A 57,671-nucleotide genomic window follows, 5' to 3' on the forward strand; every position below is an offset into this window, starting at 1 on the left:
GCGAGCAGGTTAACGTTGTCGGTCAGGTCCTTCCAGGTGCCGGCGACGCCGGGAACGACGGCTTGACCGCCAAGGCGACCATCGGTGCCGACTTCGCGCGCCACGCGCGTCACTTCGCCGGCGAAGGAACGAAGCTGGTCAACCATGGTATTCAGCGTGTCCTTCAGCAGCAGGATTTCGCCGCGCACGTCGACGGTGATCTTGCGCGACAAGTCGCCATTGGCGATCGCGGTCGCCACCTCTGCGATGTTGCGCACCTGTGCCGTCAGGTTGCCGGCCATCGAGTTGACGCTGTCGGTCAAATCTTTCCAGGTGCCGGCCACACCGGAGACCTGCGCCTGACCGCCCAGCTTGCCTTCGGTGCCGACTTCGCGGGCCACACGGGTGACTTCACCGGCGAAGGCGTTGAGCTGATCGACCATGGTGTTGATGGTGTTTTTCAGCTCCAGGATTTCCCCCTTCACGTCGACGGTGATCTTGCGCGACAGGTCGCCGCGCGCCACGGCGGTCGTCACTTCGGCGATGTTGCGCACCTGGCCGGTCAGGTTGGAGGCCATGGAATTGACGTTTTCGGTCAGGTCCTTCCACGTGCCGGCGACGCCCGGCACCTGCGCTTGGCCGCCGAGCTTGCCTTCGGTGCCGACTTCGCGGGCGACGCGCGTCACTTCCGAGGCGAAGCGGTTCAGCTGATCCACCATGGTGTTCAGCGTTTCCTTGAGCTCGAGGATTTCGCCCGAGACCGACACCGTGATCTTCTTCGACAGGTCGCCATTGGCGATGGCGGTCGAGACTTCGGCGATGTTGCGCACCTGCGCCGTCAGATTGCCCGCCATCGAGTTGACGCTGTCGGTCAGATCCTTCCAGGTGCCGGCGACGCCGAGCACATTCGCCTGGCCGCCGAGCCGCCCCTCGGTGCCGACCTCGCGGGCGACGCGCGTAACCTCGCCGGCAAAGCCGTTCAGCTGATCGACCATGGTATTGATGGTCTCCTTCAGCTCCAGGATTTCGCCCGAAACCGGGACGGTGATCTTCTTCGACAGGTCGCCCTGGGCGACCGCGGTCGCGACTTCGGCAATGTTACGCACCTGGCCGGTGAGGTTGGAGGCCATGGAATTGACGCTGTCGGTGAGGTCCTTCCAAGTGCCGGCGACACCGCGCACATTGGCCTGGCCGCCGAGCCGGCCTTCCGTGCCGACTTCACGGGCGACGCGCGTCACTTCGCCAGCAAAACCGTTCAACTGGTCGACCATCGTGTTGATGGTTTCCTTCAGCTCCAGGATTTCGCCCGAAACCGGGACGGTGATCTTTTTCGACAGGTCGCCATTGGCAATCGCGGTCGAAACCTCGGCGATGTTGCGCACTTGCGCCGTCAGGTTACCGGCCATCGAGTTGACGTTTTCGGTCAGGTCCTTCCAGGTGCCGGCGACGCCGCGCACATTGGCTTGGCCGCCGAGCCGGCCTTCCGTGCCGACTTCGCGGGCAACGCGCGTCACTTCCGAGGCAAAGGCGTTCAGCTGGTCGACCATCGTATTGATGGTTTCCTTCAGCTCGAGGATTTCGCCGGAGACCGAAACGGTGATCTTCTTCGACAGGTCGCCGTTGGCGATGGCGGTCGAGACTTCGGCGATGTTGCGCACCTGCGCCGTCAGGTTCGAGGCCATCGAATTGACGTTGTCGGTCAGGTCCTTCCAGGTGCCGGCGACGCCCGGCACCTGCGCCTGACCGCCGAGCCGCCCCTCGGTACCGACCTCGCGGGCGACGCGCGTCACCTCACCGGCGAAGCCGTTGAGCTGATCGACCATGGTGTTGATGGTTTCCTTGAGCTCCAGGATTTCGCCCGAGACGTCGACGGTGATCTTGCGCGACAGGTCGCCGCGCGCCACGGCCGTCGTCACCTGGGCGATGTTGCGCACCTGGGCCGTCAGATTGCCGCACATGGCATTGACGCTATCGGTCAGATCCTTCCACGTTCCAGCGACTCCCGGCACCAGCGCCTGGCCGCCGAGCTTGCCTTCGGTGCCGACCTCGCGGGCCACACGCGTCACTTCCGAAGCGAAGGAGCGCAGCTGGTCGACCATGGTGTTGATCGCTTCCTTCAGCTGCAGGATTTCGCCGCGCACGTCGACGGTGATCTTCTTGGAAAGGTCGCCGTTGGCAACGGCGATCGTCACTTCGGCGATGTTGCGCACCTGCGCCGTCAGGTTCGACGCCATCGAGTTCACGCTTTCGGTCAAGTCCTTCCAGACGCCGGTCACCTCGGACACCTGGGCCTGGCCGCCGAGTTTTCCGTCGGTGCCGACCTCGCGGGCGACACGCGTCACCTCGGAGGTGAAAACGCTCAGCTGCTTGATCATTGTGTTGACGATATCGGCCGAGCGCAGGAATTCGCCCTTGAGCGGCCGGCCGTCGACGTCCAGCGGCACGGTCTGCAGCAGGTCACCCTTGGCGACCGCGGTGATCGTGCGCGTCACCGCCGTCGTCGGCCACAGGAGATCGTCGATCAGGCCGTTGATCGATCCTTCCATCTCGGACCAGGACCCATCGGAGAGGCCGAAGCGCACCCGTGTGCTGGTTCGCCCATCGCGGCCGACGACCTGACCGACATGTTCGAGCTGCTGGGCCATACGCTGGTTGGCGGCAATAATGTCATTGAGGGCATCCGCGATCTTGCCGGTGACGCCCGTGAGATCAGAGCGCATTCGCACGGAGAAATCACCGCGCCTGACCGCGACCAGAACCTCAAGGAGCGCGCTGGCATCATCGAACGCCATGGTTTTGTGGTCGTGCCCATTGAGGCTCTCTGCCGCGGCGTTGTCACGCGCGAATTCGCTGATTTGGTTGCTCACGAAAATCCCCTTCTTTGACGACTGGTAATTTAGTGCTCAACTTGGAAAATGGTATGGGCCATCCCCGGTAGAGCTTATCATGGTTTGTCCTTCAAAATGAACTTAGTAGCTGCATAAACCAACGCCCTGTACGAAAGCCGGCTTTGCGGTTTTTTGCGCGGGCTGGAACCGTTCTCCGCCGGACGTCGTTTCCGTCCTGACAATGGAGAGCGACATGTCGAACGTCTCGAGGACCGGTAAGGAAGAGATCAACAACGCGACCAGCCCGACCACCTTTGGAAAATCGGTCGAAAGCCAGGCGCAGATCCAGGATGCGGCGGAAACCTCACGCGATGCCGGCGATGAAATGCTCAACATTTATCGGCTGGAACCGATTGCCGCCCCCGACGATCCGAGATGGGACAATGCCCCCGGCCATGGCATCGTTGTCGTCGCCGCCAGAACGCCGGGCGATGCCAGGATCGTCGCCGCAGCGCGCGAGCTCGATTTCATGGAAGTGGATGCGGCGCCCGCCGAGGATGTGACGACGGCCAATGCCAGCGCTTTTCGCGACGACAAGCTCTACACCGTCATCGAGATCGACCGGGACAGGCGCGATGTCACCCGCGGCATCGTCGACGGTGTCATCTCCGTCGACACGATCCGACCGGTTGAGCCGGATTAAAGGTCTCTCTTTTCATTGGAGCTCTCATGAATACGGCCAACCTGCAGCTCAAAGGCTTGATCATGGCAATGGCGTCGATCTGCGACGCAATTGTCGAAAAAGAACTGCTCACCCACCAGGAACTCAATGCGGCACTCGCGAAAGCGAGGAAGGCCGTCGAGGACGATGATGACCACGAGTTGTCCGATGCCAACCGCGCCGCCATCCTGTTTCCCATCCGTGTGCTGATGCTTGCCGATGAGGCAAACAAGCGAGGCGAACGCTTCACGTTTTCGGACTATGCAAAGCTTGTGGGAAAACTGACCTGACGATGTTTAATGGCTTTGCCCTCGATATTGTCGACGTCGGCCCAGGTTCGCTGCGGGTCCGCTACGGAGGCTCGGGGCCCGTCGTTCTCCTCCTCCATGGGCATCCCCGCACGCATATGACCTGGGGCAGGACGGCAGAATTGCTGTCACCGCACTTCACCGTCGTCTGTCCCGATCTTCCAGGCTTCGGCCGCTCCTACCAGCCAACTGACACTCCCGATAGCAGCAATTCCTCCAAGCGCGCCAAGGCTCACGCACTCGTTGAGCTGATGAGGCGATTGGGGTACGAAAGCTTCTTCGTCGTGGGCCACGATCGTGGAAGCCTGACGGCGTTCCGGATGGCGATGGACCAGCCCGCCTGCGTGCGCAAGCTCATCGTCGTCGACAGCCTCCCTGTTATCGAGCATCTCGAGCGCGCCGACTGGAAATTTGCCCGGGACTGGTACCACTGGTTCTTTTTCGCCCAGCCGGAAAAGCCTGAACGAGCGATCTCAACTGATCCCTTGGCATGGTACGACAAGCTCTCGCCCGGGCTGATGGGTAAGGAAGCTTATGACGATCTCGTCGACGTCATTCATACTCCAGCTGTCATCCATGGTATGATCGAAGACTATCGCGCCGGTCTCAGCATCGATCATCTCCATGACCGCGAGGACCGCGATGCCGGCAGAAAAGTGACGTGCCCCACGCTATGCCTCTGGTCGTTGCGCGACGACCTGCAACAGATCTATGGCGACCCCACCCTCATCTGGCGAAACTGGGCCGATGACGTGCGAGGTTTTGGGATAGACAGCGGCCACCATGTGGCCGAGGAAAATCCGTCTGCACTCTCGCAGGCGATCCGGACGTTTCTTGAAGCCCGTTAATGGTCCCGCCTGTCGATTGGCTTGATATCGTCGGGGGTTGCCCCGAGCTAGCATCACAGTTCGTCCGCCTTTTTTCTAAAATCCTTGTTGCAATTCAGTCGCAATTGCAGAATAGACTAAAGAGGCTGATCGGCGGCAACTGCATATGCGTCGCATTTTCATCGGGTAATTCGTTGCCGGCTGTCGCGCTGAACGTTTTTTGCCCAACGAACACACCAGGCAGTCTCGGGGGCCGGGATCGTGAGGGATGGATGAAGCAAAGAAGGGAAAGTTCATGCTGAGTTGCATAAGACGCAGAGTCATAATCGGGGTAGTAGCCGTCGCCGCGCTCAGCCTGTTGGCAGGCGGTGCTGCCGCGCAGGAAAAACTGAAAGCGGTAACCACCTTCACCGTCATTGCCGACATGGCAAAGAGCGTTGCCGGCGATGCCGCGATCGTGGAATCGATCACCAAGCCAGGGGCCGAGATCCACGGCTATCAGCCGACGCCGGGTGATATCCAGCGGGCCCAGGGCGCCCAGATCCTCTTGTCGAACGGCCTCAATCTCGAGCTGTGGTTTCAGAAATTTTACCGGAACCTGAAAGATGTTCCCGACGTCGTGGTCTCCACAGGCGTTGAGCCGATGGGCATCAGCGAAGGCCCCTATAGCGGTAAACCCAATCCGCATGCCTGGATGTCGCCGAAGAACGCGATCATTTATGTCGACAACATCCGCGATGCCTTCGTCAAATATGATCCTGAGAATGCGGAGGTCTACAAGGCCAATGCGGAGGCCTACAAGAAGGAGATCGAGGCGACCATTGCGCCGATCCGCCAGAAGCTGGGTACCATCCCCGAGGACAAGCGCTGGCTTGTATCGAGCGAAGGGGCCTTCTCTTATCTCGCGCGCGACTTCGGCTTGAAGGAACTCTATCTGTGGCCGATCAATGCCGATCAGCAGGGCACGCCGCAACAGGTCCGCAAAGTCGTCGATGCCGTCAGGGCCAATAAGATTCCTGCCGTGTTCAGCGAGAGCACGGTGTCGGACAAGCCGGCCCGGCAGGTCGCCCGTGAAACCGGCGCCCATTATGGCGGCGTGCTCTATGTCGACTCCTTAAGCGAAGCCGACGGCCCCACGCCGACCTATATCGACCTGCTGCGCGTCACCTCCGACACCGTCGTCAAGGGCCTTTCCGAAGGCCTGTCGCAATGAACGCGACCGATTCCCCTGTTTTCCCCGCATCTTCGGATGCGGGGGCCGGCATTGCTGTGACGGATGCCACGGTCACCTATCGCAACGGCCACACGGCGCTGCGCGACGCCAGCTTCCAGACCCCGACCGGCACCATCACCGCGCTTGTCGGCGTCAACGGTTCCGGCAAGTCGACCCTGTTCAAGGCGATCATGGGCTTCGTGCGCCTCGCCAAGGGCGAGATTTCGGTGCTCGGCATGCCGGTCGAACAAGCGCTGCGGAAAAATCTCGTCGCCTATGTGCCGCAATCGGAAGAGGTCGACTGGAATTTTCCGGTGCTGGTCGAGGACGTCGTCATGATGGGGCGCTACGGCCACATGGGGATGATGCGCATACCGAAAGCGGCCGACCACGACGCTGTGTCCAAGGCGCTCGCCCGCGTCAACATGAGCGAATTCCGCAAGCGCCAGATCGGCGAGCTTTCCGGCGGCCAGAAGAAACGCGTTTTCCTCGCTCGCGCGCTGGCGCAGGACGGTCGCGTCATCCTGCTCGACGAACCCTTCACCGGTGTCGATGTCAAGACCGAAGAGGCCATCGTCAAATTGCTCCACTCGCTACGCGACGATGGCAGGGTGATGCTGGTCTCGACGCACAATCTCGGCAGCGTGCCGGAATTCTGCGACCGCACAGTGCTGATCAAAGGTACGGTACTGGCCCACGGACCCACAGACGAGACCTTTACACAGGAAAACCTCGAGAAAACCTTCGGCGGCGTGCTTCGCCATCTCGTGTTGAGTGGCTCCGGGGGCAAGCCATATCCCGTCGGCATCCTCACTGACGACGAGCGGCCGCTGGTCCTGCGGGAGGGCAAGCTGCTCGCGCCTGCCCCGGCGGACGGAAGCGGGGACCACGGCTGATGGCCGCCATTCTTGAACCTTTTACCTATGACTACATGCTGAACGCCATGTGGGTCTCGGCTCTTGTCGGCGGTGTCTGCGCCTTCCTCTCCTGTTATCTGATGCTCAAGGGCTGGTCGCTGATCGGGGACGCACTCTCGCACTCCATCGTGCCGGGTGTCGCCGGCGCCTACATGATCGGACTTCCCTTCTCGATCGGCGCATTCTTCTCCGGCTGCCTTGCCGCCGCGGCGATGCTCTTTCTCAACCAGCGCACCAAACTGAAGGAAGACGCCATCATCGGTCTGATCTTCTCCTCCTTCTTCGGGCTTGGCCTCTTCATGGTATCGCTGAGATTGACTGCAGTGAACATCCAGACGATCGTGCTCGGCAACATCCTGGCAATCACGCCCGAGGACACGTTGCAGCTGGCCATCATCGGCTTCGTTTCGCTCGCCATCCTGCTGGTGAAATGGAAGGACCTGATGGTCGTCTTCTTCGACGAGACCCACGCCCGCTCAATCGGGCTCAATCCAACGCGGCTCAAGATCATGTTTTTCACGCTGCTGTCGGCCTCGACGGTCGCGGCCCTCCAGACAGTCGGCGCCTTTCTCGTCATCTGTATGGTGGTGACGCCGGGCGCGACGGCTTACCTGCTGACGGATCGTTTCCCGCGCCTGCTCACCATCGCCGTAGCGATCGGGGCAGCGACCAGCTTCGTCGGAGCCTATGTGAGCTATTTCCTCGACGGCGCGACCGGCGGCATCATCATCGTTTTCCAGACGTTGATCTTCCTTGCCGCCTTCTTCCTGGCGCCCAAGCACGGAATGCTGGCGAGCCGGCGCAGGGCTGCTCAAGCGCTGGAGACATCTCCATGAACGGTCTCGCCGCCTTGCTGGTGCCGTTCCAGTTCGATTTTATGATCAACGCCCTGATCATCTCGGTGCTGATCGCCATCCCGACAGCGCTGCTCTCCTGCTTTCTCGTGCTCAAGGGCTGGGCGTTGATGGGCGACGCCATGAGCCATGCCGTATTCCCGGGCGTGGTGATTGCCTATATCGCCGGCTTTCCTTTCGCGATCGGCGCCTTTGCGGCCGGGATGGTCTGCGCGGTTTCCACCGGATTCCTCAAGAATAACAGCCGCATCAAGCAGGACACGGTGATGGGCATCGTATTTTCGGGAATGTTCGGGTTCGGTCTGGTTCTCTATGTAAAGATCCAGTCCGAGGTGCATCTCGATCACATCCTCTTCGGCGACATGCTCGGCATCGGCTTTCCCGACATCGTGGAAACGGGAGCCGTTGCCCTGCTGACGGCCGCCATCATCGCCATCAAGTGGCGTGACCTGCTGCTGCACGCGTTCGACCCGGCGCAGGCGAGAGCGGTCGGGCTGAGGGTGAACCTGCTTCACTACGGCCTGCTCTGCCTGATTTCATTGACGATAGTGGCAGCGCTTCGGTCGGTCGGCATCATTCTCGCCATCTCGCTGCTGATTGCACCAGGCTCCATCGCCTATCTGCTGACGCGCCGCTTCAGTACGATGCTCGCTTTTTCGGTCGTAATCGCGGTGATCACGGCTTTTGCAGGCGTCTATCTCTCCTTCTTTATCGACAGCGCGCCGGCCCCGACGATCGTACTTCTGTTCGCGATCGCCTTTATTGGAGCCTTCCTCCATGCCACGCGCAAGGCCGCACGGATCGAAACGCAAGAGCCAAGCTGAGGATGAACGATCGCCTGCCTCCGGAACGGAGAGCCTTCGCCGCCGCATGTCCGGTACTGTCGATTTTTGCGATAAGTTGATTTAATCGGTCTTGTTTTCCGGCTGCTCCTGTGGCTATACCCCGGCCGCATAACTCACGCACCGGGGATTTCTTCGTGACCAACCTCAAATCGCTCCTGGCCGCCTGCGGCCTCTCCGCCCTGATCGGCCTTGCCGCAACGCCGTCTTTGGCGGGTTCGACCACCTATCCGCTGACGCTGGAAAACTGCGGCGCAGAGGTGACGTTCAAGAAGGCACCCGAGCGGGCGATCGGCCTCGGCCAGAACAGCGCGGAAATCCTGCTGCTGCTCGGCCTTCAGGACAAGATGGTCGGCACCGCCTTCTGGCCGAGCAAGGTGCTGCCGCAGCTCGCCGAGGCCAATGCCAAGGTCAAGCTTCTGACCGTCGAAATGCCGACCTTTGAATCGATGCTTGCCGAGAATCCCGATTTCGTCGCGGCGGCGCTGCCGAGCCTGGTCGGGCCGAATAGCAAGGTCGCCAAGCGCGAGGATTTCGACAAGGTCGGCGTCGCCACCTATCTGTCTCCGAGCACCTGCCTCAGCACCAAGGACGTCAAGGATCAGTACGGCAGCCGCGGCGAGCTGTGGAACATGGATCTTCTCTACAAGGAGATCGACGAGCTCTCGCAGATCTTCGACGTCGCCGACCGCGGCCAGGCACTGATCGCCGATTTCAAGGCGCGTGAAGCCAAGCTGCGCGGAAGGGTTGCGAAGGACGGCCAGAAACTGTCCTACGTCTTCTGGTTCTCCAGCCCCAGCCCGTCGGCCGATGCCTATGTCGGCGGCAAGAACAGCGCCTCCAGCTTCATCGCCGACCTGCTCGGTGGACGTAATGCAATCGACGCGGCAGCGGAATGGCCGACCATCGGCTGGGAAGGCATCATCGCCTCCAATCCCGATGTCATCGTCGTCGCCAGCCTCGACCGCAACCGCTGGGAGCTCGACAAGCCGGAGGCAAAGATCAAGTTCCTGAACACCGATCCCGCCGTCAGCCAGATCCCTGCCGTCAAGAACAAGGCGCTGGTCGTCATGGACGGCCAGGCGATGAACCCGACCATCCGCACGATCTACGGCGCCGAACAGGTGGCCGAGCAGCTGAAGGCCCTCGGTCTGCTGAAGTGACCGAGGCAGGCCGTCTCTTCCGGCAGCTGGGAGCAGTCACCGCACTGCTTGTGGCTTCCCTCTGCCTCATCGCTGTCGCCATCGGCGTCAGCGTTGGAATTGGCGATCTGCCGATTCCGCTTGCGACCACATTCTCCGCCGTCACCAACCGGCTCGGCTGGACCGCGGTCGAGTTGAACCGCATCCACGAGACCGTCATCTGGGATTATCGGCTGAGCCGAGCGCTTGTCGCCGCCTTCTGCGGCGCCGGGCTGGCGCTTTCGGGCGCCATCATGCAGTCGCTGCTGCGCAACCCGCTTGCCGAACCCTATGTGCTCGGCATCTCCGCCGGGGCTTCCACCGGCGCCGTCGCGATCGTCATCCTGGGGCTCGGTGCCGGCGCGGTGTCGCTGTCTGCCGGCGCCTTTGCCGGCGCCTTTGCAGCTTTCTTCTTCGTGGCGCTGCTCTCGAACGGCACGCGCGGAGGCGCGGACCGCACCATCCTCGCCGGTGTCGCCGCATCGCAGCTCTTCAACGCTTCGACTTCCTATATCGTCACCACCTCGGCCAATGCGCAGCAGGCCCGCGACGTCATGTTCTGGCTGCTCGGCAGTTTCGGCGGCGTGCGCTGGCCGGAATTCGCGTTGGTCTCGATCGTTGTCGGCATCGGTCTCGCCGCCTGCCTGTTCTACGCCCGCGTGCTCGACGCCTTCGCTTTCGGCGACGAAGCCGCCTCCTCGCTCGGCGTCAATGTCGGCCGCGCGCGAATGGCTCTCTTCGCGCTGACCGCGATGATGACGGCGACTATCGTCAGCATGGTCGGCTCGATCGGCTTCGTTGGGCTTGTCGTGCCGCATGTCGCCCGCTTCATCGTCGGGCCGCTTCATATCCGCCTCCTGCCGGCCTGCGCCATTGCAGGGGCGATCTTCATGGTGTTCGCCGATATCGCCGCCCGCGCCCTCATTCCCGGCCAGATCTTGCCGATCGGCGTCGTCACCGCCTTGGTCGGCGTTCCCTTCTTCTCGATCATCCTTTATCGGTTTCAGCGCGCGTCATGAGCATCAAGGCCGACAACCTCACCTGGAAAATTGGCAGGAAGACCATTCTGGACGGCGTTTCCATGGAGGCTCAACCTGGCCGGATGCTCGGACTGCTCGGGCCGAACGGCTCCGGCAAGACCTCACTGCTGCGGCTTCTCGCCGGCCTGAGGCGGCCGCATTCCGGCCGTGTCACGCTCGACCGCAAAGATATCGGCAAGATCAGCCGCCGCTCGATCGCCCGGCGCATCGCCTTCGTCGAGCAGCATGCCACGACCAACGCCAATCTGAAGGTCGTCGATGTCGTCAAGCTCGGCCGCTTCCCGCACCGCTCCATGTTTTCCGGCTGGACCAGGTCCGACGAAGAGGCGGTCGAAGCGGCGCTCGCCCGCGCCGGCATGGCGGAGAAACGCGACGACCGTTGGCAGAGCCTGTCGGGCGGCGAAAAGCAGCGCGCCCATATCGCCAGGGCGCTCGCCCAGTCGCCGCAGGAGCTGATCCTCGACGAACCGACAAACCATCTCGATATCCAGCACCAGATCGGCCTGATGCGGCTCGTCTCCGGCCTGCCGATCACCAGCATCGTCGCCCTGCACGATCTCAACCACGCCGCCATGTTCTGCGATGAGCTTGTTATCATGCAGCAAGGCAGGATCGTCGCCTGCGGCGCGCCTGAGGACGTGCTGAGCGAAAAGCTTCTGCGCGACGTCTTTTCCGTCGAGGCCCGCATCGAAGCCTCGCCCCATCATTCACGTCCTCACATCCATTATCTCAGATGAGAGCGGCTGAAGCCGCCCTCACGTCACGATCTGCAACGGCAAAGCGGTGGTCTTCTTGATCGTCTTCAGGACGATGCTCGACTTGACCGAGGCCAGATTGTCGGTGACCCGGATCATTCTTTCGAGAAACTGGCTGAGATGGTCGAGGTCGCGCGTCATGACCTTCATCAGAAAATCGGCGTCGCCGGTCTGCGAATAGCATTCCAGGATTTCCGGCGCGGTTTCGATGAAGCGATGGAGCCGCTCGTTTCCTCCCTCCGTATGGGCTCTGAGGCTGACAAGCGTATGAGCGACAACGCTGAAACCCAGTTTCGCGGGGTTGAGAATGGCCACGACGCTCTGGATATATTGCTCTTTGCGCATCCTTTCCAAACGGCGTGCGCATTGGGTGGCGGAGAGATTGACCTTCTGTGACAGCTCGCCCTGTGTCATCTCGCTGTTTTGCTGAAGCGCCGCGAGCAATTTGATATCGAACTGATCAAGCATGACTCACCCGTGTTGAGGGGAATTTCTGCATAATATAGCCGCGCGGCGCGGAATGTCTGCATATAAATGCTTGAACAGGGAGAGGATCGCAGAAATTCGCCGCCAAACTCAGTTAATCTCCAAGCAGAGTATAGAACGGAGGTGGACCTATATGTTTGAAGAACTGAAGAACCGGCCGGCTGACAGCCTGCTCGCCCTGATCAAGGCCTTCCAGGCCGATGAACGCGCTGGAAAGATCGACCTCGGCGTTGGCGTCTATCGTGACGCGATGGGCCGCACGCCTGTCATGCGGGCCGTCAAAGCAGCGGAACAGTTTCTTCTGGAAACGCAGGACAGCAAGAAATATCTGGGCCCCGAAGGCGATCTGCAGTTCGTGCGCCTGCTGCAGCCAATCGTTTTCGGGAAATCGCCGACTTTCGGTCAGCGTCTTGTCGGCATTCAAACACCGGGCGGCAGCGGCGCGCTGCGTCTCGGCGCGGAGCTCATCCAGACGGCAAATCCAACGGCGAAGGTCCTGCTGGGCACGCCGAGTTGGCCCAACCACGCCCCGATTTTCGGTTCAGCGCGACTGGCAGTAAAGGAATATCCCTTTCTCGACCTCACCTCGCAGCAGGTGAAATTCGAAAGCGTGATCGAGGCTCTATCTTCTGCCGACCCGGGCGATGTCGTGCTTCTTCACGGCTGCTGCCACAATCCGACCGGCATCGATTTCACCACGGAAGAGTGGCGGCAGATTGCCGAGCTCCTCGTTGCGCGGAAGCTAATGCCCTTCATCGATCTTGCCTACCAGGGGCTCGGCGACGGTCTCGAACACGATGCCGCACCGACACGCATGATCCTGGAGACCGTCGACGAAGCACTGATCGCCTATTCCTGCGACAAGAATTTCGGCCTCTACCGCGAGCGGGTCGGCGCCCTCTATGCCATGGCGCGCACTGCCGATGACATTGGGAAAGCCGAAAGCAACATGGCCGCCCTTGCCCGCGTCAACTGGTCCATGCCGCCGGATCACGGCGCCGCAATCGTCCGGACCATTCTCGAAAGCGCCGAAATGTCGGCAATGTGGCGTGCCGAGCTCGAAGAAATGTGCGAGCGCGTCAACGGCAATCGGGCAGCGCTCGCCGCCGCCGCGCCGGATCTCGCCTTCATCAGCCGGCAGCGTGGCCTGTTTTCCAATCTCGCCATGTCGAGGGAGACGGCGGCGGCGCTTCGCGCCAGGCATGGCATCTACATGGCCGATTCCGGCCGCATGAACCTTGCCGGCATGCAGCCGGCCGATGCCGGCGCCATCATCACCGCACTTCGAGCCGAAGGTTGCCTGAAGCAATAGTGACATAACCGACTCAAGTCATTGGATTTCCAAATGAGCAGTAAAGAAACGACCGGCCAGGCGATCACCCGTTCGCTCATCGCCCATGGAATCGACACGGTTTTCGGCATTCCGGGCGCCCACATGTATGACTTCAATGACGCTCTTTACGGCGCCGGCGACAAGCTTCGATTCATCCATACAAGGCATGAACAGGGTGCCGGCTATATGGCCTACGGCTATGCGAAGTCTACCGGCCGGATTGGTGCCTATACCGTTGTCCCCGGCCCGGGCGTCCTCAATTCCGGCGCGGCTCTCTGCACCGCATACGGTGCCAATGCGCCGGTGCTCTGCGTCACCGGCAACATCATGTCGCACCTGATCGGGCAAGGCAGAGGACAGCTGCACGAACTGCCGGACCAACTCGCGACGATGCGCGGGATTACCAAGGTTGCGGAGCGCATCAACCATCAGTCAGAAGCCGGTCCCGTCATGTCAGAAGTCGTCAGCAAAATGCTCTCCGGGCGGCAGGGTCCAGGAGCGGTCGAAGCCCCTTGGGATGTGTTCGGGCAAACCGGCCCGGAAACCGATCGACCGCTCGGCACCAAAGCCGCTCATCCGGCCGTCGATCCCGATCGGATCGCGGCAGCGGCGACGCTGATTTCAGGCGCTCGGAATCCAATGGTGATGGTCGGCGGCGGCGCGACCGATGCCGGAGGCGAGATCGCGGCGCTCGCCGAGCTGCTGCAGGCGCCTGTCACTTCCCACCGCTCCGGCAAGGGCATCGTCGCGGATGACCACCCGAACTATCTCAATTTCGTCGCCGCCTATGAATATTGGAAGAAGGTCGATGTGCTGATCGGGATCGGTAGCCGGCTTGAGTTGCAGTTCATGCGATGGAAATGGCTGCCGAAGGGCCTCAAGATCATCCGCATCGATATCGACCCGACCGAGATGGTCCGCCTCAAGCCCGATGTCGGCATCGTCGCGGATGCAAGCGATGGAACGCGGGCGCTCACCGATGCGCTGGCAGGCGCGAGACGTGAGGATCGCACCGGCGAGTTTGCCGAACTCAATACAGACGCAAGGTCTCGCTTTCATGCGGTGCAGCCGCAGCTTGCTTATCTTGATTCCATCCGCGAAATCCTGCCGAGAGACGGCTTCTTCGTCGAGGAAATCAGCCAGATGGGCTTCACCGCCCGCTTCGCCTTCCCGGTCTATGGCCCGCGCCAATATGTGACATGCGGCTATCAGGACAATCTCGGTTTCGGCTTCAACACGGCGCTCGGCGTGAAGGTCGCCAATCCCGATAAGGCCGTTATCTCCGTTTCCGGTGACGGCGGCTTCATGTTCGGCGTTCAGGAGCTTGCCACAGCTGTCCAGCACAAGATCGCCGTCGTCGCCATCGTCTTCAACAATTCCGCCTATGGCAATGTGCTGCGCGATCAGAAGCAGACTTACGAAGGCCGCTATCTCGGCTCGGACCTCACCAATCCGGATTTCGTCGCCCTCGGCGAGAGCTTCGGTGTCAAATCCTTTAAGGCGACGAGCCCCGGCGAATTGCGTGAGGTATTGGAAAAGGCGCTCTCGCTCAATGAGCCCGTGCTTATCGAGGTTCCGATCGAAAAAGGATCCGAAGCCAGCCCCTGGCCTTTCATTCATCCGGCTCCGCACGCCGAATGAAGCCTGTCAGGGCGACGGTCCTTTGAGAAAGACCGTCGCCAGCGGCGGCAGCGTCAGTGACAGGGAGACGGGCCGGCCGTGGGCGGGGATGGGTTCACTCGAAACTGCGCCGTTGACGAGACCGGAGCCGCCATACTCCCGCGCATCCGTCGTTATCCGCTCGATCCATACGCCATCGTGGGGCACGCCGATCCTGTAGCCGTAGCGCGGCACCGGCGTGAAATTCGAGACGACGAGGACCGAGGAAGAACGGTCAGGGGCATAACGCAGCATACCGAGAACGGAGTTGACGCTGTCGTCGGCAGTTGCCCATTCGAAACCCTCGGGATGAAAATCGCCGAACTGAAGTGCCGCCTCGTCGCCGTAGAGGCCATTCAGATCCTTCACCAGACGCTGGATGCCCATATGCGCCGGTCGGTCCAGTACGTCCCAATTCACTGAGGCGTCATGGTTCCATTCGCCCGGCTGGGCAACTTCGCCCCCCATGAACAGCAGCTTCTTGCCTGGATGCCCCCACATGAAGGCGAGATAGCTGCGCAAATTGGCGAATTTCTGCCACTCATCGCCCGGCATTTTCGTCAGCAGCGAGCCTTTGCCGTAGACCACCTCGTCATGGGAAATCGGCAGCATGAAACGCTCGGAATAGGCATAGATCATGCCGAAGGTCATCGTGCCATGATGGTAGCTGCGATAAACCGGATCTTTCTCGATGTAACTCAGGCTATCATGCATCCAGCCCATGTTCCATTTGATATCGAAGCCAAGCCCGCCCTCTGCCGGCGGCTTGGTGACGCCCGGCCAGGCCGTCGATTCCTCGGCAATGGTCATCGCATGCGGGCAGCGCTCGTGAATGATGCTGTTCAGATGCTTGAAGAACTCCACCGCTTCCAGGTTCTCGCGGCCGCCGTAACGGTTGGGAATCCACTCTCCCTCCTTGCGGCTGTAATCGCGGTAGAGCATCGAGGCGACGGCATCGACGCGCAGTCCATCGACATGGTAGCGCTCGAGCCATTCGAGCGCGCTGGCAATCAGGAAGCCCTTCACCTCGTTGCGGCCGAGATTGTAGATCAGGGTGTTCCAGTCGCGGTGAAAGCCCTCGCGCGAATCCTCGTGTTCGTAGAGCGCGGTGCCATCGAAGCGAGCAAGACCCCAGACATCGGTCGGAAAATGCGCCGGCACCCAATCGAGGATGACGCCGATCCCGGCGCCGTGGCAGCGATCGACGAAATAGGCGAAATCTTCAGGCGTGCCGTAGCGGCCGGTCGGAGCGAACAGGCCGAGCGGCTGGTAGCCCCAGGAGCCGCCGAAGGGATGCTCCATAATCGGAAGCAGCTCGATATGGGTAAAACCCATCTCGCGCGCATAAGGAACGAGCCGCTGGCTGAGCTCGACCCAGTCGAGCGACCTGTTGCCGTCCTTCTGCTCGCGCAGCCAGGAGCCGGCATGCACCTCGTAAACGGAAATCGCGCCCTCCAGCCTTTCCTGCCTGGACCGGCCTCTCATCCAGGTATCATCGGTCCATCGAAACGGCGTCGAAGACGCGACGATCGAGGCGGTGGACGGAGCGGCTTCGCTGGCTCTCGCCACCGGATCGGCTTTCTGCGGCAGGCAATTGCCATGCGCGTCGATAATCTCGAACTTGTATCGTTCGCCCGAAGCAAGCCTCGGAATGAACAACTCCCAGACACCGCCCGACTGTCTCAGCCGCATCGGGTTTCGTCGTCCGTCCCAGGCATTGAAATCGCCGACCACCGAGACTCGGCGCGCATTCGGGGCCCAAACAGCGAAACGAACGCCCGCGACACCATCGACCGACATGGCCACTGCTCCGAGCGTCCGGCTCAGGCTGTAATGTGTGCCTTCGGATATCAGGTGAAGATCGAGCTCTCCGAGCAGGAGACCGAAGCTATATGGGTCCTCGGTGATCTGCTCTCCATCCGGCCAGTGGATCCGCAACCGGTACCCCATTCTCGAGGCCGTGGCCGCCGCAAACAGGCCGGAGGGGTGAGCGACGCTGAATGGCGTCACCACCCTGCCGCTCGATGCGTCGATGAGATCGACCGCCTCTGCTCCTGGCAAATAGACGCGCACCACAGTCATGCCGCCGATCTCGTGCGGACCGAGGATCGAGAAGGGATCGCCATGGCGACCCTCGATCAGGGCCCAAAGCGCATCGTGTCCGATGCCTGCGAGAAGTTCCGAGCGTTCAACATTCATGCATTAACCCCCGCTAAGCGCGATACGATTTCCGTAAGCCCGGCGAGCGGGATCGGTAGCCACTTCGGCCTGTTGCGGGCTTCATAGGTGATTTCATAGGCGGCCTTCTCCAGGAGAAAAGCGTCGAGCACCCGCCTGCGTTGTTCATCCGGCATGGTAAGCGCCTTCGAGGCCGAGACCGCCTGCCAATAGGCATCGAGAAAGGCTGTCTCGGCATTTTGCCCGAAACGGGCGATGGCATAGCGGCGGACCTCGTTTTCATGTTCGGTGACCGCGTCGTTCTCGAGTTGAGCCGTGGCGACCAAATAACTTAACGACCGCAAAAACCCGGCGACGTCGCGCAGTGGAACCGTCTTAGCTCGACGCTCGGCAAGATTTTTCGCGGGTTCGCCTTCGAAGTCGATGATGACCGCATCTCCCTCGCTGACCAGGATCTGTCCGAGATGAAAGTCGCCATGGGTGCGCGTCATCAACGTGCCGCGGGCGCTCTTCGCCAGGCTTGCGCCGAGCTCGACGAGTTCGGTACGGCGCTCTATGAGCGGTGCGGCCAGCAGATCTACCCCGGGATCGGCATTATCCTCGCGTTCTGCAAGCTTCGACATCGCATAGGCCACTTCTCCCGCGACGGCCTTCTTGATTGCTGCAACCTCGTCGTCCCCAGCAACGACAGGGCTGAAAGCTTCGTTCGCATTCTCTCCGGCGAGCACAACATGCAACTCGCCCAATCTCATTCCAACCATTCCGACGAAGCTGATTAGTGGCTGGAAGACCTCATCGTCTGGCTCAATTGCCGGGTCATTCAGCACGAATTCGTCGGCCGCGCGGCGCAGATTGTTCAGCATCCAGTTCCAGGCGTCGCCCTGATTGCGGATCGCGCCCTGGACGATGATCAGGGTCGAGCGGCGCCCGCTGGAATCCGTATGCGCGACCTCGCCGAGCAGCGGCGCAGTGTGGTCATAGCCGGCCCGGGTGAGGAATCGCGTCATCTCCACCTCGGGGTGGATACCCGGGAAGATGTGCCGGATCAACTTGATCATGGCGATATCGCCGACGATAAGCGAACTGTTGGATTGCTCAGCCGATAGCCAATGCACCGGCATGTCATCGGTGACCTGCAGCCGATCAAGCCGCTCGGTGCCGAGAAATTCCAGCGTGCCCGTGCGCCCGGTGGTGCGCGAGCGGTCGGCGAGCCCACGCAGGATACCGCGCGCCATCGGCTCCACGGCAAATCCATCCGTCAGAAAGCCGACCCGCCTGCCCTGGCGAACCCGCCCGAGCGCCAGCTGTTGGGTCAGCGCCGAGGGATGGGCATCGTCCCATGCGACTGTCAGCGGCAGTTGATAGAATTCGGTATGGTCGGGCAGCACCGCTTCCAATTCGCCGAGAACGACACCGTCGACAAAGGGGATCGGCGTCGCGGAGATCAGCCGCGCCGCCTGAAGCGGCTGGTCCTTCGCCCCGAACCACCGCCGCCGCGAGAGATAGGCAGGCAGGATTTCGTTGCTTAGCATGCGCATATGCGCGGGCTCGTCGACGAGATCGAGCAGGCCGCGGCGAATGACCATCGTCACGAGGTCGGGCAACTGTTCGGGCGGCGCCGTGCGCCATGCGGGCGGATCGGCATCGGCCTCCAGCTGGAACCAGAAGAAGCCGTAGGGCGGCAAGGTCAAGAGATAGGTCAGCTGCCCGATCGGCGGAAAAGGCGACATGCCGGTCAGCTCGATCGGCACGCGCCCCTCGAAAGCCGAAAGGTCGAGTTCGACCGCCTGTGGGAGCCGGGAGAGATTGGTGACGCACATCAGCGTCTCGCCGTCATATTCCCTGAGATAAGCGAGGATCTTGCGGTTCTCCGGCGAGAGGAAACGCAGAGAGCCGCGCCCGAAGGCAGGATGGCGGCCGCGCAGCGCCAGCATCTTGCGCGTCCAGTTGAGCAGCGAATGCGCGTCGGTGCTCTGTGCTTCGACGTTGACTGCCTCGAAACCGTAGAGCGGGTCGGCGATCAGCGGCAGGACCAAGCGGGCCGGATCGGTACGCGAGAAACCGCCATTACGATCAGGCGACCATTGCATCGGCGTCCTCACCCCATCCCGGTCGCCGAGATAGATGTTGTCACCCATGCCGATCTCGTCGCCATAATAGATGACAGGCGTTCCAGGCATCGACAGAAGAAGGGCGTTCATCAGCTCGATGCGCCGGCGATCACGCTCCATCAACGGCGCCAGCCGCCGCCGGATGCCGAGATTGATGCGGGCGCGCTTGTCGGAAGCATAGGTCTCCCAGAGATAGTCGCGCTCGGCGTCGGTCACCATTTCCAGCGTCAGCTCGTCGTGGTTGCGAAGGAAGATCGCCCACTGGCAATTCTCCGGAATCTCAGGCGTCTGGCGCAGTATATCGGTGATCGGGAACCGGTCCTCCTTGGCGATCGCCATATACATGCGCGGCATCAGCGGGAAGTGGAAGGCCATATGGCATTCGTCGCCGTTGCCGAAATATTCGCGCGTATCCTCCGGCCACTGATTGGCCTCAGCAAGCAGCATCACGCCGGGATGGGTCGCGTCGAGGGCGGCGCGGATGCGCTTGAGGATTCCATGGGTTTCCGGCAGGTTTTCGTTGATCGTCCCCTCGCGCTCTACGAGATAGGGGATTGCGTCAAGACGGAAACCGTCAATGCCGGTCTCCAGCCAGAAGCGCATCACCTTCAGCAGTTCGTCCATGACGAGTGGGCTGTCGAAGTTGAGGTCTGGCTGGTGGGAATAGAAGCGATGCCAGTAATAGGCGCCGGCCACCGCATCCCATGTCCAATTCGACTTTTCTGTATCGAGGAAAATAATGCGCGTTTCCGGAAACTTCTGATCGGTATCCGACCAGACATAGAAGTCGCGCTCGGGTGAACCCGCCGGCGCCTGGCGGGCGCGCTGGAACCAGGGGTGCTGGTCGGAGGTGTGATTGATGACGAGCTCAATAATGACGCGGATATTCCTATGGTGGGCGGCGTCGACGAACGCCCTGAAATCCTCCAGAGTCCCATAGTCGGGGCTGACATTGCCGTAGTCGGCGATGTCATAGCCGTCATCGCGGCGCGGCGAGGGAAAGAAAGGCAGGAGCCAGATGGCGTTGACGCCGAGCGCCGCGATATGATCGAGTTTGGCGTGCAGACCGGCAAAATCGCCGACGCCATCGCCATTGGCGTCGTAGAACGATTTGATGTGCAGCTGGTAGATGATCGCATCCTTGTACCAGAGCAGCGGCTCGGTGTTACCGGATTTCAACGTGTCCATTCATGCCTCCGCTGCGCGAACGCGCCAGATTGCAAAGGGCAGAATGTGAGGATTGAGACTGATCGTCTGCCGCTTGCCGTTCCACCTGAAACGATGCCCACCAACCAGATCCTCGGCGTCGAGCGCGCCGCCGTCCCCGAGCGACCACTTCCAGAGCGGCAGTTCGACGTCGCTCTGCTGGAAATTATGGGGGTCGAGGTTGATCGCGATCAGCAAGACGTTATCGCGCGCACGACTCGCCTTTTCGAAGAACAGGATGTTGTCATTCCAGGCGGGGAGCAGCGTCAGCCCGAGATGCGAATGCAGCGCGATGTTTTCGTTCCGGATGCGGTTGAGCATCCTGATTTCGGCAATGATGTTGCCCGGCCGGTCGTAGTCCCAGGCGCGGATTTCGTATTTCTCGCTGTCGGCATATTCCTTGCGCTTGGCGTCGGGACGTCCCTCGCAGAGTTCGAAACCGTTATAGACACCCCATAATCCCGAGAGGGTGGCGGCAAGTGCTGCGCGGATGAGGAATGCCGGGCGCGGCGCGTTCTGCAGAAAATCCGGATTGATGTCGTGCGTGTTGACGAAGAAATGCGGGCGAAAGAATTCCTTCGGCGCCGTCTCGGTCAGCTCGCGCATATATTGCTCGAGTTCCCATTTGGTGTTGCGCCAGGTGAAGTAGGTGTAGGACTGGGAGAAGCCGATCTTCGCCAGCCGGTACATCACCTTCGGCCTGGTGAAGGCTTCCGACAGGAAGATGACATCGGGGTGGCGCGCCCTGATATCGCCGATCAGCCATTCCCAAAACGGAAAAGGCTTGGTGTGCGGATTGTCGACGCGAAACAGCTTGACCCCCTGGTCGACCCAGAGCTGGACGATATCCCTCAGCTCCACCCATAGGGAAGGCAAGGCGTCCTTCGTGTAGAAATCGACATTGACGATATCTTCGTATTTCTTCGGCGGGTTCTCGGCATATTTGATCGTGCCGTCGGGGCGCCAGTCGAACCAGCCGGGATGCTCAGTCAGCCAGGGATGATCCGGCGAGGCCTGGATGGCGAGGTCCAGCGCAATCTCCAGCCCATGCCGGCCCGCCTCCTCGACCAGCCGGCCGAAATCCTCGAAATCGCCGAGCTCGGGATGGATGGCGTCATGGCCGCCATCTTCCGAGCCGATGGCATAGGGGCTGCCGGGATCGCCGGGTGCTGCCTTCAGGCTGTTGTTGCGCCCCTTGCGGTTGGTCGAGCCGATCGGGTGAATGGGCGGGAAGTAGAGCACGTCGAAGCCCATGCCGCGAATGTCGGCCAGTCTCGGAATGACGTCGTCGAAGGTGCCGTGCCGGTTGGGATCGCCGCTCTGCGAACGCGGGAAGATCTGGTACCAGCTGGCGAAGGCCGCTTCCTTGCGTTCGGCGTCGACAGCGCTTGCCGTTGAGCGAAACCGGAACGGCCGCCTGTCGGCCTTGTTCATCAGTTCGGACGTCTCTGGATCGAGCAGGATCGCCGTGCGCTCGGGATCGGAAGCGTTTTCGAGACTGTCGATCAGCGCCTGCAATCCGGCGCCGAGCGCTGCCGGCGCTTGCCCCTTCGCGGCGTGAACGAGGTTTAATCCCTCCTGGAGCTCCAGCTTCAGGTCAAGTCTCGCATCGTTCTTCTTGGTCAGCTCGTAACGGAAGATCGCGAACAGGTTCTTCCACGCCTCGACCGCGAATTCGTAGCGCCCCATGCGCTCCAGCAGGAATTCGGCCCGCCAGCGGTCGTTCTCGACCAGTTGCATCGGCGTCTCGTTCCACTCCGCCATGGCGTCATGCGGCCGCCAGAGCAGGACGGCTGCGAGCGGGTCGTGACCATCGGCGAATATATCCGCCTCGACGGTGACGCTCTCGCCGACCACGCGTTTGACAGGAAAGCGTCCGTCATCAACCCGCGGCATGATGTTTTCGATGGCAATCCGCGCCGACGCCGTCGCCTGCTCGACCTCAAGGGCAGGCCTGGATGTGATCGGCTCCGGCGCCTTGCCTTCAATCACCCGGGTCTCGCCTGCCCGCAGGCGCAGGGCTGCGCCATCGGCGGCGATGGGAAGAAAACCGGAGGCGGCCTCGCGAAGCGCGGTTACCGGCGCAGGCGCGCTTCGCCTGAGGTCACGATTGAGCAGGATGAAGCGCACATCGGACGCGCTGCGAAGATCCTGCGCCTCGGATTGGACAAGCACCGAAACCGGCCCGCTGGCATTGCGGATCAGGCGAAGCGACGGAGCCCGCGCCTTCCTGGCCTTGCCGATCTCGCTGTTGGCGAGACGGATCTCGGATGAGATGTCGAAGGTGAGATCATGACGGAGCTTGCGCAAGCCCGAGCCATCGCCATGCGTCGGATCAAGCGGCGTTGCCGCACCATATTCGAAACCCATGGGAACCATGAGGCCGCCGCCGAGCGAAGCGGCAAGCCGCAGCGCTCGGACGGCGCGCCGCTCGAGGATTTCGCGGCTCTCGGTCCCATGCGCGACACGCCTGGCGAAGGGCGGCTCGGGAAAGGCGATCTGCCAGCCGAGCGGCTCCTGGATACGATGCTCCTCGACGAACCATCTCTCGTCCAGATCCCACCAGGCCATCGATGAAAAACATCCCGCGAAACCCGAATCGGCGATGGCGCTTCTCACCGCAAAATCGGTACCGGGCGTCCAGGCGAAGAATTGCACCCCGGCCTTCTCTAGCACGCCCGCAATCAGCGATTTGAAAAAGGCCGGTGCCGCCCGATCGATCCCGACCACCCTATATCCTGAGAGGCCGGCGTCGGACAGGCGCTGCAGCCGATCGGTCCATTCCACCAGCAGCTGCGACTGCTGCTCCGCCCCCATCGTGGTCATCGGCTCCGGCGGGTCGAACGGCGAGCGCCGGGGGTCGACGGGGCGATACACCGATTGTCGGTCCCGCGCTTTCCCGTCGAGCATCAGGTCCATCATCAAGCCGACGCCGCTCTTGCCGGCGACCTCAGCCAGCCGCGACACTCCATCCGCAACCGCGCTTTCGAGCTGCAGTTCAGGATCGACGCGATCAAAGTCTTGAGAGGAAAAGACGCTGCATTCCCCGCCTCTGTTAAAAAGGGGCGCCGTCAGCACATGGTCGAAACCGATATCCGCCGCATGGTCGAAAACCTCGTGCCATGCATCGGCCCCCTGGAGGAGCAGCGGATTGACGTAATAGATCCGGGGTGGGGTGCTGAGTGCACCCTGCTTCACAGAGAATAACATCGGCCGCCGCCTCGCGTTTTCTTTTCAGGCAAACTTCCTTTGGCGGAGGTTGTTCCACTCAACCCGTCAATTTACGGCTGCATGAGACTCGCAGGCCGCGATGACGGTGGGAGGTGCATGTTCCTGTGACGCGGAAAACGTATCGAACGTCCAATGGTTGCCGTTGGCAGATGGAAAACTCCGACGCCCTTGTCGTTGCCGATGAATGTGCTATTTTTGTAGCACAAATCAGAGGTGCTTCGATGACCATCACAGCAAAGATTCGCCGTCAGGGCGGCGCGACCGTATTTAGCATTCCTCCCGCCCTGTTGAAAATGCTCGGCGTGGAAGTCGGCTCGGAGTTGACCTTGGTCGTCAGCAATGGAGCGCTTGTCGCAACGCCAACGCGAGCGAAGAAGAGATATACGCTGGCGGAGCTCCTCGATGGGGCGGATGAGATGTCTGAGCTGAACAAGCAGGCTGCCGCCTGGAACGTCAGCCCGCCTGTCGGTAATGAAGCATCCTGATGGTCCGCAGCAATGTTCCGAAGCGTGGCGACGTCTTTCTGGTCGACTTGATTCCGGTTGTCGGGAATGAAATGAAGGATGCACATCGATGCGTCGTGATCAGTCCTCGCGAGATCAACCTCGTGGGACTGTGCCTCACCGTCCCCATTATTACGGGAGGAGTGTTTACTCGTAAGGCTGGACTGGCTGTGAACATCTCAGGCCACAAGACGACCGGGGTCGCTCTCTGCAATCAAGTCAGAGCTCTCGACATCATGGAGCGCGTAAGACTTAAAACCGCTCGGCTTGTGGATACGTTGGACATCCCCACGACTGACGAAATCGTCGCCAGGGTGGTCAGCATAATCGAACCCGCGTGATCGCGTCGCCTGCGACTATCAACTGTCATTCGGCGGCGGTTGCTCGATGGAGATTCACAGAACTCGGCAAATTCAGTGCGACTGCAAAGGCGATCAGCGTGAACCCAACGATAGAATTGCACTCGCATCCCGGACTCGACGAGCGGATCGTAATCGTCAGGGCCGGAGACGAAGTGGATGCCGTGTTTGTCAGGACCGAGAGGTTCAACGTCCTGATCGATACACTCGGTACACCCGAACTGTGTCGGAGGGCGCTGGATCTGCTGGAGGAAAAACCCGCGGCCCGCCCGCTGATCGTCGTCAATTCGCATATGGATTGGGATCACTTCTGGGGGAACGCCGCCATTGCAGGGCGTGCTCCCATCATCGCGCATGCCGCAGCACTCGACCGTCTGCGCGGTCGCGAGACACAGCAGGTCCTGACGGACAAAGCCGGCGAGGAATCGCGGTTTGGCGCTGTGCGGCTCATCGGCCCCGACATCACTTTCTCCGGCTCGATGGTACTGAACGGCGGCGATCTGACGCTCGAACTCATTCACACGCCGGGACATACGCCCGACCATCTCGCCGTCTGGATTCCCGAATTGCGCATCTGCCTGGCCGTCGACGCGGTGGAATATCCCATTCCTGAGGTCTGGAGCAGAAGCGCTGATGATCTGCGTCTGATCCGCTCCTCTCTCGAGCGTATCCGCAACCTTGATGCGAGGCTGGTCATCCCCGCCCATGGCAGGACGTCCTCTCCTTCGACAGTCGATAAGAACCTCGCCTATTTCGATACCCTGGCCGATCGTGTCGGATCCATGAGCGAGGGCCAGTTCACGGATCCGCAACTCGGCAGTGAAACCGGCTTCAGGCTGGAAGACTTCGTTGCCATTCCGGACGACATGCCTTCAGATACTTTGGCGTTCTACCGGAACTGCCATGAGACAAATCTCGGCGCCGCGGTTCAGGCTCATATCGAAAAGCGAAAATCCGCGTAGCTGTCGCACAGGGAGACCAGGACGTGAAGCTGTTGGAGGGCGGGCGGACCGGGCAGATCTGGCGCGACGGCGATAGCGTGATCAGACCATCAGGCGCATGGACGCCGACGGTGCATCGGTTTTTGCGCCATCTCAGGAATAGAGGCTTCCGGGCGGCGCCGGAGCCCATCGCGATATCAGCCGAAGGCCAGGAAGTCGTCGGCTACGTCGCCGGGCGCGTCTGCGAAGACCTCAGCGATCCCCTTGTCGGATCGGAGCGCATGCTGATATCGGCAGCGAGGCTTCTGCACGAGTTTCATTCGGCCTCCGAAGGTTTTCTGGAATCGGATGGTGAGATCAAGGCATGGATGCTGCCGCCGCAGGAGCCGCGGGAGATCGTCTGCCATGCAGACTTTGCGCCTTATAACGTCGCCACCGTAGATCACGAGGCTGTCGGGATCATCGACTTCGACACTGCCCATCCCGCGCCGCGCCTCTGGGATCTCGCCTATGCGGTCTATCGCTGGGCGCCCCTCTCCGATCCCGCCAATCCGGCTGTTGCATTCGACCTCGACGAGCAGATGCGGCGGGCGGAAATCTTCTGCACCGCCTATGGGGCGACGGTCGAAGAACGGCGCCGGCTTCCGGATATGATCTGCAGGCGGCTTCAAGCCCTCGTCGACTTCATGGTGGCGAGTGCCGCAGCCGGAGACGAGAGCTTTGCCGAGGATGTCTCGGCGGGAGACGCACGCCTCTATCTGAACGACATCGGCTATCTCGGCATGCACCGAAATCGGCTTTTGAAAGGGCTGTCCTGACTAAAGCCACTTACGCCTGCGGAAGAAGGTGAACAGGCTGAGGCAAAGGACGCAGATGACGCCGAGCACTGCAAAATAGCCGTACTGGAATTTCAGTTCCGGCATATCGTCAAAATTCATGCCGTAGATGCCGGCGATGGCGGTCGGAACGGCGAGGATCGCCGCCCAGGCGGCGAGCTTGCGGGCGATCGCGGTCTGTTCCGTCTGGCCGATCATGACGCTCGCCTCGAAGGCGAAGGCCAGCACCTCGCGCAGCGCGTCGATATCCTCCTGAACCCGGCGCACATGATCGGTCACATCGCGAAACAGCGACTGCAGCGTCGGGTCCATGCCGGGGAGGTCGATGTGCTCGTATCGCCGGCAGACATCCACCAGCGGCACCACGGCGTTGCGCAGCCGCAAGAGCTTGCGCCGCAACAGGTAAAGCCGTTCGATGTCGGATTTTTCCAACTGTTCGCGCAGTACCAGATCCTCGAGCTTCTCGACCTCCTCCTGCACGACCTCGATGACGGGCATGTAGTTGTCGACGATGAAATCGAGGATGGAATAAAGGATGTAGTTCTCGCCATGAGCAAGAGCGGCGGGCGTTGCCTCGCATCGCTGCCTGACCGCCAGGTAGGAAGAGGACTCTCCATGGCGAACGGAGACAACATAGCCGCGGCCGACGAACAGATGCGTTTCGCCGAAGATGATCTCGCCATCCTTCATATGGGCGGTGCGGGCGACGATAAACATCGCATCCCCGTAAATCTCCAGCTTCGGGCGCTGATGGGGCTGCGCCGCATCCTCGATCGCCAGCGGATGGAGATTGAACTCTGCCTGCACCTGGTGCAGCAGCACTTCATCCGGCTCATGTAAGCCAATCCAGACGATGGCATTCTCGCGGCTACGCCATTCGCCGGCTTCTTCTATCCTGATGTCGCGAATGCGCTGCCCGTGCTGGTATACGGCGGCGGCTACCACGCCCCGCCGCTCATGCCGCGGCGATGCAGAGCCGCTGCCAGCCTGCGGAGGAACACCGTCCGGCTTCTTCAACCGTTCCAAATCCTGCCGTCCTCCATTTCCAGACATAGCCTCGCCATGGCCGGCCTCGCCGATCCGTGTCGTGCGATCATAATGCTATTTCGCCCAATATGCATCCGCCTCGATGGAAGCCGATTCGGCGCAGGACGGCATCAAGTCTCCGTGGAAATATCGTCCCAGTCACGGCGGATGCTGCCGCTCTGGCTCGATCATCTGCTGATGTCGGCACGCCTTCCGACTGAAGCTGAGCAATAGCCGGGCTTTGCGGGCCTGCGCCTCGTCCGGGGTTTGGGAAACGACCGCCTGTACCGGAAGTATCAATGCAGAAGAACTGAAAATATGCGCTTCATCATGAACTGGTTCCTGTCATCCCTTACCCACTATCGATAGGCATTTTTCTGTCTGAGCGGGCTCATGAACACGCAAGGGGCGGCGAGTTTCCGGAAAATTGGTAAACGGCCTTGTTACCTCCCGGAACACATCGTTAAATTTTTTTCGTTACAATGGGATCACGTGAAGCCGGTATGACGCCGGGACCGTTCGATGGGGACTTTAATGCGTCGTCCAAACATAAAATCGAGTTTGCTGTTGATCTTCAGCGGCATCGCCCTGCTTTTTGGTCTTGTCGCTTATCTCGCCGTCGATGGTCTTCGAAATACCAACGGTTCCACCGAGGAGATCGCGACCCGCTGGCTGCCGAGCGTGCAGGCTTCGCAGGCGATCAATCTCAACATGACGAATTTGCGCCTCGCCTACCGCGATCACGTCATCGCGCAGACCGAGGCTGAGAAAAAGACGCGCGAAGAGTCCATTGCCGTCGCCGAGAATGCCATTCGCAAATCGGTGGACGCGTATCTTCCGCTTGCTTCTTCAGACCACGAGCGCGAACTGATCAAGACGATCAAGGAGAGCGTTGAGGGCTATATCGCCAGCAGCTCGCAATTGCTCGCCCTTTCGCGCGCCAACAAGACCGAGGAAGCCGGGCAATACCTAGGCGCGGGGATGCGGTCCTACTCGGACAAGCTGAAGGAAGCGACGACGAGCCTCGTCGAGCTGGATGTCAGCGGCAGCAACGAGGCTGCCGAACTCAGCAAGGAAACCTTCGCCTCGATAGAATTCTACCTTCTTGCCGCGATCGGTTTTGCGGGATTGCTCGTTCTCGGCGCCGTCGCCTTCGTGCTAAAGAGCATCGCCAACCCGATCACCGGCATCACCGTCTCGATGCGGCGCCTGGCCGAGGGCGACACTGGCTCGGAAATCCCCTTTGCCGACCGCGCCGATGAGGTTGGCTCGATGGCTGCGGCAGTAGAGGTCTTCCGCCAAGCGGCGATCACGAACAAGCGACTGGCGCTGGAAGCCGAAGAAAACCGCAACAAGGCGGAGGCCGAGCGCGCTGCCGCCCAAAAACAGGCGGAAGAAGACGCTTCGGAGCGGCTGCGCATTGCCACCTCGGGTCTTGCCGCCGGTTTGAAACGGCTCGCCGCGGGCGACCTCGCCTTCCAGCTCAACGAGGCCTTCGCTCCCGACTTCGAGGCGCTGCGCCACGACTTCAACCAGTCGGTAACGCAACTGGGCGCGACGCTGAGAGCAATTTCCGAAAGCATCGGCACGATCGACGAAGGCACGCGGGAAATTTCTTCCGGTGCGAGCGATCTTTCCAAGCGCACGGAGCAGCAGGCCGCCTCGCTCGAGGAGACGGCCGCCGCCCTGGAAGAGATCACCGCCAACGTGTCGAATTCCAGCAAGCGGACCGAGGAGACGCGCACGGTCGCCACCGAGGCAAATCGCAGCGCCGGGATCTCCGCAGAAGTCGTCTCCCATGCAGAGGAAGCGATGGAACGCATCGAGACCTCGTCGCAGCAGATTTCCAACATTATCAGCGTCATCGACGAAATCGCATTCCAGACCAACCTGCTGGCCCTGAATGCCGGCGTCGAGGCGGCGAGAGCCGGTGAGGCCGGCAAGGGTTTTGCCGTCGTTGCCCAGGAAGTGCGCGAACTCGCACAGCGCTCCGCGGGCGCTGCCAAGGAAATCAAGGGCCTGATCCAGAACTCCTCGAAGGAGGTGGAAAGCGGCGTCAGGCTGGTGCGCGATACTGGCCAGGCCTTGAAGACCATCGGCGGCTTCATCACTCAGATCAATCACCATATGGATTCGATCGCCACGTCTGCGAAAGAGCAGTCGATCGGATTGAGCGAAGTCAACGTCGCGGTCAATCAGATGGACCGGACCACACAACAGAACGCAGCGATGGTGGAACAGTCGACCGCGGCATCCGACTCGCTCGCGCAGGAAGCCCAGAAGCTTCGCGAGCTGATCAGCCAGTTCAGGCTCTACGATGCGGCCTACGGCCAGTCGGCAGCTCTTCGCTCGACAGCGAGGACGATGTCGCAGCCGACAGCCCGCGCCGCCATCCATACGGTCGCGGCACGTCGCTGAACAGGGGCGAATGACAGACCCCTGCCCTGACGACAGCTCACGCAAATACAATAAGAAGGCGCCCGGCCAGTACCGGGCACCCTTCATTTCGTCATGACGCGAAGGCCGGATTGCGCCGCGCGCCCATTCTCAGCACGAAATAGATCGCTCCGCCGATGGCAACGCCGAAGAACCAGCCATAGGTGCCCCACCAATCCGGCAGGATCGAGGTGAAGGTCGGCAGGATCGAGGAGAATAGCGCGCCGATCGCGAATGCGATGAAGGCATTGCCGTGCCATCCGTTCTGGAAGCGGAATTCGCCATTCTCGCGGTAGAGCGCTTCGACGTTCAGCTGGCTCTTCCGAATGAGATAATAGTCGACCATCATGATGCCGAAGATCGGACCCATCGTCGAACCGATGAAGTTGACGAAATGCGCCGCACCCGTCTCCCAGGGGGCAAACGGATAAAGCACGAGAGCGATCAGGGCGGCGATATATCCCCCCCGTTTAAAATTGATCTGGCGTGGGAAGACATTGGCGAAATCGAAGGCCGGCGACACGAAATTCGCCACGACGTTGATGCCGAGCGTGGCGACTGCGAATGTCAAAGCGGCAAGCAGCGCCAGGAACCAGCTATCAAATTTCGCTGAGATCATTTCCGGATGCAGCAGCACCTCGCCGTACACGGTGAAGGCGGCCGTGGTCGTGACGCCTGCGACGAGGCAGAAGGCCAGAAGATTGATCGGCAGGCCCCAAAGATTGCCTTTGCGCAGCGCCTTTTCGCTCGTTGCGTAACGCGAGAAATCGCAGAAATTCAGGTAGAGCGCTGCGAAATAGGTAATCCAGGTGGCGGCGACAGCGGCAAGTGCCGCAATCGAGCCGGGTTCACCCGGCACGCCGGCATCCTTGGTCTTCTCGATCAGCACATCGCGCGGGATTTCCGAACCGAACGAGAAGGTGCCCGACTTGACGACCAGATAGACGGCCAGGATCAGCATCATGATCCAGACGGCGGGGCCGGCCCAATCCTGGAACTTGCGAACCGTTTCCATCCCCCGCTGAATGATCAGCAGCTGCAGCGCCCAGACGATGACGTAGCAGATGAGTTCGAGGGTCGAGTGGCCGAGCATGTGGCTGTTCTGATGGAAGGCGAGCAGGCTCTCGTTCCTGATCAGGAGGGCGACGATGGCGCCGGATGCGGCGGCGGTCTGCGCGCCGTACCAGAAGCAGGCGACCACCGCCCGGACGAGTGCCGGAACATTGGCGCCGAAGGTACCGAAGGAGGCCCGCGCCAGAACCGGAAAGGGTACGCCGGTGCGCACACCGGCATTGCCGACCAGGCTCATCAGGAAGAAGATCACCAGGGAGCCGATGCCGATAGCGATGACGAAATTGACGAAGCTGCCGCACAGCAGGAACAGGCTCGCCGCCAGATAATAGCCCCACAGGCTGTGGACATCAGACGTCCAGACGTTGAAGATGCTGAATGCACCCCATTTGCGCTCCGCGGCGGGTGCAAGGTCCTCGTTATACAACGAGGGAGACGGATCTCGAATGCTCATGAATGCCCTCCCATATCCCCTGTGGCGACTCGACCACGGAAGGAAGTTTGCGCCTCATTTAGGCATCTGACAATTTAATAGTCACATTGTACACAATGCTGATCGCCGCATTGTACAGATCCTCCAGAGCGCGCCCGGGCTGCTCAATACGCGCCGACGAAACGTCCGGCCAGGCGAAACGGGCTTGCGACTGCGCGCCGAACTTGGCGAGCGACGCGTAGCGGTCGTGCTCCAGCCCGTCCGACGCCTGGATCGACGTTATGTCGATGATCCGGCCTTAGGGTCGGATAGCTCATTCACGTGCCCTTCCTGCCGGGAGGGACTGAAAATTCGTACTGTTCATAGGTAAGGGTCTCGGACCAAGCGCTCCCGAACTCGCCTCGCATGGCATCAGCGCGCCGGTTGGTCGCACTAGGACGCTCACCCGGTCGGAGGTGACTCGGAATGAAGCGCCTCATTCAGATGAACCGGCTTGAGAGCCTCCGGCGACGGCCTTGTGGCGCAACCCGGAACATCGTCAGCGCCATCGCCGGCAGCATCGCCGAACCCACTTTCGGCAGCAATTTCAAACGCCGTTTCACTATCGCCCCCTCCGCTTCGAAGCCGAAGGCGCGTTTCAGTGCGCTCATGTCGAGGTCCCACACGCTGTTCCCGCGTGGGATGGCTTTGCTTGCGCCATCCCACGCATTGCGTTTCGGTCCGTGTTGCAAGCCGCGGAGGCATGAGGGGGCTGTCAAAACCTGTCCTCATGCTTCCGCCGCGGCGTGGGCCCGAACCTGCTCATCCCTCGGGATTCTGAACCATGCGACGTAGAGCGCCGGCAGGAACAGCAGGGTCAGCGCGGTTCCGATGACGATGCCGCCCATCATGGCGTAGGCCATCGGCCCCCAGAAGATCTCGCGCGAGATCGGGATCAGCGCGAGTGTGGCCGCCGCCGCCGTCAGCATGATCGGCCGCATCCGGTGTTCCGTCGCCTCGATGACCGCCTGCCACGCAGCGACACCTTCGGCGCGCAGATGTTCGATCTGCACGACCAGGATGACCGAGTTGCGGATCAGGATGCCGATCAGCGCCAAAATGCCGAGGATCGCGACGAAGCCCATGGGGGCGTTGCTCAGCAGGAGCGCCGCGACCACGCCGATCAGCGCCGTCGGCGCCACCGCGAAGACAAGGAAGAGGCGACTGAAGCTCTGCAGCTGGATCATCAGGATCGTCGCCATCGTAAACAGCATCAGCGGCGCCACGGCCGCGATCGGCCCCTGGGCCTCGGCGCTGGATTCGACCGCGCCGCCGATTTCCACCTTGTATCCGACGGGAAGGTTCTTCTGGAACTCTTCGACCTTCGGCTTCAGCTGGTCGACGATCGTGGCCGGCTGCGTCGAGCCGATGACGGCTGCCTTGAGGGTGATGGTGGGTTGCCGGTCGCGACGCCAGATCGTCGGCTGCTCGAGCTCGTAGCGGAAGTTCGCAACCGCCGACAGAGGCACGACCTTGCCGTTGGAGCTGGAGAGCTGCAGGTTCTGCAACGTCTGGATGGAATCGCGCTCAGATGCCCTGGCCCGCCCGACCACGTTGACTAGATAGATGTCGTCACGGATCTGCGTTGCCGTCGAGCCTTCGACAATGCCGTTGAGAGCGGTTGCAATGTCCTCGGAGGAGACGCCGAGCTGGCGCGCCTTGTCCTGCAGGACATCGACCTTCACCACGCGGGAAGGTTCGTTCCAGTCCAGAACCATATTCGACAGCAGCGGATGCGAACCGACCACGCCGGCAAACTGCTGGGAAATGTCGCGCACTTTCTGAATGTCAGGGCCGCTGATGCGGTACTGGACCGGCTTGCCCACCGGCGGGCCGATGTCGAGGAGCTTGACGAAGGCGTCGGTGCCGGGGAAGGTTTTTGTCAGATAGGCCTGCAGATCGGCCCGTACCTTGTCGCGCACCTCGAGCCCCTTAGTGACGATTACCGTCTGCCCGAACGACACGTCGGGCGTCTGCACGTCAAAGGACAGGATGAAGCGCGGTGCGCCCTGGCCGACATAGGTCGTCCAGCGGTCGATGTCCTTGTTGCCGGCCAACATATCCTTCTCGAACTTGGCCATCTGCCGGTTGGTCTCGGCAATCGAGCTGTTGTGAGGCAGATTCCAGTCGATGACCAGCTCGGTTCTGTCCGAATTCGGGAAGAACTGCTGCTGCACCAGGCCCATGCCGCCGACTGAAAGGGCGAAGACGCCGACCGTCAGCACGATGGTGATCCAGCGCCAGCGCATCGCGAGCTTCAGCAGCCAGGAGAACACGGCAGCGAAGCGTCCTTTCTTCTCGTGATGCGACTTCATCGTCTTCGGCAGGATGGTGACGCCGAGGAGCGGTGTGAACAGCACTGCCACGATCCAGGAAACGACCAGCGAAACTGCGATCACCACGAACAGCGTGAAGGTGAATTCACCGGCGGCGCTGTTGTTGAGACCGACGGGGATGAAGCCCGCAACGGTGACGAGCGTTCCGGTCAGCATCGGAAAAGCCGTCGATGTATAGACGTGGGTTGCCGCCTTCCTGAGATCGTCGCCCGCCTCCAGGCGTGCCACCATCATCTCGACGGCGATCATGGCGTCGTCGACGAGCAGCCCGAGCGCGATGATGAGTGCACCGAGCGAGATGCGCTGCAGCGAAATGCCGGAATATTCCATCACCACAAAGGTGATGGCGAGCACAAGGGGGATGGAGATCGCCACCACCATGCCGGCGCGCAGGCCGAGGCTGATAAAGCTGATGACGAGAACGATGACGATCGCTTCGAAGAGCGCGCGGGTGAAGCCCGAAACGGCTTCGTCGACGACATGCGGCTGGTCGGATACGCGGTGCACATCGACGCCGATCGGAAGATCGACAACGACGCGTTTCATCTGCGCGTCGAGACCCTCGCCGAATTCCAGAAGATTGGCGCCCTGCTTCATGCCGATGGCAAGCCCGATCGCCGGCTCGCCGTTGAAGCGGAACAGCGCCGACGGCGGATCGACGTAGCCGCGGGTGATCGTGGCGACGTCGGTCAGCGGGAAGAAGCGGTCGTTGATGCGCAGGTTGATCGACCGCAGGCTATCCTCGGATGTGAACTGTCCGCTCACCCGCAAGGCGATGCGCTCCGGACCGGCATCGACGAAGCCGGACTGCGTCACGGCATTCTGGGCCTGCAGGGTCTGGATGACCGACTGCTGGTCGATGCCAAGCGCTGCGATCTGGCGCGTGGAGAATTCCAGATAAATCGCCTCGTCCTGCGCGCCGATCACGTCGACTTTGCCGACATCCGGCACCTTCAGAACCTCGGAGCGGGCATTTTCGACAAAATCGCGAAGCTGGCGCTGCGTCAACCCGTCGCTCGTGAAGGCATAGATGTTTCCGAACACGTCGCCGAAGCGGTCATTGAAGAAGGGACCGACGACCCCGCTCGGAAAATCACCCTTGATGTCGGCGATCATGTTGCGGATGCGCAGCCATGTCGGCGCGACATCCCTCGCCTTGGTCGTCGGCAGAAGTTCGACGAAGACCGTCGTTTGGCCGGCAACGGTCTCGCTCTTGGTATAGTCGAGCGATTCCAGTTCCTGCAGCTTCTTCTCGATCCGGTCGGTCACCTGCCGCGTCACCTCTTCGGCCGAGGCGCCGGGCCACTGGGCGGTGATCACCATCGTCTTGATCGTGAAATTGGGATCTTCCTCACGGCCGAGGTTCAAGTACGAAAAGGCGCCTGCGAGAATGAAGACGATCATGAAGTACCAGACGAGCGAACGATGTTCGAGCGCCCAGTCGGAAAGGTTGAAGGACTTCACTGGTTGATCTCCTGATCGATCCTGATGGCCTGGCCATCTTCAAGTTTATGCACGCCGGCCACGACCACCCTGTCTCCGGGGACAAGCCCTTCGGTGACGCGGACAGTGCCGCCGTCGACGACGTCGCCCGCGATCTTCACGGGGCGCAGTGACACCTTCTTGCCGGGCACATCGACGATCCAGACGCTCGGGCCGTCGCTGCCGGCAAGAATGGCCGAGGAAGGCAGCACAATCTCAGGCTCCGCGGCGATGGTTGCAGCGGCAGTGATAACCGAGCCGAGCCGGAACGCTTCAGGCGGATCGGCGAGCGCAATTTTGGTTCTGCTGGTGCGGGTGGCAGTCTCCGCCTCCGGCGCGATCTCGCGAACGGCCCCCGACGCGCGGATTGTCGGATCGAGTTGCAGCGTCACCTCGAAGGGCGCGCCGATCTTCAGTTTCTGAGCGGCTGCCTGCGGCACGTCGACGACGGCGTCGCGTTTGTCGGGCCGGGCGATGGTCACAACCGTCTGGCCGGCCGACACGACCTGCCCGACCTCGGCCGACGTCGCCGTCACAACCCCATCGAATTCCGCCCGCAGCTGCGCATAGCCCAACTGCTCCTTGGCCTTGTCGAGATTGGCCTGTGCCTTGGCGACGGCGGCCGCGGCCGTCCGCCTCGCCTGCTCGGCCTCTTCAAGCGAGGCTGTCGTGCCCGAGCGCGATTCCACCAGCGCGCGCTGGCGCTGCTCCGTGGTCACTGCGTTTCGGAGTTGAGCGTCGCTGTTTTCCACATCGGACTGGGCGCTGCGCACGGCAAGCTCCAGCGCCACCGGATCGATGGCGGCCACGACGTCACCCTTCTTGACGACGTCGCCGACATTGACGTTGCGGGCAATCATTCGGCCGAGAATGCGGAAGCCGAGTTCGGTCTCGATTGTCGGTTCGATCGTTCCAGTCAGGCTGAGGCTCGTGGCGGGCGTCCGCCTGACTGTCATCGACAAAACCGGACGAGGCGTGTCCGTCCTCTCTTCTGCCTTCGGCGCACAAGAGGAGACAAGGGCCGTGCCCAGCATAAGTGCGACTATCTTTAGACGAATACTCACTTGGAAGCTTCCTTGACGTAAGACACGATCTCACCGGGCCTGAGGAACTTGGTGCCGTCGGTCACCACGACCTCTCCTGCCGACACGCCCGACTTCACGACGAAGCTGCCGGTCTCGTAGTCGGCGACGTCAATCGTCCTCGCCGAAACCACGGATGATGTGGGATCGACGATCCAGATGGCCGGCTTGCCGTCCTTCGAGGTCATTGCCGACCAGGGCAGCTGGATGACGTCCTGCGAGAGGTAGTTGAACCGTCCAACGACGGGAGCGCCCAGCGGAATGGGAGCATCGCTCGATATTGCGACTTTCACCTTGATGGTGCCGGTGGAGGAATCGATCGTCGGCGAAATCTCACGAACCTTCGCCGTGATCTTCTGCGTCGGATCCGACAGAAGGGCCACGGTGCCGTCGCCGTCGATCGGACGCAGGAAGGCGCTTTCCACCACTTCGAACACAGCATCACGGTCGCCATCATGGGCAAGGGTGAAGACGACCTGGGCGGCCTGCGCCACCTGCCCGACCTCGGCATTGCGGGCGGTGATCACCCCGTCGGCGTCCGCCTTCAGCTCTGTGTAGGACAGGCTGTCCTGGGCGGTTTCGAAGAGCGCCTGCGCCGATTTCGTCGATGCCTGCGCTGTCAGAAGTGCCTCCTGTGCTTGGTCGAGCGCCGCGCGGGTCGTCACCTGCGTTCGAAACAGGCTTTGCTGGCGGTCGAATGCAAGCTGGGCCTGGGTCTGCTGCGCCTCGGCCGACTGAAGATTGGCCGCGGCCACATCCAGGTCGGCCTTCTGCTCTTCCGGATCGATGCGCGCGAGAAGCTGCCCCGCTCTCACGGACTGTCCGACCTCGACCAGCCGTTCGATGATCTTGCCGCTGACGCGGAAGGACAGATCGGTCTGGACACGCGCCCGCACCTCTCCCGTGATCGCACCGCCCTGAACCAGCGGCTCAGGCTTGGCGACAACGACACCGACCTGTCGCGGGGTCGGCTCGGCGGGCCTGCTCTCATCACTGCATGATCCGAGACTGATGGCGCATACGATCGCTGTGGCGATCAGAATGGTTCTCATAGTTGACCTCTTGCTCTCAACGGCAGCTTCTATATAATTGACTAACGCATTAGTCAATGAAACTTTGCGCCGCACGAAGAGGGCGCACGCAACAAGGGGACGCAGGAAATGGCAACCCAGAAGAAGCTCACGCGGGCGGAACAGAAGGCCCTGCGGCCCGCCCAGATCCTGGACGCGGCCTTCGAGGAATTCGTCAGAAGCGGCTTCGCCGGCACGCGCGTGGAAGACATCGCCGACAGGGTCGGCGTCACCAAGGGCACGGTCTATGTCTACTTCGAGACGAAGGAAAAGCTCTTCGAAGCCATGATCAACCACTTCTCCGTGCCGTTTCATGAACTGCTCGCGATCGCCGATCGCCTCAGCGGCAGCGCCACCGACAGGCTGATTTCCATTCTCGGCCTGTTCTACGAACAAATTCCCGAGGACCGCGCAACGCGTGAGTTGACGCGGCTCGTCATCTCGGAGGGGCAGCGTTTCCCCGACCTGATCGATCGCCACCACGATCAATTCATTGCGCCGATCATCGCCAAGATCGACGCCCTGATCCTGGAGGGCGTGGCGTCGGGTGAATTTCGCCCAATTCCGGTGGAATTCTCCGACATCGTGGTCGCGCCCATTCTGACGACCACGGTTCTGCGGCTGATATTCGACGACCGCCGCGTGCCCACTCCCAACAAGGAGGCCTTCCTGCGGACCTATTTCGACCTCCTGTTCAACGGTCTGCTCGCCAAGCCTCACTAATCGGCAATGGCTGCGCCCGCATCCATCGTTCGATTGCGGCAGCGCTGCAGCCGGTTTTCGCCGAAAGCGGAAAAATAGGCTGCGAGGCACGTAGCTTTTCTGAAGTCGTTATGTGAAAACATTGAGTTAGCTCGTGCCTTCAAAGGCGCCACCTGAACTCGTGACGGAATAAAGTGGAACGCAAAGTCAATCTCAAGGATGTCGCGCGCGACGCGGATGTATCGCTGAGCACGGCCTCGCACGCGTTGAATGGAACCGCACCGCTGACGATCGAAGTGCGCGAAAGGGTTCTGGATTCGGCCAAACGCCTGGGTTACCTCGACCGACGGAGAAAGAAGGCGACGATTGCCGCCTTGCGCGTGTTGCTTCTCGCCATTCCGGGCGATGCGGCTCCGGAGAGCGACCTCAACCTGGTGAGCTGGACAATCCTCAACGGCCTTAGAAAGGAGTGCGAGCGCCGCGGCATTCGAATCGTGCCCTTCGTCAGCACCGGCCGGCGCATCGACGGCGCTGAGGTCCGGCAGATCGCGCTTGCGGAGCACGCCGACGGCATCGTGGTCCTGAACGACGATCAGCCGGAACTCATCCGCAGTCTCGCATCGGCCGATATGCCCGTCGTCATCGTCAACGGCGAGGATCCGACCATGCTGGTCGATACGGTGACACCCGAAAACCGCTTCGGCGCCCGGCTCGGCATCGAGCACCTGTTGGCGCTGGGACATCGCCGCATCCTGCACCTGACCTGGAAGGGGCGCACGACCATCCAGCGCCGATATGACGGCTTCTCCGATGCCTATTTCGCCGCTCAGCTTCCGGTGCCCGAGGAGATGCTCGTCGAGGCCGAGGGATATGAGCCCCGGCACGGCGAGGCTGCCATCAACGCGCTGCTCGATCGCGATCCGACGATGAAAGGCGCTACCGCCGTCTTCTGCGCCGCCGACAACCTGGCGCTCGGCTGCCTGAAGGCACTGGCCGACCGCGATATCCGCGTGCCGGAAGCAATCTCCGTCCTCGGCTTCGACGACATCGTTCCCGGTGAATTCAGCCGCCCGCCGCTTTCCACGATCCGCGTGCCCACCGACAAGCTCGGCGCTGCGGCGCTCGCGCTTATCGAACAGAGGCTGATCGCCAACGACCCGCAACGGCCGGCTCATCGCCTGGAGCTCGGATGCCATCTCGTCCTGCGCGGCAGCGTCGCACCGCCGCGCTAATGTATGTCGCCCGGAAGTGTGCAGCGGTTCCGGGATAACCAATGCATCAAAGCAGGCGAAAGCGCGTCGCATGAATAATATTTGACGCGACGCGCTTTAAGCCCCGGAAGGGCCTGGATCTCAAAATCCCAAAATTCCAATCAGCGCAAGCGCTCCGCCCGTAGCCGGGTATCCCGCGGGCTCTCACCAAAGGTGCTGCGGTAGACAATGGAGAACCTGCCCGCATGGGCAAAACCCCATATCGCGCAGATTTCCCGGACGGATTGCTGGTTCGTCGGATCCCGCAACTGCTCGCGGGCGGCCTGCAGCCGGATCGTGCGGAGGTAACCGGCCGGCGAGGTCCCCCGGAAGGCTTTGAAGCCTGTCTGCAGCGCGCGCAGGGAAACACCGACATCATCGGCAACCATCGTCATGGTCAGAGGTTCCGCAATATTGGCATGCATGTAGTCGATGGCCCGTCGGACATGCCAAGGTGCAATCAATGCCACTTTCCTTTTTTCCAGATGGTCGGAAAGACGGTGCCGGCCGAATCGGATCACAAGATGAGCGAGAGTTTCGCTCATCGCCGCTGCGGCAAGGGGTGAAGACAGCAACGGACCGCCGTCCCGCATGCCCTGCACAACCGTCCGGGCCAGATTGCCGATGAGTTGCCCGGGCTGGGTCGAGAGATCCAGGACGGGCTCGAGGTCGAGGGATTCGGAGAGCGGCGTCTCAACCAGCGAAGCGAGCGCTCGCTTTACGACCTTCCAGTCCAGGAACAGGACATCCGAGCGATGCGGCCCACCCTGGATCACGCGATCACCGGCCTCATGGTTGTTGGCCATGAGAAGGTGGCCGGCCCCGCTTTCGACCGTTCTCTTGCCAACTGACAAGCGAAAGGAACCTGTATACGGCATGTAAAACGCAAGATGTTGCGGGCTTTCGTCAAGCGTTCGGATTGTCCAGGAACTCTGATATACGGAATGAAACATCGTGAATGCTTCAGTCCTTCTCAAATCCGCCGCCCAGGCAAAACAACGGTCGTTACTCAGCGGCTGCCCGCCAAAAACCCCATAGCCTGCCGAAAAGGCCTGAACCATCGATTCGAAGTTCGCGCCTTCATGCGTCGGCGCGAAACCGTAACTCTCATGCTCGGGAGCGCGGGCCGTATTCTCAGGTCTCAATGATCTCATGCAACTCGATTCTTTTTCCTTGCCACATGACACGTCATCTCGACTGGTATGACCAATCTCGATGAGGTAAGCAGGACCGGCGAAACCACGGATGACTTCCTTGCCCCGCAGAAGCAAAGCGTCCCCTTCACCTGCTTCACACTCACAGTGTAAATCAAAATGATCGGAAAATGAAGTACGTTCCTCTGGACCATGTCGCCCCCCATTTTCTGCAAGATACACAACCGCTGCGGGTGGCTTCTCGCAATGAACGGGACGTCTTGCGGTTGATCTGGAAATCACCCGGCATTGAGCGCTCCGACCTGACCGAGCCGCTCGACCTGACCCAGCAATCCCTGCACAGGATCGTCGGACGCCTTCACGAGCGAGGAATGCTCGTCTTTTCTCAGTCGGAGAACCGGCGGGCCGGACCGCCGAGTCCTGAGCTGACGCTCCGAAAGGATTGGTGTCTTACGCTCGGCATCTCCGTCAACGTCGGCTCCATCGGCCTTTGCCTCATGGGGTTCGGCGAGCCGTTGGAGAATATGGAAATTCCGCAGACCGGCTCCTCGCTATCCGTGGAGATGGACCGAATCGAAGCGGCGGTCGAAGACATTCTTGCCCGTCGCGGCGCCGGGCGACGCGACGTTCTCGGCGTCGGCCTGGCGGTCGCCGGCCACCGCATGCTGGAGACGGCATTCAACTGTCCGCTGCCGCTCGCCCATTGGTCGCTGATCGATCTGGCGCCCGTGCTTGGAGAGCGCCTTCGTCTGCCGGTCTGGGCTGACAATGTCGCCAGGACTGCTGCTTTGGCGGAAGCAATCTTCGGCGTCGGCCGCGACGTCGCAGATTTCGCCTATATCGCCCACCTTCATGGCTATGGCGGCGGCCTGGTTTGCGGAGGCATGCCATTTCGCGGCAGCTTCGGAAACGCCGGGGAATTCTCCGTTCTCTTCGGGCGTCAGGATTACGACGATCGACCCGCTCTCAACCAACTGCTCGAACATCTTCGCACCAAGGGGCGGCTGGGCCTGACCCTGAAGGACCTGAAGAACGAAAACCTAGTGGATTGGGACGGCGTCGAGGAATGGGTCGACCGTGTCACACCGGCCCACAATCGGGCCATCAATGCGATCTGCGCGATTTTCGATCCGGCCCTGATCGTGCTCGGCGGCGAGCTTCCGCATTCACTTGCAAGAATGCTGATCGAACGGACCGAATTCAATAATCTGCCTCGGCACGGCGCATTGCGCGACGTTCCGCGGCTTGCCGTGGCGCAGATCATCGATGCCCCCGGTGCGATCGGCGCGGCCTTGATCCCGCTCTTCGAAACCGTTTTGTGACTTTCCGGCCACTAGAGAGTGCTGGTTGCGGGCATAGGCTCACACGAGATCGAAGCGGCTCTGGCGATCAAGCCTGAACCGCTCCTGTTCAAATCGGGAGGTCTCCGCATCTCCACCCCGATTGGGCCTGCCCCGGGACTCGCTCACTTCATTCCGGTGCCGGCAATGCCCGTGGTGATGTATTTCTGCAGGAACAGGAAGACGACGGTGACGGGCAGCAGACTGAGGAAGGTCATGGCCAGGATATAGTGCCACTGGACCGAGAACTCGCCCTGGAAGGCGTTGAGGCCCACCTGCAGGGTGAAATTCTCGCGGCTGTTGAGGACGATCAGCGGCCAGAGGAAGTCGTTCCAGCGCCAGAGCACGGAGAAGATTGCGAGAACCGCGAGAGCCGGCGCCGTCAGCGGCAGGATGATGCGCCAGAAGATGGAGAATTCGCTCGCCGCATCGACGCGCGCCGCCTCGATCAACTCGTCCGGTATCGTCAGCATATATTGCCGCAGCAGGAAGACGGCGGTCGGCGAGGCGATCGTCGGCAAGATGACGCCCCAGAGATTGTCGGCAAGCCCAACCCCCACAATGACGAGATAGGCAGGGACCATGACCACGGCGAGCGGGATCATCAGCGTCGAGATGATGATGACGAAAACCGTCGTGTCGCCGCGAAATTTATATTTCGACAGCGCAAAGGCGGCCATGGCGTTGACGATCAGTGTCAGCAGCGTCGCAACGACTGTGACGAACACCGAATTCTTGAGGAAGGTCAGGAAGTTGAAACGCGTCAGCGGATCGGTGTAGTTTTCGGTCGCAACGGTCATGTGCTGCACCGGGGTGATCCCCTTCACGTCGACGCTGACCGGCTGTCCCGGATTTGCGGGATCGACCATCTGGGCCTTGAGGCCGATGCGCCGGACCATCGCCATTTCACGCTGTTGGCCGTCGATTGTGACCTGCCAGATGCTGAGCGGCTTGTCGAAGCCGGTCACGGTCTGCTCCACGGCGGTGCGCGGCAGCAGCGTCGGCGGAAAGCGGGTGATTTCGGCCGCCGGCTTCAGCGAGGAGAGGCCGGCCCAGAGCACGGGGACGAGCACGGCGAGCGTGCCGCCGATCAGCCAGACCCATGACAGAATATCTGTTATGTCGATGCGTCCGGCCCGGCGCGTGCGCGCCATGAAGCGGATCGGATTCAAAGATCTGTTCATCTCAGGACTCCATTCGCTTGCCGAGGCGCAGCTGTATGAGGGTAAGAACCAGAAGCACCAGCCCCATGAGAACCGAGGCGGCCGAGGCAAGGCCGAAAAGGCGAAGATCGCTGCTGAAGGCCATCTGGTAGATATATTGGACGATGAAGCTGTTGGCCGTGCCCGGACCGCCGCCATTCGTCAAAACCCAAGCTTCGTCGAAGATCTGAACGGACTTGATCATCAGAAGGATGAATACGACAAGCAGGTTCGGCGCAAGCAGCGGCAGCGTGATCCTGAACAGGGTGCGGCGCGGCGAAGCGGCGTCGATGGAGGCTGCCTCGTAGAGTTCCTTCGGGATCGCCTGCAGGCCGGCAAGCAGGATGAGCGTGTAAAAGCCCATGTGGAACCAGACCGAAACCACGACGACGAAGAAGCGCGACCAACCGACATCGAGCAGGAAGATTTCAGGGGGAACGCCGAGCATTTGGAAGAAGGCGTTCAGCAGGCCGTTGCGATCGAGGAACCATTTCCAGATCAGACCGATGACGACGGGCGACAGCAGAACGGGGTAGAAGAACATCGCCCGGAAGAAGCCGCGCGCAAAGATCGCCCGGTTGAGGATCAGCGCCGTGACCAACGCGACCAGCAAAGTGGCGGTGACGTTCAATGCGACGAACCAGAGCGTGTTCCACACCGCCGTCCAGAATAGCGATTCCTGGCAGGTTCCCGGCTGCAAGTAATTGCCGCAGGAAAGCAGGGCGCGGAAATTGTCGAAGCCGACGAAGGGCCGCTCCGAGACGAAGAGATTGGTGCCGCCGGTGAAGGCGTAACCGACCGCGATCGCGATCGGAAGGAATGTGAAGATGGCGAAGAGAACGAGGTTCGGCGCCAAAAACAGCCAGGGCATGCGCTTGCGGCCGAAGAGGCGCTCGAACGCATTCATCGGCGCCTCGACCACCTTCATCGCCGTGTCGCCCGCCTGGGAGAGCAATGCAGTAGCAGCCATGGTCAGCGCCTCCCCTGCCCTGAGCGGCGGGCAAAGGCTAAGCCGCTTTCGGGATCGAACAGATGGACGCGGGCCGGATCGGCATCGATCATGATCCGGTCGCCCTGCACGGGCGCGAAATGACCGGCTTCATGGATGATGATCTGCTCCTCCTGCCCGGCAAGATTGCCGTAGACATAGGTCTCGGTGCCGAGTCCTTCGTGATACTGGACGATAAACGGCAGGCCGTTTTCGCTGGAACGGGAGAAATGCGCGGGCCTTATGCCGGCGAGAACCTGCTGGCCCACCGAAATGCCGTTGGGCTCGACATCGCTGACGATCCGGCCGCCGTTGGCGACATCGATAGCGATGCCGCCTTCGGTGATGGCGGCGACCTTGCCCTTGATGATGTTCATGCGCGGCGAACCGAGGAAGCCGGCGACGAAGAGGTTGCGCGGATTGTCGAACAGCTCCAGCGGCGCCCCGACCTGCTCGACCCGTCCAGCGCGCAGCACGACGATCTTGTCGGCCATGGTCATGGCCTCGACCTGGTCGTGGGTGACATAGATCATCGTCGTCTTGATCTCACGATGGAGCTTGGTGATCTCGGCGCGGGTCTGGACGCGCAGCGCCGCATCGAGGTTGGAAAGCGGCTCATCGAAGAGGAAGATATCGGGTTCGCGCACGATCGCCCGACCGATCGCCACACGCTGGCGCTGGCCGCCCGAAAGTTGCTTCGGACGCCGGTCGAGATAGGGTTCGATCGCCAGCATCCTGGCGGCTTCGGCGATGCGCGCCTCGATCTCGGCGCGCTTGAACTTCAGATTCTCCAGCCCGAAAGCGAGGTTCTTGCGCACGCTCATATGCGGATAGAGCGCATAGGACTGGAAGACCATGGCGATCTTGCGCTCGGCCGGCGAGAGCGCGCTGACGTCACGCCCGCCGATCGCGATCTTGCCTGCCGTGACCTCTTCGAGGCCGGCGATGACGCGAAGCAGGGTCGACTTGCCGCAACCGGACGGGCCGACGAAGACGACGAACTCGCCGTCCTTGATATCGAGTTCGACGTCATGCAGGACTTTGACCGTGCCATACGCCTTGTTGACGGTGGAAAGTTTCAGTTCTGCCATGCCCCACTCCCATCAGGTGCCGCCGTTTCCATGACGACGTCGTTTTCGTTCCAGCCTTGCGGCAACGGTGTCGGCCTATTGATCCACACCTCGTTCATCGTGATGCCGGCGACGTCGGCCACATAGGCGGCCGGCATTCCGCCGGGATAGTCCTGCAGGCCGATCACGCGGCCGTCTGCACCGCGGGTCCAGGCATTGGCGCGTCCGCCGCCATCGGCCCCCGGCGCGAGATCGGCATTGGTCGGACGCAGGTCGTAGGTCCGCCCGGTGCCGAGCTGCCCGGGCTGCTGATCGATGGCGATCCGGGCGAGCGACACGTTGCGGATGCCCGCCGGCGCGGCCGCGATGATGCTGACCGCCCCTTCCATGCGGCCGGTCACGTCTTCGACGATGAGATTTTCGACGGCGCCCGCAGGCCGCTCGGCGATACGATCGACGACGTTGACGGTCAGCGCCTCGCCCGAGCCCCAGAAACCATCCGGCGTTTCCCGGCACTCTACGGCAATCCGGGAAAACCTGACATTTGATATCCGGCCGCCGTCGCGGGAGAAGATGCCGAGCGCCCTGTTGGAAGAGGAAATGCTGCAATCCTCGAACACGACGTTGCTGATATCTCCATGCGTTTCCGTGCCGATCTTCAGCGCGCAGCTGAGGCTCTGAACAGCGCAGCGGCGCACAAGAATGTTCTCGCATCGCCCGATGGCCATACCGTCAGGCCCGATGCTCGTCTTCAGGCATATGCCGTCGTCGGCCGTCGATATCCTGCAATCTTCGACGACGGCGCCGCGGCAGGCGTCGAGCACGATGCCATCGGTATTGGGAAGACGGCGGTCGTTTTCGATGGTGACGTTGCGGACCGAAAGATCGGTGCAGTCGACGAAGTGCAGCGTCCACATCGGCGAGCGGCTGATGGTGATGGAACTGATCTCTACCTCGTCACAGCCTTCGAAGACGACGACGCGCGGACGGAATTCGGCCGGAATGAAGGTACCGACGATCTCATCGTCCCCAATGATGAAGCTCTCGCAGCCGGCTTCGATGCGCCCTTCCCCAGTCAAACCGATCCGCCGCGCATCCTTGGCGACGATCATGCCGCGATTGGATTTTTCAGCGATCACCGAAACCGTCGTATGCGCATAGGCCGCATAGTCGGGAATGGGACGCAGGATGGCGCCAGCGGTCAGATGAAGCTCGACGCCGGAGCGCAGCCGGAGCCCCCGGCAGAGGTGGATGCCCGCCAGGATCTCCAGGCGCCCGCCGCCGGAAGCTGAAAGACTGTCGATCGCCGCCTGCAGGCGATCTGTGTTGTCGCCGTCGAATGGCTCGATCGCGACGCGGGAGGAGGCACTCATTGGCGTCGTCCGCTCCCGATCAGCACTTCAGTCAAGAGCAGCATGGTCAGCGCCTGGCCGTAGGGCGTCGGCAGGTTCGGGATGCGCCGGTAGAAATCGAGGTCATGGCCCATCGGCGTGCCGTCCGAAACGCCGTGGACGACGCCCTCCTCGTCGATCTGCGCCAGCACGGCTTTCAGCGCGCGCTCCGCATGGACCTTGTCGCTCTCGTCGAGAATGCCGGCGTCGATGGCGCGCAAAATGCCGTAGGCAATGCCCGCCGTGGCCGAGGTTTCCAGCGGCGAAGAGGGATCGTCGAGCAGCGTCGTGAACATGCCGTCCGGCCGCTGATATGCTTTCAGGGAGCGCACCTGGCTGACGAGGACGTTCGATAGGAACCGCCGGTCCTTCTCGCCGAGCGTCGGCACGAGATCGAAGAGTTCGGGAATGGCGACGGTGATCCAGGCATTGCCGCGGGCCCAGAAGGCATTGGCGAAATTGTGCCGGCCGTTGAAGGTCCAGCCGTGATACCAGAGCCCGCTCACCGGGTCGGAAAGATAGCGGGTGTGGATGACGAACTGGTAGACGGCCTCGTCGATCCAGTCGTTGCGCTTGCAGAGCACGCCGGCCCGCGCAAGGAACAGGCAGGCCATGAACAGCGTGTCGTCCCACAATTCGCCGTCGTTGAGGCGTTCCTTGACGACGTGCTGGAAGCCGCCTTCCTCGGTCTTCGGCAATTCCTTGACGAGCCATTCGGCCCAATCCTCGACGAGGGCGCGGAAATCCGGGCGGTCGACATGCTCGACGAGGATCGCGAGCGGCAGCATCGGCGCGGTGCTGTTGATCTGGCGCGGCGGCAGGCCGCGCTCGATCTGCGCGCTGTACCAGGCAAAGAGCTCCTGCAGCGCCTTCTGGTCATTGGCGGAAATCGCGCGCCTGAGGAATCCGTAAAGGCCGACGCCGACTTCCCAGTCCCATTCGTCGAACTGGATACCGGAGGCGGCACTATCGGTCACGAGACCTTCCTTGATGCCCCTAAGCCGGCTGAAAGCCGTCGCCACACGATCGATCGTCGTCAGGAGAGCGGCGTTGTCGACAGCTGCTATGTTCATGCTGAAATCCTATGTTTTCTAGGAGTAAACCGGCCCGTCAGCGGCGCCGCCGGAGGCCGCGCTGTCGTGGGTGAGGATTGGGTGCGGCTGGTCATGCGTGAACGGCCGGGGCTCGCCGGCGATCGAAAGACCGTCGGCATAAGAGAGGGAGATCGCCGGACTGCCCGGCGGCGTCAGGGAGAAACGCCGAAGCACGGGATCGAAAGACACCGCCGTCTGGCACAGGCGCTCGAGGAAGACTTTGAAGGCATCGCCATTGCCGCATCCAACGATGGCCGCCCAGCCGCAGAGCGGTCCGTAAGAACGCGCCTCGCGGCCGGCCGTCGGGCCGTCGGTAACCAGCTCCAGGCCGTTCGATGCCCAGAGGGCGGCAAATCCTCTGCCCGACCGGGCAATCAGCCACTTGTCTTCGACGATCAGATCATCCAGGCCGTCGCGGCCGATATAGGCATGCGTCCATGCATGCCGTGCGTCACCCGTGTCCTCGATCAGCAGGGCGACATCGCGATGCTGGGCGACGCGCGGCAGGATGCCGTTGCCGGCCCAGTAGGACGGCCTTTGATTGCCCCACGGGTCGTCTTCGCCTGGATGGTTGACCCACAGCCGCGCCATCGGATGGCCGGCGAGCCGGACATCCAGAACGTGCTGCTGATGCCCCTTCCGGCCGGTCTTGTGATCGACCACCGTGGAAAGCTGCGCGGCCTCGTTCTTGAAGAGCACAAGCTTTCCGCTCTCCAGCCCCTGGCTGTAACGCGCCTCGATGCTTCTTCCTCGCGACAGCGAAGCCAGCTCGGCGAGATCGGCCGGCGGCTCATAGCCGCCGGCGCAGAACATGGTCAGCGCCGCAACGCCGTTGTTCAGCCAGCCGGTGCCGAAGGCGACCTGGGCAAAGGGCGCAAGCTCGGTCAGCGGGCCGGCGCGAAGCTCCTTGTCGTAGGCGCGACCTTGTGAGCCGGCGGGAACGCCAGCGAGCGTATGGAGCGCGATCATGCGGAAGATGAGGTCGATCTGGCCGCGGGCTCGATCGGCGATTCCGCTCTCAGCCCAGCGCTCCAGCGCCAGGAGGCCGATGAAATCGATCGGGTAATAGGCGGCCGAATTCCACTCCGCCAGCCCATGGGCCTCAACGCTGTCGAACCAGCGCCCGAGCCGCTGAACGGCGAGTTCCGCCTGCTGCCGCCCGGTGCGGCCCGAGGCCGAGAACACCTCGTCGGGCAGGAGAAGTCCAGCAAGCAACTGACTCGTATGGAAGCAGAGCACATGGTTCTCGCTCCAGAACCACATCGCGTCATTGCCTGGCTCGTCGACCCAGTAGCGGTAGGAGAGGACGGAATGGCGGATGCGGTCGACCGTCGCCTCCGGCATCCGATCGCCATAGGCGCCGAGCAGCCACAGGAGCGGCACCATGATGAAATCGGAGCAATCCTCGCGCGCATCGATGGAGGCGAGCGTCGCATCGATGATGCGGTCGAAGCTTTCCTGGTCGAGATGGCCGGTTTCCATCATCGCGATGAGGCGCCCGGCGCGATTGGCGCCGAAGCGGGCGCTGTATTCCAGCGCCTGGCGCTTGCGCGCGGAAAGCGACGCCTCGGCCGGCAATGGCGAGATGCCGCTCATGAAGGCGGCATCGATGACACGCGTGACCGAGCCGGGCCCGGAGCCGATGGTCATGTGGATGCCGTGATAACCGTCGGCAATGCCGCAGACATCCCCAGCGATCAGCCGGTCCTGCTGAGCGTGAAGCATCAGTTTCGAATGGGCGAGAACCGGCCTCTCGTGGCCGTGGCCGACCACCTTGATCTCCACCGGCAGGTCGCATTCTGGTGCGGCATCGAAGATGATCTCCAGCGGCTGGTTGACGAAGGCGTCGCGGGCCGGGCGCACGCCGCGCACGAGGGCTTCCAGTTCGCGCACCCCCTCCTGATCAAGTGCGACCGGCAGCAGAACCGAGAGCGGCTCCTTGTCCAGCATTTCGAGCTCGACGAACCAGGTCGTGTCGCGCTCGGCGAGATCTTCGGTATGGACGAGAATCTCGTTATCGCCGGCGTCGAGCGGCAGCGCGATCTCTGTTGCGCTCTCGGTGTTGCGCTTGAACGGCTCGAAACGCACCGACTCCTGCCCATTGACCCATATACGAACGCCACCGCAGGTCTTGAGCGCCAGATTAAGCGTGCGCGGGGCGTCCGTCCTGAACGTGCCCTTCAGCCATCGGCTGACATGTGTCGGCACATGCCAGAAGCTGGTGAATTCGACACGGCGGTTCGAGCCGGGAAGATAGAGGCTTTCGGGCGGCCAGGAAGTGTCGGGGGCGAGCTCGCGACCGACCATGGTGGACCAAAAGGCCTTGCGGCACGGTAGGTCGCCGACATCGACGAAACCGTTGATGAAACGATAGTTCACGCGATCTTCGGCCGGGGCCGGCTCGCCGGGAAAATAGCGCTCGATGAGGGCGGAAACGGCCCATGCCGTGATCGTTTGCCCCTCGGCCACGCTATAGGCTGGCGCCATGTTGTCCGGCTGCATGATGCTTTCCGGTTTCACAGATCGCCTCCTCCGCAATCACATGAAAATATTTTCATTAGGTGAATTTGGCGCGTTATTTCTGAATATTGCTCAAAAACATCGCTATTCGCCTAGAAAATAGCTTGACGGCACGAATGTCAAGTATATGAAATTCACTTATCGATGGCTGACGCCGCGATTGATGAAAATGTTTTCATGGGAGGATGAAAATGAAAACCTATCTCTCAGGGGCTTTGGCACTGGCGCTGGCCACCGTTTCTTTCGCCTGGTCCAGCGTGGCCATGGCCGAATCCCAGACGATCACCTTTCTCTTCACCGACGACGACCAGGCTTATGTCGAGCGCATGGAAGCGCTGAGCAAGGAATTCGAGACCGCGCATCCCGACATCAAGGTGAACTTCGTCTCCTCGGGCTATGATGCCGTCGCCAAGCAACTGCCGGTGCAGCTTGCCATCGGCGAAGGTCCCGACATCGCCAAGATCACCGACTGGCAGCTCGCGCCCTACTACCTCGACATGCGCCCGCTGATGAAAGACCCGGATGGCTTCGCCAAGCTGCACGGCGACAGCCTGAACACGCTTCGTTTCCCCGGGGTCAACGATCCGAACTCGATCAACGGCTACGTCGCCTCGCAAACCTTCAATCTGCCTTTCGTCAACAAGACGCTCTTCGAACAGGCGAATGAGCCGCTTCCGAAGCCGACTGCCACGTTGAAGGAGATCGTCGAAGCCTCCGCGCGCGTTGCCAAGGCGACCGGCGCCCAGATCCCCTTCACGATGGACCGCTCCGGCCACCGCTTCTCCGGCGCGGCCTTCTCCTATGGCTCGAACTACGTCAAGGACGGCAAGTTCTCCTTCCCCGACGATGCCGCCAAGCGCTACATCACCGATCTCTACAACTGGACGAAGGACGGTTCTTTCCCGAAGGAAATGTGGGGTGCGGCCGGCGGAACCCAGTACAAGAACATGGGTGACGAGTTCGTCAACGGCAACGTCGTGACCTATCTCGCCGGCAACTGGATGGTCAATCCGTTCCAGAAGAAGATCGGCAACGCCTTCGACTGGACGGCGATCAGCGCGCCCTGCGGTGATGCCGGTTGCTATGCGATGCCGGGCGGCACCGCGATCGTCGGCTTCAAGCGTACCAAGCACCCTGAGGCTGTCGCCGCTTTTATCGAGTTCCTCGGCTCTGAAAAGATCCAGCGTGAAATCGCCGAAAACTACGTCATCCTAACCGGCGCCGACATCAAGGATCCGCAGTACAAGCTCGAGAGCCAGAATGCCAAGGACGCCATGGCCGTCTTCCTTTCGGCCCGCAACAGCGCGCCGAAGGCAGCCCGCGACCTCGAACGCCTCAAGGGCTCGTCCGCCATCTATCAGCTCATCGTCCAGCGGATGAGCCAGCTGATCGTAGGCGAACTTTCCCTAGAAGACACCTTCAAGGCGATGAGCGCCGACGTCGACAAGGTCAACGTGGCGCTCGCCGCCAACAAGTAACCGGCCGCGCCTGTCTCCCACAGGTTGCGCGCTGCATCAGCCACGGCCTCGCAACGGGCCGTGGCTGATCGTTTTTGGGCGCCTCTGACGATCAGCACCCGCCGCGTCAGATTCGCGCGGATAGAAAGGATGGTTCTTTGCCGTCGTGACACGGACTTCGCGAGCGGCTATAGGCGTGTCGGCCTGCGCGCCGCGCCGGCGTCAGGCTCAACTTACTGAAGCCGGCAAACCGGCGGCAGTCCACCCCAATGAGGTGCATTTTCCATGCCACTCGGCTCCGAGCATCCGCTGCGAAGGGAACTTCACAACGAGCTCCATGCGCGCCCGTCGCTTTATTTCGATGGCGATACCGATGTCTGGCACGTCGCCATCGTCGGCGAGAACGGCCCTCCTTCGCTGCCCGGTTCCCTGCCGGGATTGGAAGATGTGACCACGACCGGCGAGGGCAACCACGGCATCGGCCGCGTTGGCGACGGCCGGCTGAAATGGGAAGCCCATACCGAGTTTCTGACCCTCACCTTCGTCGTGCCGGCATCGGCCGAACCCGGCAGCAACCCACCGGAAGCCTTTCGAGCCTGCTGCAGCCAGATCGGCGGCAAGATCATCGCCGCCGTGCGAGTGCTGGTGCGTGACGAAAAGGACGGGCGTATCCTGGAAAAACCCAAGCTCGACTATGTCGCCTCGCGGGTCGGCGGCGGCGACGCCGAGGTGCATTCGAACTTTCGACTGACCGATAGCGGCTTCCTCGAGTTCCTGTTCTTCAACCGCAACCTCAACGCCTATCGCACCGGCCGCATGGTTCGGCGTTTCCTCGAAATCGAGACATATCGGATGATGGCGCTGCTGGCGTTGCCGATGGCACGCGAGACTGTGTCGAAGCTTTCCGCCTTCGACCAGCGCCTCGATCTCCTGATCGTGCATATGCAGAGCGCCGTCAAAGTCGACAAGGCGCTGCTGTCGGAGGTGACGAGGCTCTCCTCCGATGTGCTCAACTTCTCGGCACTTGCCCGCCACCGCTTCGGAGCAACGAAAGCCTATGCCGAGATCGTAGCGAGCAGACTGTCGGAGCTTCGAGAAGAGCGGGTCGAGCAACGGCAAAGGCTCGGCACCTTCATCGACCGGCGCTTCCAACCGGCTGTCCGCTCGGTCTATGCGGCGGAACGGCGCCTCGACGAACTGGCCGAACGCGTCAGCCTGGCCGGAGACCTGCTGAGAACCACCGTACAGGTTCAGCTCGAAGATCAGAACGCCTCACTACTGACTTCGATGGAAGAGCGGGCGCGCATCCAGGTGCATATCCAGCAGGCGGTCGAAGGCTTTTCGGTCATTGCCATCACCTATTACACCGTCGGCCTGGCGAAGATCTGTCTCGAGAGCGTCTCCGCCTTGGGTGTCGATCCGCACGTAACGAAGCTCGCCGTTCTCGGAGCCATCCCGCTCGTGCTCTTCGCCGTCTGGACCGCGGTTCGCCATGTCCGCAAAAGCATCACAGGCACGCCACACGCGCCGACATCCGGGAGCCACTGACGCGACGTCAGCCGCTCGCTCACCGACGCCCTTTCGGGCGCCGGTATTTGCTTACCCTTTCTCAGAACGTCAGGACGCCATTGCGTAATGGAGGTGGTTGTCCGATGCCCGGCCGCTGCTCGTCCTGAACCTGCGCAGCAGTTCGGCGAGGCTTTCGGTCTCGTGCGTCAGGCTCTGGGCGGCGGCCGTGGTCTCCTCGACCATCGCGGCGTTCTGCTGGGTCACCTTGTCCATCTGGTCGCCGGCGGCCGAGACCTCGCGCAGGCTGGTGGCCTGCTCGCGGGCGGCAACGGCGATCTCGGCCACGGTCGCGTTCATGGCCGTGACCTGCTCGACGATCTGCTTGAGCGAGAGGCCGGATTCGCCGACGAGTTCAACGCCGGTCTTGACCTGCGCCGAGGAGGTGGAGATCAGCTCCTTGATCTCCCGTGCCGCATTGGCGGAGCGCTGGGCGAGCTCGCGCACTTCCTGGGCGACGACGGCAAAGCCCTTGCCGGCTTCGCCGGCGCGCGCCGCCTCGACGCCGGCATTCAGCGCCAGCAGGTTGGTCTGGAAGGCGATTTCGTCGATGACGCTGATGATGTTGCCGATCTTCGACGACGAGTTCTGGATTTCCGTCATCGCCGCGATGGCGCGGGCGACGATCTCGCCGCCCTTTTCCGCGTTGGTGCGGGCCGTTGCCACGACAGCCTGAGCGCGGCTGGCGCCCTCGGCCGTGCCGTTGACGCCTCGCGTCACGTCGCCCAGCGCCGCGACGGTCTCTTCCAGCGACGCCGCCTGCTGCTCGGTGCGGCGAGCAAGATCGTTGGAGGCGGTTGAGATCTCCGCCAGACCGGAGCGGATTGTCGCCACCGCGCGGATGACGGAAGCGACCGCCTCTTCGAGGCTTGCCACCGAATTGTTGAAGTGATCGCGGATCCTCACATAGCGGGCGTCCACCTCGCCGACGCGGACGGAGAGATCGCCCTTCGACAGCGCGTCGAGGCCGACGGAAATCTGCCGGAAGGCATGCTCCATCACCTGCGCATCGCTGAGCCGCTCGGCTTCCTGGCGCAGCCGCTCCTCTTCGGCAGCGAGGCGGGCGCGTTCGGCATTGGCTTCGGCGATCAGCTTGGCGCGTCCGGTCTCCTGGAATACCTTCAGCGAACGCGCCATGGCGCCGAGTTCGTGGCGATGCTCGACCCCAGTGATCACGATCGCGTCGTCGCCACGGGCGAGCCGCTCCATGGACTGCGCCATCCCGCGCACCGCCGAGGAAATCAAACGGCCGACAAAATAGGAGAGAATAAGCCCGATGACGATCAGCAAGCCGCTGATGACCAGCGTCGCGCTCGTCGCGGAGGCAACGGTTGCTTCTACTGAACCGTCCAGCTTCTTCTGCGCGCCGGTCACTGTCTCCTGCAAATCCTTGAATTCGCCTGATATTTTCGGAGCGAGTACGCCAAGCTGCGTCTGGCGGATATTGCCGGAAGCCTGCAGCACCTCCTTCATGTCGCCGAGACGGGCGGTGTAATTCTGCATGAGCTGGCCGGCGCCCATCAAGCGCTTCTTCTGCAGCTCGTCTTTCGCGGCCTTGGCGGCGGCATCGTTGAGTGCCACCGCTTCGGCGAGCGCTGCCTGAGCCGTTTCGTAAGCGGCAAAATCCTCGGAATGCACGAAGCGTTCGGAGAAATAGAGGCTGCGATTCAATGCTTCCAGCGTCGCTGCCGTCATATGCAGCAACGCGACATCGTTCTGGCGCCAGGCGCTGCGCATGACATCGTTGAGCGCGATGCTGGTCCAGGGCCCGAATTCGGTGACCTTGGAGATCAACAGGTCGCGCCGGGCCTGAAGGGAGACGATCTGTTCGAAGGCCCTGCCATAGGCGGCGATATCCTGGCGGATGACCGCAAGACCGGATTGCAGGTCCTTGTTGCCAGTAAAACGCGGGTCCTCCACCTCGAAGGCCTTCACGCCGGCGCGGAAGCTGTCGACGACGGCCTGCGTCGGCGTGGTGCGGAAGGCTTCGGCCGACATCTGGATCTCGTGCAGCTGCTCGCTGTAATCCGAGATGGCGAGGCTCTGGCCGGCCGTGGCGCGGTAGGAGGCGAAGATCGACGCGAGCCCGTTCATGCCGGAGATCGCGCTGACGGTCAGGATGCTCATCAACAGGATCAGCGGCATGAAGCCTGCGGTGATCTGCGCGCGAATGCCGAATTTATTCCAGAAATGCAACATTATAGGCCTCTTATGCTCACTGGCTCTTCGGCAGGTATTGGGCAATGTTCTCAGGGGTGACGAGTTCGAAGGGAACGTCGTTCTCGCGCGGGACCTTCTCCCTGTTGACGAGCTTCACGGCAGCCTCGACTGCGGCGGCCCCCTGCCCGACAGCGCTTTGAAGAATGGTCACGTCGAGATCGCCAGCGGCCATGGCGGCGAGTGCATCGTCGGTCGCGTCGACGCCGGCGACAACGACGTCCTTCATCGGCATGCCGGCCTTCTTCATGGCGCGGATTGCGCCCAGCGCCATCTCATCGTTGTTGGCAATGACGGCATCGAACTTGACGCCGGCCGAAAGCCATTCCTGCATCTGCTCATCGGCGTAGTCACGCGACCAATAAGCCGCCTGGCGCTCGATGATCTCGAGGCCCTTGCATTCCGGTGTGGCGATTACGTCTGAAATGTCCTGGGTGCGGGCGCGGGCTGCGGCGTGGAAGGGTTCGCCCATCAGCACGACGACACGACCCTTGCCCTTGAGAAGCGTGCAGACCTGCTTGGTTTCCAGCGTCCCGGATTCCTTCTCGTTGGAAGCGACCACCACCTGGTTTTCAGGGAGATCGAGAAGGTTGGATGGCACGTTGTTGATATAGACCAGCGGAATGCCGGCATCCGCCGCCATCTTGGTCATCTGCGGCCCGAGATCGCCGTCTGATACGGCCAGGATGATCGCATCGACTTTGTCGGCAATGAGCTTCTGAACCTGCTTCTTCTGCAGTTCATTGTCGCCCTTGGCGTTTTCGGTGACGAGTTTGAGGCCTGAGACCGTCTTCCCATGCGAGACGACACCGTTGAGCAACGCCGTCCTGAATTTGTCGAGATCGGACATCGAAACGCCGATCGTCTGCGCATTCGCAACAGTGACCGACATCGCCAAGGCGATGGATGCAAGCGTGGCCGTTTTCATGAATTCCCCTGCGCATTCGAATGGAACTGCGTTATTTCAAATCATGGTTAAATTTTACTTTGCGTGCGGAAGAGAGAGGTAACGCGGGGGATATAAATCTTGCAGCGGCACGTGGCCGGATTTGAAAAGGCCAATCCGGATTTGATGCAACGGCATCAAGTCTTTGTTTTTTAGGTATTACCGCCCCCCGAAGCCAGAGCCGACGGTGATGCCCCTGTAGATCACCCGCTGCAGCACGATCGCGAGAATGATGCCCGGCACCATCGATATTGTCGCGCCGGCCATGATGTAGTTCCAGGAGGTGCCCTGCTGGGTCTGGAACAGAGTGAGCCCGAGCGGCAGCGTGGCTTTGTCGAGGCCGCTGGTGGCAATCAGCGGCCAGAGGAAGCTCTTCCACTGGGCGATGAAGGTGAAGAGCGAGAGCAGGCCGATTGCCGGCATGGCAAGCGGCACGATGACGGTGACCAGAATACGCAGGCGCGAAGCCCCGTCCATCATCGCCGCCTCGTCGAGATCCTTGGGAATGCCGAGGATGAACTGCCGCAGCAGGAAGGTGCCGAAAGACGAGAAGGCGACCGGCAGGATCATGCCATGATAGGTGTTGATCCAGCCGAGCTTGCTGACGACCAGGAAGAGCGGAATGACCAGCATCACCTGCGGGATCATCAGCGTGCTGAGATAGGTGAGCAGCAGCCCCTCGCGGCCGGGAAACCTGAGCCGGGCAAAAGCATAGGCGGAAAGGCAGGAGACGACGAGTACGATCGCGGTCACACCGCAGGCGACGATGAAGGAATTCATCAGGAAGGTACCGAAGGGCAGCGAAACCAGCGCCTCGACGAAATTGCCCCACTGATATTCCTCAGGCAGGATGCGCACCGGCACGGCCAGCACTTCGGTATTGGAGCGCACCGCGTTCGACACCATCCAGAAAAACGGAAAGAGGAAGAGCAGCGCGACCAGCGAAAGGCCGGCATAGCTGATCAAGGTGCCGATCGGCCGCAGGATGCGCTGCCGGTTCCGGGACTGGGAGTGCGGATTCCGTGAGGGCGCGTCAGTCGTCATAATGCACCCATTTGCGCTGCATGTGGAACTGCAGGATGGTGAGGCCCATGATCATGACGAACATCACCCAGGCGAGCGCCGAGGCATAGCCCATCTGGAAATTGGTGAAGCCCTTCTGATAGATGGCGAAGCCGAGTGTCGCGGTCGCCGAGCCGGGACCGCCGCGCGTCATCGCAAAGATCTCGTCGAAGACCTGCAGCGAGGTGATGGCCGTCATCACAGTGGCGAAAAAGATTGTCGGCGAGATGAGCGGCAGGCGGATGCGCCAGAAGCGCCGCCAGGGACCCGCGCCGTCGATCATCGCCGCCTCGAGATAGTGCTTCGGCACCAGGTCGAGCGCGGCGTTGAACATCACGACGTTGTAGCCGACATTGGCCCAGAGCGTGACGAGCACGACCGCCTGCATCGCCCAGCTTGAACTCAGCAGGAAATTCGGCAGGCCGAGGC

Annotated in this window: 44 protein-coding genes and 1 pseudogene (2 of these 45 running past the window's edge); 22 read left to right on the forward strand and 23 right to left on the reverse strand. The window is 61.6% G+C overall.

From position 1 onward, the window contains the following. Positions 1–2,846, reverse strand: partial view of a HAMP domain-containing protein gene (locus PYR71_RS24985; RefSeq protein WP_275621277.1) — the beginning only. 3,457 nt of this gene lie to the left of the window's left edge; the window shows 2,846 of its 6,303 coding nt (coding positions 1–2,846); its start codon is at positions 2,844–2,846; its stop codon lies beyond the left edge, outside the window. A 202-nt stretch (positions 2,847–3,048) separates the two neighbouring features. Here PYR71_RS24985 and PYR71_RS24990 point away from each other — a divergent pair, with 202 nt between their 5' ends. The 10 genes from PYR71_RS24990 to PYR71_RS25035 all read left to right on the forward strand — a co-directional run bounded on the left by PYR71_RS24990 (position 3,049) and on the right by PYR71_RS25035 (position 11,447). Next, positions 3,049–3,510 carry a hypothetical protein gene (locus PYR71_RS24990; protein ID WP_275621278.1) on the forward strand — a complete coding sequence of 154 codons (462 nt, stop codon included), beginning with the start codon at positions 3,049–3,051 and terminating at the stop codon, positions 3,508–3,510. Positions 3,511–3,536: 26 nt separating this feature from the next. Further along, positions 3,537–3,818 carry a hypothetical protein gene (locus PYR71_RS24995; protein WP_097580953.1) on the forward strand — a complete coding sequence of 94 codons (282 nt, stop codon included), beginning with the start codon at positions 3,537–3,539 and terminating at the stop codon, positions 3,816–3,818. Positions 3,819–3,820: 2 nt separating this feature from the next. Beyond that, on the forward strand, positions 3,821–4,684 hold the full coding sequence (locus PYR71_RS25000) for an alpha/beta fold hydrolase (RefSeq protein ID WP_275621279.1): 864 nt from the start codon (positions 3,821–3,823) through the stop codon (positions 4,682–4,684). A gap of 274 nt (positions 4,685–4,958) precedes the next feature. Continuing rightward, complete coding sequence (locus PYR71_RS25005) at positions 4,959–5,876, forward strand: metal ABC transporter substrate-binding protein (protein ID WP_275621377.1); 918 nt, start codon at positions 4,959–4,961, stop codon at positions 5,874–5,876. Next, positions 5,873–6,772 (forward strand): manganese/iron ABC transporter ATP-binding protein, encoded by a 900-nt coding sequence (locus PYR71_RS25010; RefSeq protein ID WP_275621280.1) that lies wholly within the window; start codon positions 5,873–5,875, stop codon positions 6,770–6,772. Before PYR71_RS25005 ends, PYR71_RS25010 begins: the two co-directional genes overlap by 4 nt. Continuing rightward, the gene (locus PYR71_RS25015) at positions 6,772–7,629 is read left to right on the forward strand and encodes a metal ABC transporter permease (RefSeq protein ID WP_416340315.1); all 858 of its coding nucleotides are present in this window, start codon (positions 6,772–6,774) and stop codon (positions 7,627–7,629) included. The genes PYR71_RS25010 and PYR71_RS25015 overlap by 1 nt, the downstream gene beginning before the upstream one ends. After that, a complete protein-coding gene (locus tag PYR71_RS25020) occupies positions 7,626–8,471 on the forward strand; it encodes a metal ABC transporter permease (protein WP_275621281.1) in 846 nt (281 codons plus the stop codon). Before PYR71_RS25015 ends, PYR71_RS25020 begins: the two co-directional genes overlap by 4 nt. Before the next feature lie 155 nt (positions 8,472–8,626). Then, a complete protein-coding gene (locus PYR71_RS25025; protein WP_275621282.1) occupies positions 8,627–9,652 on the forward strand; it encodes an ABC transporter substrate-binding protein in 1,026 nt (341 codons plus the stop codon). Next, positions 9,649–10,689 (forward strand): FecCD family ABC transporter permease, encoded by a 1,041-nt coding sequence (locus PYR71_RS25030; RefSeq protein ID WP_275621283.1) that lies wholly within the window; start codon positions 9,649–9,651, stop codon positions 10,687–10,689. The genes PYR71_RS25025 and PYR71_RS25030 overlap by 4 nt, the downstream gene beginning before the upstream one ends. After that, positions 10,686–11,447 carry an ABC transporter ATP-binding protein gene (locus tag PYR71_RS25035; RefSeq protein WP_275621284.1) on the forward strand — a complete coding sequence of 254 codons (762 nt, stop codon included), beginning with the start codon at positions 10,686–10,688 and terminating at the stop codon, positions 11,445–11,447. The genes PYR71_RS25030 and PYR71_RS25035 overlap by 4 nt, the downstream gene beginning before the upstream one ends. 18 nt (positions 11,448–11,465) lie before the next feature. Here PYR71_RS25035 and PYR71_RS25040 read toward each other — a convergent pair whose 3' ends face one another. Beyond that, positions 11,466–11,933: an Lrp/AsnC family transcriptional regulator gene (locus PYR71_RS25040; RefSeq protein WP_183934714.1), complete on the reverse strand. Its 468-nt coding sequence runs from the start codon at positions 11,931–11,933 to the stop codon at positions 11,466–11,468. A gap of 151 nt (positions 11,934–12,084) precedes the next feature. On the opposite strand from PYR71_RS25040, the gene PYR71_RS25045 reads away from it, so the two are divergent. Together PYR71_RS25045 and PYR71_RS25050 are read left to right on the forward strand one after the other, a co-directional pair. Continuing rightward, positions 12,085–13,263 carry an amino acid aminotransferase gene (locus PYR71_RS25045; RefSeq protein ID WP_275621285.1) on the forward strand — a complete coding sequence of 393 codons (1,179 nt, stop codon included), beginning with the start codon at positions 12,085–12,087 and terminating at the stop codon, positions 13,261–13,263. A 33-nt stretch (positions 13,264–13,296) separates the two neighbouring features. Further along, positions 13,297–14,925: a thiamine pyrophosphate-dependent enzyme gene (locus tag PYR71_RS25050; RefSeq protein ID WP_275621286.1), complete on the forward strand. Its 1,629-nt coding sequence runs from the start codon at positions 13,297–13,299 to the stop codon at positions 14,923–14,925. 6 nt (positions 14,926–14,931) lie between these two features. On the opposite strand, the gene glgB is transcribed toward PYR71_RS25050, so the two are convergent. Genes glgB through PYR71_RS25065 form a run of 3 tightly spaced genes read right to left on the reverse strand, consistent with a single transcriptional unit; the run spans position 14,932 to position 23,648 of the window. Then, entirely contained in the window at positions 14,932–17,142 is a 2,211-nt protein-coding gene (gene glgB, locus PYR71_RS25055) for a 1,4-alpha-glucan branching protein GlgB (RefSeq protein WP_275621287.1), read from the reverse strand. After that, positions 17,139–20,420 carry a maltose alpha-D-glucosyltransferase gene (treS, locus tag PYR71_RS25060; RefSeq protein ID WP_275621288.1) on the reverse strand — a complete coding sequence of 1,094 codons (3,282 nt, stop codon included), beginning with the start codon at positions 20,418–20,420 and terminating at the stop codon, positions 17,139–17,141. The genes glgB and treS overlap by 4 nt, the downstream gene beginning before the upstream one ends. Beyond that, entirely contained in the window at positions 20,421–23,648 is a 3,228-nt protein-coding gene (locus PYR71_RS25065; RefSeq protein WP_275621289.1) for an alpha-1,4-glucan--maltose-1-phosphate maltosyltransferase, read from the reverse strand. Between the two features lie 170 nt (positions 23,649–23,818). On the opposite strand from PYR71_RS25065, the gene mazE reads away from it, so the two are divergent. The 4 genes from mazE to PYR71_RS25085 all read left to right on the forward strand — a co-directional run bounded on the left by mazE (position 23,819) and on the right by PYR71_RS25085 (position 26,290). Then, positions 23,819–24,154: a type II toxin-antitoxin system antitoxin MazE gene (mazE, locus tag PYR71_RS25070; protein ID WP_275621290.1), complete on the forward strand. Its 336-nt coding sequence runs from the start codon at positions 23,819–23,821 to the stop codon at positions 24,152–24,154. Continuing rightward, positions 24,154–24,513, forward strand: coding sequence for a type II toxin-antitoxin system toxin MazF (gene mazF, locus PYR71_RS25075; RefSeq protein WP_275621291.1), 360 nt, complete (start codon positions 24,154–24,156; stop codon positions 24,511–24,513). The genes mazE and mazF overlap by 1 nt, the downstream gene beginning before the upstream one ends. 98 nt (positions 24,514–24,611) lie before the next feature. Then, positions 24,612–25,493, forward strand: a complete 882-nt coding sequence (locus PYR71_RS25080) for an MBL fold metallo-hydrolase (RefSeq protein WP_275621292.1) — start codon at positions 24,612–24,614, stop codon at positions 25,491–25,493. Between the two features lie 23 nt (positions 25,494–25,516). Beyond that, positions 25,517–26,290, forward strand: coding sequence for a phosphotransferase enzyme family protein (locus PYR71_RS25085; protein WP_275621293.1), 774 nt, complete (start codon positions 25,517–25,519; stop codon positions 26,288–26,290). Here the strand turns inward: PYR71_RS25085 and PYR71_RS25090 are convergent, their stop codons facing one another. Continuing rightward, positions 26,291–27,334 carry a magnesium and cobalt transport protein CorA gene (locus PYR71_RS25090; protein WP_275621294.1) on the reverse strand — a complete coding sequence of 348 codons (1,044 nt, stop codon included), beginning with the start codon at positions 27,332–27,334 and terminating at the stop codon, positions 26,291–26,293. 199 nt (positions 27,335–27,533) lie between these two features. Further along, positions 27,534–27,666, reverse strand: a pseudogene (locus tag PYR71_RS31085) (DUF4272 domain-containing protein); the annotation flags it as partial. Between the two features lie 202 nt (positions 27,667–27,868). On the opposite strand from PYR71_RS31085, the gene PYR71_RS25095 reads away from it, so the two are divergent. Further along, positions 27,869–29,752, forward strand: coding sequence for a HAMP domain-containing methyl-accepting chemotaxis protein (locus PYR71_RS25095; protein WP_275621295.1), 1,884 nt, complete (start codon positions 27,869–27,871; stop codon positions 29,750–29,752). A gap of 91 nt (positions 29,753–29,843) precedes the next feature. On the opposite strand, the gene PYR71_RS25100 is transcribed toward PYR71_RS25095, so the two are convergent. The 5 genes from PYR71_RS25100 to PYR71_RS25120 all read right to left on the reverse strand — a co-directional run bounded on the left by PYR71_RS25100 (position 29,844) and on the right by PYR71_RS25120 (position 37,265). Continuing rightward, positions 29,844–31,295, reverse strand: a complete 1,452-nt coding sequence (locus tag PYR71_RS25100) for an NCS1 family nucleobase:cation symporter-1 (RefSeq protein ID WP_275621296.1) — start codon at positions 31,293–31,295, stop codon at positions 29,844–29,846. A 458-nt stretch (positions 31,296–31,753) separates the two neighbouring features. After that, positions 31,754–31,924 carry a hypothetical protein gene (locus PYR71_RS25105; RefSeq protein ID WP_275621297.1) on the reverse strand — a complete coding sequence of 57 codons (171 nt, stop codon included), beginning with the start codon at positions 31,922–31,924 and terminating at the stop codon, positions 31,754–31,756. A 117-nt stretch (positions 31,925–32,041) separates the two neighbouring features. Beyond that, complete coding sequence (locus PYR71_RS25110) at positions 32,042–35,113, reverse strand: efflux RND transporter permease subunit (protein WP_275621298.1); 3,072 nt, start codon at positions 35,111–35,113, stop codon at positions 32,042–32,044. Beyond that, a complete protein-coding gene (locus tag PYR71_RS25115) occupies positions 35,110–36,195 on the reverse strand; it encodes an efflux RND transporter periplasmic adaptor subunit (protein WP_275621299.1) in 1,086 nt (361 codons plus the stop codon). Before PYR71_RS25115 ends, PYR71_RS25110 begins: the two co-directional genes overlap by 4 nt. Beyond that, positions 36,192–37,265 carry an efflux RND transporter periplasmic adaptor subunit gene (locus PYR71_RS25120; protein ID WP_275621300.1) on the reverse strand — a complete coding sequence of 358 codons (1,074 nt, stop codon included), beginning with the start codon at positions 37,263–37,265 and terminating at the stop codon, positions 36,192–36,194. The genes PYR71_RS25115 and PYR71_RS25120 overlap by 4 nt, the downstream gene beginning before the upstream one ends. Positions 37,266–37,373: 108 nt before the next feature. Here PYR71_RS25120 and PYR71_RS25125 point away from each other — a divergent pair, with 108 nt between their 5' ends. Next, positions 37,374–38,006 (forward strand): TetR/AcrR family transcriptional regulator, encoded by a 633-nt coding sequence (locus tag PYR71_RS25125; protein WP_275621301.1) that lies wholly within the window; start codon positions 37,374–37,376, stop codon positions 38,004–38,006. Positions 38,007–38,179: 173 nt separating this feature from the next. Then, positions 38,180–39,217, forward strand: a complete 1,038-nt coding sequence (locus PYR71_RS25130; RefSeq protein ID WP_183934729.1) for a LacI family DNA-binding transcriptional regulator — start codon at positions 38,180–38,182, stop codon at positions 39,215–39,217. 140 nt (positions 39,218–39,357) lie between these two features. Here PYR71_RS25130 and PYR71_RS25135 read toward each other — a convergent pair whose 3' ends face one another. After that, on the reverse strand, positions 39,358–40,380 hold the full coding sequence (locus tag PYR71_RS25135; RefSeq protein WP_463673600.1) for an AraC family transcriptional regulator: 1,023 nt from the start codon (positions 40,378–40,380) through the stop codon (positions 39,358–39,360). A gap of 179 nt (positions 40,381–40,559) precedes the next feature. Here PYR71_RS25135 and PYR71_RS25140 point away from each other — a divergent pair, with 179 nt between their 5' ends. Continuing rightward, a complete protein-coding gene (locus PYR71_RS25140) occupies positions 40,560–41,711 on the forward strand; it encodes an ROK family transcriptional regulator (protein WP_275621302.1) in 1,152 nt (383 codons plus the stop codon). Between the two features lie 143 nt (positions 41,712–41,854). Here the strand turns inward: PYR71_RS25140 and PYR71_RS25145 are convergent, their stop codons facing one another. The 6 genes from PYR71_RS25145 to PYR71_RS25170 are packed head-to-tail and all read right to left on the reverse strand — an operon-like array spanning position 41,855 to position 49,994. Next, positions 41,855–42,901 (reverse strand): carbohydrate ABC transporter permease, encoded by a 1,047-nt coding sequence (locus PYR71_RS25145; protein WP_416340317.1) that lies wholly within the window; start codon positions 42,899–42,901, stop codon positions 41,855–41,857. A 13-nt stretch (positions 42,902–42,914) separates the two neighbouring features. Further along, a complete protein-coding gene (locus tag PYR71_RS25150; RefSeq protein ID WP_275621304.1) occupies positions 42,915–43,901 on the reverse strand; it encodes a carbohydrate ABC transporter permease in 987 nt (328 codons plus the stop codon). 2 nt (positions 43,902–43,903) lie between these two features. Beyond that, entirely contained in the window at positions 43,904–45,010 is a 1,107-nt protein-coding gene (locus PYR71_RS25155) for an ABC transporter ATP-binding protein (protein WP_275621305.1), read from the reverse strand. Next, complete coding sequence (pglB, locus tag PYR71_RS25160) at positions 44,998–46,362, reverse strand: polygalacturonase PglB (RefSeq protein ID WP_275621306.1); 1,365 nt, start codon at positions 46,360–46,362, stop codon at positions 44,998–45,000. Before pglB ends, PYR71_RS25155 begins: the two co-directional genes overlap by 13 nt. Further along, positions 46,359–47,453, reverse strand: coding sequence for a beta-galactosidase BglB (gene bglB / locus PYR71_RS25165; protein ID WP_275621307.1), 1,095 nt, complete (start codon positions 47,451–47,453; stop codon positions 46,359–46,361). The genes pglB and bglB overlap by 4 nt, the downstream gene beginning before the upstream one ends. A gap of 18 nt (positions 47,454–47,471) precedes the next feature. Beyond that, complete coding sequence (locus PYR71_RS25170) at positions 47,472–49,994, reverse strand: hypothetical protein (RefSeq protein ID WP_275621308.1); 2,523 nt, start codon at positions 49,992–49,994, stop codon at positions 47,472–47,474. Positions 49,995–50,185: 191 nt separating this feature from the next. Between PYR71_RS25170 and PYR71_RS25175 the strand changes: the two genes are divergently transcribed. Both PYR71_RS25175 and PYR71_RS25180 read left to right on the forward strand, forming a co-directional pair. Then, positions 50,186–51,472: an ABC transporter substrate-binding protein gene (locus tag PYR71_RS25175; protein WP_275621309.1), complete on the forward strand. Its 1,287-nt coding sequence runs from the start codon at positions 50,186–50,188 to the stop codon at positions 51,470–51,472. 264 nt (positions 51,473–51,736) lie between these two features. Then, a complete protein-coding gene (locus PYR71_RS25180) occupies positions 51,737–52,999 on the forward strand; it encodes a DUF3422 domain-containing protein (RefSeq protein ID WP_275621310.1) in 1,263 nt (420 codons plus the stop codon). Between the two features lie 69 nt (positions 53,000–53,068). On the opposite strand, the gene PYR71_RS25185 is transcribed toward PYR71_RS25180, so the two are convergent. The 4 genes from PYR71_RS25185 to PYR71_RS25200 all read right to left on the reverse strand — a co-directional run. Continuing rightward, a complete protein-coding gene (locus tag PYR71_RS25185; RefSeq protein ID WP_275621311.1) occupies positions 53,069–55,216 on the reverse strand; it encodes a methyl-accepting chemotaxis protein in 2,148 nt (715 codons plus the stop codon). Positions 55,217–55,232: 16 nt separating this feature from the next. Then, a complete protein-coding gene (locus PYR71_RS25190; protein WP_275621312.1) occupies positions 55,233–56,162 on the reverse strand; it encodes a substrate-binding domain-containing protein in 930 nt (309 codons plus the stop codon). Positions 56,163–56,339: 177 nt separating this feature from the next. Further along, positions 56,340–57,224: a carbohydrate ABC transporter permease gene (locus tag PYR71_RS25195; protein ID WP_275621313.1), complete on the reverse strand. Its 885-nt coding sequence runs from the start codon at positions 57,222–57,224 to the stop codon at positions 56,340–56,342. Further along, a protein-coding gene (locus tag PYR71_RS25200) for a carbohydrate ABC transporter permease (RefSeq protein WP_183934742.1) crosses the window boundary here: on the reverse strand, positions 57,214–57,671 show its final stretch. The gene runs 469 nt beyond the window's last position; only the last 458 of its 927 coding nucleotides appear in the window; its start codon lies off the right edge, out of view — the gene reads right to left on this strand; its stop codon occupies positions 57,214–57,216. Before PYR71_RS25200 ends, PYR71_RS25195 begins: the two co-directional genes overlap by 11 nt.

The organism is Rhizobium mulingense (assembly GCF_029194105.1).
Taxonomy (GTDB): domain Bacteria; phylum Pseudomonadota; class Alphaproteobacteria; order Rhizobiales; family Rhizobiaceae; genus Rhizobium; species Rhizobium mulingense.

Coding starts and splice junctions, on each gene's coding strand:
- PYR71_RS24990 (WP_275621278.1), top strand. CDS start 3,049: ATGGAGAGCGACATGTCGAACGTCTCGAGGACCGGTAAGGAAGAGATC.
- PYR71_RS24995 (WP_097580953.1), top strand. CDS start 3,537: ATGAATACGGCCAACCTGCAGCTCAAAGGCTTGATCATGGCAATGGCG.
- PYR71_RS25000 (WP_275621279.1), top strand. CDS start 3,821: ATGTTTAATGGCTTTGCCCTCGATATTGTCGACGTCGGCCCAGGTTCG.
- PYR71_RS25005 (WP_275621377.1), top strand. CDS start 4,959: ATGCTGAGTTGCATAAGACGCAGAGTCATAATCGGGGTAGTAGCCGTC.
- PYR71_RS25010 (WP_275621280.1), top strand. CDS start 5,873: ATGAACGCGACCGATTCCCCTGTTTTCCCCGCATCTTCGGATGCGGGG.
- PYR71_RS25015 (WP_416340315.1), top strand. CDS start 6,772: ATGGCCGCCATTCTTGAACCTTTTACCTATGACTACATGCTGAACGCC.
- PYR71_RS25020 (WP_275621281.1), top strand. CDS start 7,626: ATGAACGGTCTCGCCGCCTTGCTGGTGCCGTTCCAGTTCGATTTTATG.
- PYR71_RS25035 (WP_275621284.1), top strand. CDS start 10,686: ATGAGCATCAAGGCCGACAACCTCACCTGGAAAATTGGCAGGAAGACC.
- PYR71_RS25040 (WP_183934714.1), bottom strand. CDS start 11,933: ATGCTTGATCAGTTCGATATCAAATTGCTCGCGGCGCTTCAGCAAAAC.
- PYR71_RS25045 (WP_275621285.1), top strand. CDS start 12,085: ATGTTTGAAGAACTGAAGAACCGGCCGGCTGACAGCCTGCTCGCCCTG.
- PYR71_RS25050 (WP_275621286.1), top strand. CDS start 13,297: ATGAGCAGTAAAGAAACGACCGGCCAGGCGATCACCCGTTCGCTCATC.
- glgB (WP_275621287.1), bottom strand. CDS start 17,142: ATGAATGTTGAACGCTCGGAACTTCTCGCAGGCATCGGACACGATGCG.
- treS (WP_275621288.1), bottom strand. CDS start 20,420: ATGGACACGTTGAAATCCGGTAACACCGAGCCGCTGCTCTGGTACAAG.
- PYR71_RS25065 (WP_275621289.1), bottom strand. CDS start 23,648: ATGTTATTCTCTGTGAAGCAGGGTGCACTCAGCACCCCACCCCGGATC.
- mazE (WP_275621290.1), top strand. CDS start 23,819: ATGGAAAACTCCGACGCCCTTGTCGTTGCCGATGAATGTGCTATTTTT.
- mazF (WP_275621291.1), top strand. CDS start 24,154: ATGGTCCGCAGCAATGTTCCGAAGCGTGGCGACGTCTTTCTGGTCGAC.
- PYR71_RS25095 (WP_275621295.1), top strand. CDS start 27,869: ATGCGTCGTCCAAACATAAAATCGAGTTTGCTGTTGATCTTCAGCGGC.
- PYR71_RS25100 (WP_275621296.1), bottom strand. CDS start 31,295: ATGAGCATTCGAGATCCGTCTCCCTCGTTGTATAACGAGGACCTTGCA.
- PYR71_RS25105 (WP_275621297.1), bottom strand. CDS start 31,924: ATGAGCGCACTGAAACGCGCCTTCGGCTTCGAAGCGGAGGGGGCGATA.
- PYR71_RS25120 (WP_275621300.1), bottom strand. CDS start 37,265: ATGAGAACCATTCTGATCGCCACAGCGATCGTATGCGCCATCAGTCTC.
- PYR71_RS25125 (WP_275621301.1), top strand. CDS start 37,374: ATGGCAACCCAGAAGAAGCTCACGCGGGCGGAACAGAAGGCCCTGCGG.
- PYR71_RS25140 (WP_275621302.1), top strand. CDS start 40,560: ATGAAGTACGTTCCTCTGGACCATGTCGCCCCCCATTTTCTGCAAGAT.
- PYR71_RS25150 (WP_275621304.1), bottom strand. CDS start 43,901: ATGGCTGCTACTGCATTGCTCTCCCAGGCGGGCGACACGGCGATGAAG.
- PYR71_RS25155 (WP_275621305.1), bottom strand. CDS start 45,010: ATGGCAGAACTGAAACTTTCCACCGTCAACAAGGCGTATGGCACGGTC.
- pglB (WP_275621306.1), bottom strand. CDS start 46,362: ATGAGTGCCTCCTCCCGCGTCGCGATCGAGCCATTCGACGGCGACAAC.
- bglB (WP_275621307.1), bottom strand. CDS start 47,453: ATGAACATAGCAGCTGTCGACAACGCCGCTCTCCTGACGACGATCGAT.
- PYR71_RS25175 (WP_275621309.1), top strand. CDS start 50,186: ATGAAAACCTATCTCTCAGGGGCTTTGGCACTGGCGCTGGCCACCGTT.
- PYR71_RS25180 (WP_275621310.1), top strand. CDS start 51,737: ATGCCACTCGGCTCCGAGCATCCGCTGCGAAGGGAACTTCACAACGAG.
- PYR71_RS25185 (WP_275621311.1), bottom strand. CDS start 55,216: ATGTTGCATTTCTGGAATAAATTCGGCATTCGCGCGCAGATCACCGCA.
- PYR71_RS25190 (WP_275621312.1), bottom strand. CDS start 56,162: ATGAAAACGGCCACGCTTGCATCCATCGCCTTGGCGATGTCGGTCACT.
- PYR71_RS25195 (WP_275621313.1), bottom strand. CDS start 57,224: ATGACGACTGACGCGCCCTCACGGAATCCGCACTCCCAGTCCCGGAAC.